The organism is Acinetobacter sp. ANC_7635 (assembly GCF_056779945.1).
Window position 1 is genome coordinate 57,672 of record NZ_JBWYIS010000008.1, and the last position, 57,671, is coordinate 115,342.

49 protein-coding genes (2 of these 49 cut by a window edge) are annotated in these 57,671 nt (G+C 38.8%); 22 read left to right on the forward strand and 27 right to left on the reverse strand.

All coding sequences use genetic code 11. From position 1 onward, the window contains the following. On the forward strand, positions 1–1,840 hold the 3' portion of the coding sequence (gene ppk1, locus AC1M89_RS09950; RefSeq protein WP_035266707.1) for a polyphosphate kinase 1. It extends 239 nt beyond the left edge of the window; 1,840 of the gene's 2,079 nt are visible here — the last part of the coding sequence; its start codon lies beyond the left edge, outside the window; the stop codon is at positions 1,838–1,840. A gap of 51 nt (positions 1,841–1,891) precedes the next feature. Here ppk1 and oxyR read toward each other — a convergent pair whose 3' ends face one another. The 4 genes from oxyR to rubA form a co-directional block, all read right to left on the reverse strand. Beyond that, positions 1,892–2,797, reverse strand: a complete 906-nt coding sequence (gene oxyR / locus AC1M89_RS09955; RefSeq protein ID WP_035266662.1) for a LysR family transcriptional regulator OxyR — start codon at positions 2,795–2,797, stop codon at positions 1,892–1,894. A 16-nt stretch (positions 2,798–2,813) separates the two neighbouring features. After that, positions 2,814–3,749 (reverse strand): alpha/beta fold hydrolase, encoded by a 936-nt coding sequence (locus AC1M89_RS09960; protein ID WP_092766881.1) that lies wholly within the window; start codon positions 3,747–3,749, stop codon positions 2,814–2,816. 61 nt (positions 3,750–3,810) lie between these two features. Beyond that, positions 3,811–4,989: an NAD(P)/FAD-dependent oxidoreductase gene (locus tag AC1M89_RS09965; RefSeq protein WP_035266666.1), complete on the reverse strand. Its 1,179-nt coding sequence runs from the start codon at positions 4,987–4,989 to the stop codon at positions 3,811–3,813. Positions 4,990–5,068: 79 nt separating this feature from the next. Then, complete coding sequence (gene rubA / locus AC1M89_RS09970) at positions 5,069–5,233, reverse strand: rubredoxin RubA (protein ID WP_000760495.1); 165 nt, start codon at positions 5,231–5,233, stop codon at positions 5,069–5,071. Between the two features lie 492 nt (positions 5,234–5,725). Between rubA and AC1M89_RS09975 the strand changes: the two genes are divergently transcribed. Next, on the forward strand, positions 5,726–6,262 hold the full coding sequence (locus tag AC1M89_RS09975; protein ID WP_035266671.1) for an adenine phosphoribosyltransferase: 537 nt from the start codon (positions 5,726–5,728) through the stop codon (positions 6,260–6,262). Between the two features lie 31 nt (positions 6,263–6,293). Here AC1M89_RS09975 and AC1M89_RS09980 read toward each other — a convergent pair whose 3' ends face one another. Next, positions 6,294–6,806 (reverse strand): YqiA/YcfP family alpha/beta fold hydrolase, encoded by a 513-nt coding sequence (locus AC1M89_RS09980; RefSeq protein WP_035266673.1) that lies wholly within the window; start codon positions 6,804–6,806, stop codon positions 6,294–6,296. A 249-nt stretch (positions 6,807–7,055) separates the two neighbouring features. Here AC1M89_RS09980 and lysS point away from each other — a divergent pair, with 249 nt between their 5' ends. Both lysS and AC1M89_RS09990 read left to right on the forward strand, forming a co-directional pair. Then, positions 7,056–8,585, forward strand: coding sequence for a lysine--tRNA ligase (lysS, locus tag AC1M89_RS09985; protein WP_092766879.1), 1,530 nt, complete (start codon positions 7,056–7,058; stop codon positions 8,583–8,585). 301 nt (positions 8,586–8,886) lie between these two features. Continuing rightward, a complete protein-coding gene (locus AC1M89_RS09990) occupies positions 8,887–10,338 on the forward strand; it encodes a capsule assembly Wzi family protein (RefSeq protein ID WP_481614174.1) in 1,452 nt (483 codons plus the stop codon). 48 nt (positions 10,339–10,386) lie between these two features. Here the strand turns inward: AC1M89_RS09990 and AC1M89_RS09995 are convergent, their stop codons facing one another. After that, the gene (locus AC1M89_RS09995; RefSeq protein WP_481586517.1) at positions 10,387–10,914 is read right to left on the reverse strand and encodes a hypothetical protein; all 528 of its coding nucleotides are present in this window, start codon (positions 10,912–10,914) and stop codon (positions 10,387–10,389) included. 15 nt (positions 10,915–10,929) lie between these two features. Beyond that, positions 10,930–11,373 carry a GNAT family N-acetyltransferase gene (locus AC1M89_RS10000; protein WP_481614175.1) on the reverse strand — a complete coding sequence of 148 codons (444 nt, stop codon included), beginning with the start codon at positions 11,371–11,373 and terminating at the stop codon, positions 10,930–10,932. 141 nt (positions 11,374–11,514) lie between these two features. On the opposite strand from AC1M89_RS10000, the gene cysD reads away from it, so the two are divergent. From cysD to AC1M89_RS10020, 4 genes are all read left to right on the forward strand, one after another. Beyond that, the gene (gene cysD / locus AC1M89_RS10005) at positions 11,515–12,429 is read left to right on the forward strand and encodes a sulfate adenylyltransferase subunit CysD (protein WP_035266686.1); all 915 of its coding nucleotides are present in this window, start codon (positions 11,515–11,517) and stop codon (positions 12,427–12,429) included. 125 nt (positions 12,430–12,554) lie between these two features. After that, the gene (cysN, locus tag AC1M89_RS10010; RefSeq protein WP_481590615.1) at positions 12,555–14,171 is read left to right on the forward strand and encodes a sulfate adenylyltransferase subunit CysN; all 1,617 of its coding nucleotides are present in this window, start codon (positions 12,555–12,557) and stop codon (positions 14,169–14,171) included. Between the two features lie 590 nt (positions 14,172–14,761). Beyond that, positions 14,762–15,010 carry a DUF2798 domain-containing protein gene (locus AC1M89_RS10015; RefSeq protein ID WP_481586514.1) on the forward strand — a complete coding sequence of 83 codons (249 nt, stop codon included), beginning with the start codon at positions 14,762–14,764 and terminating at the stop codon, positions 15,008–15,010. Between the two features lie 121 nt (positions 15,011–15,131). After that, entirely contained in the window at positions 15,132–16,007 is an 876-nt protein-coding gene (locus tag AC1M89_RS10020) for an SDR family oxidoreductase (protein ID WP_481614176.1), read from the forward strand. Positions 16,008–16,063: 56 nt separating this feature from the next. On the opposite strand, the gene AC1M89_RS10025 is transcribed toward AC1M89_RS10020, so the two are convergent. From AC1M89_RS10025 to AC1M89_RS10035, 3 genes are all read right to left on the reverse strand, one after another. After that, positions 16,064–18,484 carry a glycerophosphodiester phosphodiesterase family protein gene (locus AC1M89_RS10025; protein WP_481614177.1) on the reverse strand — a complete coding sequence of 807 codons (2,421 nt, stop codon included), beginning with the start codon at positions 18,482–18,484 and terminating at the stop codon, positions 16,064–16,066. 264 nt (positions 18,485–18,748) lie between these two features. Beyond that, complete coding sequence (locus AC1M89_RS10030; protein WP_481614178.1) at positions 18,749–21,208, reverse strand: glycerophosphodiester phosphodiesterase family protein; 2,460 nt, start codon at positions 21,206–21,208, stop codon at positions 18,749–18,751. A 138-nt stretch (positions 21,209–21,346) separates the two neighbouring features. Next, a complete protein-coding gene (locus AC1M89_RS10035; RefSeq protein WP_481614179.1) occupies positions 21,347–21,637 on the reverse strand; it encodes a hypothetical protein in 291 nt (96 codons plus the stop codon). Positions 21,638–21,768: 131 nt separating this feature from the next. Between AC1M89_RS10035 and AC1M89_RS10040 the strand changes: the two genes are divergently transcribed. Then, on the forward strand, positions 21,769–22,761 hold the full coding sequence (locus tag AC1M89_RS10040) for an NAD(P)H-quinone oxidoreductase (protein ID WP_481614180.1): 993 nt from the start codon (positions 21,769–21,771) through the stop codon (positions 22,759–22,761). A gap of 82 nt (positions 22,762–22,843) precedes the next feature. Here the strand turns inward: AC1M89_RS10040 and AC1M89_RS10045 are convergent, their stop codons facing one another. Beyond that, positions 22,844–23,521, reverse strand: coding sequence for a YetF domain-containing protein (locus AC1M89_RS10045; RefSeq protein WP_035266694.1), 678 nt, complete (start codon positions 23,519–23,521; stop codon positions 22,844–22,846). A gap of 309 nt (positions 23,522–23,830) precedes the next feature. On the opposite strand from AC1M89_RS10045, the gene AC1M89_RS10050 reads away from it, so the two are divergent. From AC1M89_RS10050 to AC1M89_RS10070, 5 genes are all read left to right on the forward strand, one after another. Next, entirely contained in the window at positions 23,831–25,492 is a 1,662-nt protein-coding gene (locus AC1M89_RS10050) for a sensor domain-containing diguanylate cyclase (RefSeq protein WP_481593897.1), read from the forward strand. 58 nt (positions 25,493–25,550) lie between these two features. Then, the gene (locus AC1M89_RS10055) at positions 25,551–26,588 is read left to right on the forward strand and encodes a molecular chaperone DnaJ (RefSeq protein WP_481614181.1); all 1,038 of its coding nucleotides are present in this window, start codon (positions 25,551–25,553) and stop codon (positions 26,586–26,588) included. A 188-nt stretch (positions 26,589–26,776) separates the two neighbouring features. Continuing rightward, on the forward strand, positions 26,777–28,498 hold the full coding sequence (locus AC1M89_RS10060) for a thiamine pyrophosphate-dependent enzyme (RefSeq protein ID WP_481614182.1): 1,722 nt from the start codon (positions 26,777–26,779) through the stop codon (positions 28,496–28,498). A gap of 357 nt (positions 28,499–28,855) precedes the next feature. Further along, on the forward strand, positions 28,856–29,575 hold the full coding sequence (locus AC1M89_RS10065) for a carbonic anhydrase (protein WP_481614183.1): 720 nt from the start codon (positions 28,856–28,858) through the stop codon (positions 29,573–29,575). Between the two features lie 251 nt (positions 29,576–29,826). After that, positions 29,827–30,222, forward strand: coding sequence for an endonuclease domain-containing protein (locus AC1M89_RS10070; RefSeq protein WP_481614184.1), 396 nt, complete (start codon positions 29,827–29,829; stop codon positions 30,220–30,222). A 5-nt stretch (positions 30,223–30,227) separates the two neighbouring features. On the opposite strand, the gene AC1M89_RS10075 is transcribed toward AC1M89_RS10070, so the two are convergent. From AC1M89_RS10075 to AC1M89_RS10085, 3 genes are all read right to left on the reverse strand, one after another. Beyond that, the gene (locus AC1M89_RS10075; RefSeq protein ID WP_481614185.1) at positions 30,228–30,899 is read right to left on the reverse strand and encodes an HNH endonuclease; all 672 of its coding nucleotides are present in this window, start codon (positions 30,897–30,899) and stop codon (positions 30,228–30,230) included. Then, positions 30,892–32,436: an AAA family ATPase gene (locus AC1M89_RS10080; protein WP_481614186.1), complete on the reverse strand. Its 1,545-nt coding sequence runs from the start codon at positions 32,434–32,436 to the stop codon at positions 30,892–30,894. The genes AC1M89_RS10075 and AC1M89_RS10080 overlap by 8 nt, the downstream gene beginning before the upstream one ends. A gap of 70 nt (positions 32,437–32,506) precedes the next feature. Next, the gene (locus AC1M89_RS10085) at positions 32,507–35,401 is read right to left on the reverse strand and encodes a valine--tRNA ligase (protein ID WP_481614187.1); all 2,895 of its coding nucleotides are present in this window, start codon (positions 35,399–35,401) and stop codon (positions 32,507–32,509) included. A gap of 187 nt (positions 35,402–35,588) precedes the next feature. Here AC1M89_RS10085 and AC1M89_RS10090 point away from each other — a divergent pair, with 187 nt between their 5' ends. Both AC1M89_RS10090 and AC1M89_RS10095 read left to right on the forward strand, forming a co-directional pair. Further along, positions 35,589–36,269 (forward strand): hypothetical protein, encoded by a 681-nt coding sequence (locus tag AC1M89_RS10090; protein WP_035266700.1) that lies wholly within the window; start codon positions 35,589–35,591, stop codon positions 36,267–36,269. Between the two features lie 18 nt (positions 36,270–36,287). Then, complete coding sequence (locus AC1M89_RS10095) at positions 36,288–37,094, forward strand: SDR family NAD(P)-dependent oxidoreductase (RefSeq protein WP_481597280.1); 807 nt, start codon at positions 36,288–36,290, stop codon at positions 37,092–37,094. A gap of 162 nt (positions 37,095–37,256) precedes the next feature. Here AC1M89_RS10095 and AC1M89_RS10100 read toward each other — a convergent pair whose 3' ends face one another. The 8 genes from AC1M89_RS10100 to sdsA all read right to left on the reverse strand — a co-directional run bounded on the left by AC1M89_RS10100 (position 37,257) and on the right by sdsA (position 47,888). After that, positions 37,257–37,697, reverse strand: a complete 441-nt coding sequence (locus AC1M89_RS10100) for a YbjQ family protein (RefSeq protein ID WP_092766865.1) — start codon at positions 37,695–37,697, stop codon at positions 37,257–37,259. Between the two features lie 9 nt (positions 37,698–37,706). After that, the gene (locus tag AC1M89_RS10105; RefSeq protein WP_092766864.1) at positions 37,707–38,057 is read right to left on the reverse strand and encodes a YbjQ family protein; all 351 of its coding nucleotides are present in this window, start codon (positions 38,055–38,057) and stop codon (positions 37,707–37,709) included. Positions 38,058–38,155: 98 nt separating this feature from the next. After that, a complete protein-coding gene (gene adeK / locus AC1M89_RS10110; protein ID WP_035267849.1) occupies positions 38,156–39,607 on the reverse strand; it encodes a multidrug efflux RND transporter AdeIJK outer membrane channel subunit AdeK in 1,452 nt (483 codons plus the stop codon). After that, positions 39,607–42,783: an efflux RND transporter permease subunit gene (locus AC1M89_RS10115; protein ID WP_481608747.1), complete on the reverse strand. Its 3,177-nt coding sequence runs from the start codon at positions 42,781–42,783 to the stop codon at positions 39,607–39,609. Before AC1M89_RS10115 ends, adeK begins: the two co-directional genes overlap by 1 nt. Positions 42,784–42,795: 12 nt before the next feature. Then, positions 42,796–44,037, reverse strand: a complete 1,242-nt coding sequence (locus tag AC1M89_RS10120) for an efflux RND transporter periplasmic adaptor subunit (RefSeq protein WP_035267853.1) — start codon at positions 44,035–44,037, stop codon at positions 42,796–42,798. After that, positions 44,037–44,672 (reverse strand): phosphatase PAP2 family protein, encoded by a 636-nt coding sequence (locus tag AC1M89_RS10125; RefSeq protein WP_035267854.1) that lies wholly within the window; start codon positions 44,670–44,672, stop codon positions 44,037–44,039. Before AC1M89_RS10125 ends, AC1M89_RS10120 begins: the two co-directional genes overlap by 1 nt. A 163-nt stretch (positions 44,673–44,835) precedes the next feature. Further along, positions 44,836–46,887, reverse strand: a complete 2,052-nt coding sequence (locus AC1M89_RS10130) for a site-specific recombinase (protein WP_481612937.1) — start codon at positions 46,885–46,887, stop codon at positions 44,836–44,838. Between the two features lie 23 nt (positions 46,888–46,910). Continuing rightward, positions 46,911–47,888 (reverse strand): All-trans-nonaprenyl-diphosphate synthase, encoded by a 978-nt coding sequence (sdsA, locus tag AC1M89_RS10135; RefSeq protein WP_035267858.1) that lies wholly within the window; start codon positions 47,886–47,888, stop codon positions 46,911–46,913. A 407-nt stretch (positions 47,889–48,295) separates the two neighbouring features. Here sdsA and rplU point away from each other — a divergent pair, with 407 nt between their 5' ends. The 5 genes from rplU (at position 48,296) to serS (ending at position 52,080) form a co-directional block, all read left to right on the forward strand. Beyond that, on the forward strand, positions 48,296–48,607 hold the full coding sequence (gene rplU, locus AC1M89_RS10140; RefSeq protein WP_035267860.1) for a 50S ribosomal protein L21: 312 nt from the start codon (positions 48,296–48,298) through the stop codon (positions 48,605–48,607). A gap of 19 nt (positions 48,608–48,626) precedes the next feature. After that, positions 48,627–48,884 (forward strand): 50S ribosomal protein L27, encoded by a 258-nt coding sequence (rpmA, locus tag AC1M89_RS10145; RefSeq protein ID WP_035267862.1) that lies wholly within the window; start codon positions 48,627–48,629, stop codon positions 48,882–48,884. 217 nt (positions 48,885–49,101) lie between these two features. Further along, positions 49,102–49,800: an outer membrane lipoprotein periplasmic chaperone LolA gene (gene lolA, locus AC1M89_RS10150; RefSeq protein WP_035267863.1), complete on the forward strand. Its 699-nt coding sequence runs from the start codon at positions 49,102–49,104 to the stop codon at positions 49,798–49,800. 110 nt (positions 49,801–49,910) lie between these two features. Beyond that, positions 49,911–50,696: an RsiV family protein gene (locus AC1M89_RS10155; RefSeq protein WP_481607564.1), complete on the forward strand. Its 786-nt coding sequence runs from the start codon at positions 49,911–49,913 to the stop codon at positions 50,694–50,696. A 112-nt stretch (positions 50,697–50,808) separates the two neighbouring features. Beyond that, positions 50,809–52,080 (forward strand): serine--tRNA ligase, encoded by a 1,272-nt coding sequence (serS, locus tag AC1M89_RS10160; protein ID WP_179997729.1) that lies wholly within the window; start codon positions 50,809–50,811, stop codon positions 52,078–52,080. A gap of 55 nt (positions 52,081–52,135) precedes the next feature. Here serS and AC1M89_RS10165 read toward each other — a convergent pair whose 3' ends face one another. From AC1M89_RS10165 to AC1M89_RS10185, 5 genes are all read right to left on the reverse strand, one after another. Beyond that, a complete protein-coding gene (locus AC1M89_RS10165) occupies positions 52,136–53,155 on the reverse strand; it encodes an AraC family transcriptional regulator (RefSeq protein WP_481590631.1) in 1,020 nt (339 codons plus the stop codon). Positions 53,156–53,311: 156 nt separating this feature from the next. Continuing rightward, complete coding sequence (locus AC1M89_RS10170; protein WP_035267867.1) at positions 53,312–54,154, reverse strand: hypothetical protein; 843 nt, start codon at positions 54,152–54,154, stop codon at positions 53,312–53,314. Positions 54,155–54,214: 60 nt separating this feature from the next. Further along, a complete protein-coding gene (locus AC1M89_RS10175; protein ID WP_179997731.1) occupies positions 54,215–55,300 on the reverse strand; it encodes an LLM class flavin-dependent oxidoreductase in 1,086 nt (361 codons plus the stop codon). Between the two features lie 30 nt (positions 55,301–55,330). After that, on the reverse strand, positions 55,331–55,852 hold the full coding sequence (locus tag AC1M89_RS10180) for a flavin reductase family protein (RefSeq protein ID WP_179997732.1): 522 nt from the start codon (positions 55,850–55,852) through the stop codon (positions 55,331–55,333). Positions 55,853–55,897: 45 nt separating this feature from the next. Further along, entirely contained in the window at positions 55,898–57,148 is a 1,251-nt protein-coding gene (locus AC1M89_RS10185; protein ID WP_481595838.1) for a dienelactone hydrolase family protein, read from the reverse strand. A 199-nt stretch (positions 57,149–57,347) separates the two neighbouring features. Here AC1M89_RS10185 and cysG point away from each other — a divergent pair, with 199 nt between their 5' ends. Next, positions 57,348–57,671, forward strand: the start of a protein-coding gene (gene cysG / locus AC1M89_RS10190; protein ID WP_481595839.1) for a siroheme synthase CysG. It continues 1,062 nt past the right edge of the window; only the first 324 of its 1,386 coding nucleotides appear in the window; the start codon lies at positions 57,348–57,350; the stop codon falls past the right edge of the window.

Below are 57,671 nucleotides of genomic sequence, written 5' to 3' on the forward strand. Positions count from 1 at the left end.
TCCAGATGGGTTAACACCAAAGCAAGTTCTTGAGAAAATTTCACAGACTGCGCATGCTGCAATAGAGCGTCAATATCGTATTTTGAATGATGAAATTTTTCCAAAATTACGTGAAGAAGATATCTGCTTCTTACGTCGTGGAGAGTTGACACCTGCTCAATCCCAATGGATTAAAAAATATTTTCAGGAACAAGTTGCGCCAGTACTTACTCCAATTAGTTTAGATCCAGCACATCCATTCCCGCGTTTAGTCAACAAATCACTCAACTTTATCGTCACGCTAGAAGGCAAAGATGCTTTTGGACGACAGATTGATTTAGCCGTTGTCCCTGCGCCACGTTCTTTACCACGTGTGGTTCGTTTACCTGACGAGTTAACCGATGGTAAAGAACACCACGTGATGCTGTCAGCGATTATTCATGAGCATGTCTCTGATTTATTCCCAGGAATGACTGCGACAGGTTGCTATCAATTCCGTGTGACGCGAAATGCGGATTTAGCCCTTAATGAAGATGTCGAAGATTTGGCAAAAGCATTAAAAGGGGAGTTAAACTCTCGTCGATTTGGACGTGCTGTCCGTTTAGAAGTGACAGAAAATTGCCCAAAACATATTTATGATTACCTTCTCAACGAATTCGACTTGCATGAAGAACAATTATATAAAGTTGATGGACCTGTGAACTTGGCACGTTTAGTGTCTAATTTTAAACGTCCGCATTTGAGATATGACTCACATACGCCGGTCATTCCTAAAGTATTAAAGAAGTCTGAAAATGTTTTTTCTGCGATGAAGAAACAGGACATTCTTTTACATCATCCATTCGAATCATTTGCTCCAGTTATTAATTTATTACGTGAGGCAGCACGAGATCCACAAGTTTTAGCGATTAAGCAAACATTATATCGAAGTGGGCCTGATTCTGAGATTGTTCAAGTGTTGGCTGAAGCTGCACGTAATGGTAAAGAAGTCACAGCTGTCATTGAACTTCGAGCGCGATTCGATGAAGAGTCAAATATTGCGGTAGCAAATGTTTTGCAAGAGGCTGGTGCTGTGGTGGTTTATGGCATCGTAGGCTATAAAACACATGCAAAAATGATTCTCGTTGTGCGCCGTGAAAATAATAAATTGGTTCGTTATGTGCACTTAGGTACAGGGAATTATCATGCAACCAATGCCCGGATCTATACCGATTACGGATTGATGACAACGGACAAAGAGCTTTGTGAAGATGTGCATCGTATATTCCAAGAGTTGACTGGAATGGGCAAAATGGCAAAATTGAAGAAATTACTTCATGCGCCATTTACGTTGCATACACAGTTAATTAGTTATATTGATGAAGAGATTGCTCACGCCAAAGCGGGTAAGCCAGCTCAGATTATTGTGAAAGTGAATGCGCTGACTGAAGTGCAACTGATTAATAAACTTTATGAAGCATCACAAGCTGGTGTGCAGATTGATTTAATCATACGTTCAATTTGTTGTTTAAGACCAGGTTTGCCAGGGCTTTCTGAGAATATCCGTGTGCGCTCTATCGTTGGACGATTCTTAGAGCACACACGTGTGTATTATTTTGGAAATGCAGGGCAACCACGACTGTATTGTTCAAGCGCAGACTGGATGGATCGTAATTTATTTAATCGTGTTGAAGTTTGTTTCCCTGTTGAGGATCCAACTTTGAGAAAGCACATTTATCAACATGGTTTATTGAATTATATGAAAGATAATCAACAAGCTTGGTTGTTAAATGGTGATGGAACTTGGTCACGTGCGCAATGCGATGAAGGTGAGACTCCTCATAATGCGCAACATAAATTGCTTGAACTCTTTAAATCTTAAATGATTTTTATAAAAAAAGGAGCCAAATGGCTCCTTTTTTGTGATGACTTATTAGCAAATATCAGCAGTAATGCGCTGTAGAATTTGTAAAAGGACATCAAATTCGCTTTGCAATGGCGTACTTTTACGCGTCACTAATGACAGAATGCGTGAAGGGGCATTCTCAATTGGTCGGATCACCAATTGATCATTATTTTTCAGCATATGTGTATTTACCGCAATCTGAGGTAGTAATGTAAAGCCCAGATTAGAACTCACCATTTCAACCAAGGTTGGTAATGAGCTCGCTTTAAGGCGATGATCATTCTTGCGTTCACCGATAGGGCATACACTTAAAGTATGGTCTCTTAAGCAATGACCTTCTTCAAGCAACATGAGGTGTGTCAAATCAAGGTCTTCTAGAGATTTAGCTTGCGCCGTTTTGTGGTCAGCTTTGTTTGCAACTAAGTACAAACTCTCTTTCGCAACTTCAGCGACTTTTAAGCCACGTGTGTCGAATGGGAGCGCTAACATGATCATGTCTAAATTGCCATGTTCTAGCTTTTCAACCAAATGTTCACTCTGTGCTTCATGAAGATGTAGTTGAATTTTAGGCAGCTCTTTATGAACTTCTTCTAACAATTGCGACAAAATAAATGGTGCAATCGTTGGAATAATTCCTAAATGAAGATCACCAGTAAGTGGTTCGCTCATCTCACGGCTCAGTCGCATGAGATCTTGAGCATCAGCAAGAAGGACACGTGCTCGTGCAACCACTTGCTCACCGAGAGGGGTTAAACGTACATTTTGGCGATCACGTTCAACGAGAACGCCACCCAATAAACGCTCGAGCTCCATAATCCCGCCAGAAAGCGTAGACTGAGTAACGAATGAGCGACGTGCTGCTTCTGTAAAATGCAACGTCTCAGACAGAGTCACGAGATATGACAGCTGTCTTAGGGATGGTAATGCAGCCATAGTGTCCTAGTGTTTATCATTTAAAATGTTTTGCAAACAAACCACTCAGTTGTGGGATGAAATGCGCAGGAATATCATGCCCCATTCCTTCGATTAATTCAAACTTTGCGCCTGATATTGCTTTTGATACTGCCTTGCCGTGGCTAAAAGGGAGTAGACGATCCTTTGAGCCATGTACAACCAGTGTTGGCTTTTGAATTTGCTTATCGATAGAAACTAATGAGCCTGTACATAATATTGCTAAAAACTGTTGAAGTACACCCGCTGGATGATAACTACGCTTATATAATTTACGCGCGTTTTGAATAACTTCCAATTGATTGACGTAACCAGGTGAACCAATCGTCTGAATGACTTTAATACTATGATTTACAATACCATCTTCATCATTCGATGCAGGGCGACCAATAAGACTAAATAATTGTTTTGGAAATGGCGGCGGAAGAAATGGCTGATTATTACTGGTAAATAATAATCCTAGTTTATCCACTTTTTCTGGATATTTTGCTGCCAATATCTGAGCGATCATTCCCCCCATTGATGCACCAATAATATGCGCTTTTTCAAGACCTAATCGTTCAATGAGTAACGCTACATCTTCAGCCATATCATATAAATTGTAAGGAGAGCCTTGATTTCCTAGACCAAAAGCAAATCGACCCATAAGTTTAAATGTATTGAGGCGAGGTCCCTTGTGCTTAATTTTTGTTGAGAGGCCAATATCTCGGTTATCGAAACGAATGACTCTGAAACCTTGGTCTATTAAAGATTTGCAAAAAAAATCTGGCCAAAAAAGCATCTGCGCACCCAGTCCCATGATGAGAATAATCGTAGGATGTTCAGCCTTGCCTCCAACTTCAATATGAAGGTCGATCCCATTGCCTAGACTCACTTTACTTTCTTGCATGAATGGAGCATAAGGTGAAACTTGATATTCTAGTGCGTTATTCATTTTTATTGTGTCCAAACTAAAAGGGTACTTTCATTTGAAAATACCCTAAATCTTTGAATAATTAAACGGCAGCTGGAATTAAATCTGGGACCAGTTTGGTCAATGTTAAACGTTGCTTCGCTGCTGTTGGTCCAAGTAGCACAAATCCACGAAGCGTTGATTCTTGGTCAAGTGCTTTAGCAATCATTCCGTCATCGAGCTCTTCAGTTTCCCAAGTTGCCTCTACACCTTGAGGTACAGGTAATACAGTCAGTGGTGCAGCAGGAGTTTTCACTGCAACTGGCATCGCTGGATAATGAACTTGTGTATTTTCACCAGACAATGTTTTAGCTAAAGCACGTGCTTGTTGCATAATTGGCATGACATACGGAAGCAGTAAACCATTTACTTCTGCACAATCACCTAATGCATAAATATCGGTTTTATTGGTTTCCATTAAAGTGTTAGTCACAATCCCACGGCTGGTATGGATTCCTGCTTCTTGTGCAACTGATGTATTGGGTTGCAGGCCAACAGCAGAAAGAACAACGTCAGCTGTAAAGCTCTGTCCATTTGCAAGCGTTACGGTATAGCTTTCGTCTGAGTTTTTACTTACCCGATCTACGGTGGTACTTAATGCAAACTGAATACCTGTTTCTTCAAGATTTTGCTGGAAAGCATGTGCAACGTGTTCTGGTAGAAGGCGACCCAAAGGTTGTGGGGCAAGATCAATCACAGTCGCTTGATGACCAGTGTTCTGTAAATCGTTGGCAAACTCACACCCAATGAGGCCTGCACCTAAAATGACAACACGCTTGTCTTGTTTAAGGTCGAGCTTAGAGCGAAATTCACGATAATCAATCAGTGAGTTAACTACATGAATATCATCAGCGCCATCACCTGAAATGGCTAAACGAATAGGGTTAGCACCTACAGCTAATATTAATTTGCTGTATATAAGGTTTTCAGCTTGTCCATCTTTTGTGTAGGTCAATTGATGTTGATCTGCAGAAATTGAAGTTACAGTCGCATGATGAATAATTTGCATATTCAATTGCGCAGACATTTTCTCAGCATCACCTAAGGCAATTTGCTCTGGCGCTTTTTTACCTACAAGTGCATTAGATAAAGTTGGTTTTGCATAGTTCACCGCATCATCTGAGCAAATCATAACAAGTGCTTGTTCAGCATTCAGTTTGCGAAACTCTCGCGCTAATGTGTAACCTGCCATGCCAGAGCCAACAATGATGATCGGTTGCATAGTACTCTCCAATACTGATAATTTTTTTAGTAAATAAGAAAAAAGACCATATCAAAATGGTCTTTAAAGGAAATCTGTATTAGATTTCAATCATTTCAAAATCTGCTTTTGATACGCCGCAATCTGGGCAAGTCCAATCATCTGGAATATCTTCCCATTTAGTGCCTGCAGCAATGCCATCTTGTGGCCAGCCTTCTGCTTCGTCATAAATCCATCCACAAACGATGCATTGATATTTTTTCATTTGATTCTCCAAAAAATACTGACAATTCCATTTATTGGTGTCAGCCAAAATCTTTCTCACACCTAGACTCGAGTGATATGAATTTTTATCGTTCATATTCAAGCAAATTTTTACGCAGTTCGAGGTGGAAAGTAAAGTAAATAACGGAGTTTAGCTGACTAAAAGAGAAGCTGAATGGCAGATTAGGACAAAACGCATGCTAATTATGCTAATGCATGATAGGACTGAGCATTAAATCTTTGAAATATTTGCCAAAATTATATGTATTATGATTTAAAAAAAATTGTCAGACTTTTGTCGCGTATTGATTTACTAGCTATTCATATAAAATTTATACTGTTTGTGTTTTATACTTGTTATTTAATTAAAAAATGGTTTATTAAAAATCAATAAGTTATATTGGTTGGTATTTTTTCTTAGCTCATGTTTGCTATATTTTTTGTCAATAATTCGTTAAAATTCACGCATTCTTTTGTCTAATTTTTATCTCCTATGTCTACTTCTTTGTCTACATCATTGTGGTCACACATTCGTACGGTCCAAGATTTTCCAAAACCAGGAATTTGTTTCTTTGATTTAACTCCTTTGTTCATGCAGAGCATTGCACCTTTAACTGACGCCTTAATCGAAAGTATTCCTGCGGAGCAATTGGCAGAGGTAGAGAGTTTCGTTGCGGTTGAAGCACGTGGGTTTGTTTTGGCGAGTTTGTTGGCGCAACGTACTGGTAAGGGGTTGTTGTTGGTTCGTAAAGCTGGAAAATTACCACCACCAGTAATTGGTGTGGGCTATAGCCTTGAGTATGGCATGGACCGTTTAGAAATGTCTGCGGATGTACAGGCTCAAAAAGTGATTATTGTTGATGATGTATTGGCCACAGGTGGTACATTAAAAGCAGTTAAGCAATTGATGGATAAATGTCAGCACACTGTTTTAGGGGCGAGTATTTTCCTTGATTTGCCAGACTTACACGCGGATTTAGGAATGAATATTTGGTCTGTTTTGGACGATAAATCAAAACCTCAAATTTAAGTCGAAAAGCCTTGTGATTCACAAGGCTTTTTTAATGTGATTGATGATTTGAGTGGCTGACTAATCCGATCAGGTAATTCAGGCGATCAGGGTTTTCCAGTTGATGACGGCCACCAATAATACTTTCAACGTACATGTATGGCTCTAATAAGTCAGAGGTACTATGCATATCAATCAGTTCATCACCAAGTTCGATATAAGCGATTTGAGATGAGGTTTTGGATTGAAGCTCCTCAATTGTAATCGCTGGATAATCAGGATCAAAAGATGGCATTAGGCTCGGATTTGCAATCACAGCAGGAAGTTGAAATCGATTTGACATCTTTAATGCCCAGTAACCACCTAAACTATGTCCTACTAAAATGTCTGGTTTAATTTTCTCGATCATATCGATATAAAAACGTTCAACAGCAGCGTATTTTAAATTTCGATAATCAACATTAATGCAATATTTATTTTTAGAAAGAATTGCCTGAAACTTGGTAGATTCTCTTGAAGAATCTAATCCATGCATAAACAATACTTTAGGGTCTTGAGTGTTCATAAGTCATCATTAAATCCATTCTATTTTTTATGATTGTTGAAAGTATACTTTTCCACAATTTATAGGATGATTGTAGAGTGCTGTATTCAAAGTACAACTTAGCTTTTGGTCTAAGAAATGTTCAGAACTAGACTTTAGTGGATGAAATTAAGCGTTTTTCAAATGGCTGATTATTTTTTCTAATGCTCAAGTACTTTGAATTCTGCTATGCTATGCAACTTCTTTTTTAAATAAAATTACGAGGCAGAGATGACGCAACAAAACGCTCAATCGACTTCTGAACAAGCCATTTCCGAAAACGATTTAATCGCACAGCGTCATGCCAAGTTAAAACAGATTCAAGATAAGGCTCAAGAGCAGGGTACTAGCCCTTGGCCAAACACGTTTAAGCGTGAACATTATGCACAAGACCTTCAGGATCAGTTTGCTGATAAATCAAAAGAAGAAATTGAAGGCAGTGAAAAAGTTTATGTCAAAGTTGCGGGTCGGGTGATGTTGAACCGCGGTTCGTTCATGGTGATCCAAGACATGACCGGCCGTATTCAGCTTTATGTTGCACGTAAAGAATTATCTGCAGAGACTTTAGACACCATTAAAGGTCTTGATCTAGGTGATATTATTGCCGTTGAAGGTTACATTGGACGTTCAGGCAAAGGTGATCTTTATGTGCATATTGAACATTTTGAACTCCTCACTAAATCACTCCGTCCTCTTCCAGATAAGTTCCACGGTCTAACAGATACAGAAGTAAAATACCGTAAACGTTATCTTGATCTGATCGTGAACGAAGAAACGCGTAAGACTTTTGAAATTCGAGCAAAAGTAGTTGCTGGTATTCGTAACTTCTTGACTGAAAAACGTTATATGGAAGTTGAAACGCCAATGATGCATGTGATTCCAGGTGGTGCTTCTGCGCGTCCATTTGAAACGCATCACAATGCCTTAGACATGCCATTATTCTTACGTATTGCACCAGAACTTTACTTAAAGCGTTTGGTTGTAGGTGGTTTTGAACGTGTGTTTGAGATTAACCGTAACTTCCGTAATGAAGGTGTGTCTACACGTCACAACCCAGAATTCACTATGATCGAATTCTACCAAGCTTATGCAGACTACAAAGACTTGATGGAACTGACAGAGCAAATGCTAGAAAAACTAGCAATTGATATCTTAGGTTCGACAGATGTACCTTATGGCGAAGAAGTGTATAGCTTCAAAGGTCCATTCAAGAAAATCTCAATGTTTGATGCAATTCTTGAACATAACCCACAATTTACACCTGAAAATGTAAATGATCGAGAGTTCTTAGCTGAGTTTGTTAAGAATGAACTTAAAGAGCAAGTGAAGCCAGGTTTTGGTCTAGGTAAGCTTCAAACGATTGTATTTGAGGAAACTGTTGAAACGAAACTTCGTCAACCGACCTTCATTACTGAATATCCTGCGGAAACCTCTCCATTGGCACGTCGTAACGATGACAACCCGCACATTACTGACCGTTTTGAATTCTTTATTGGTGGTCGTGAGCTTGCAAATGGCTTCTCAGAGTTAAATGACCCAATTGACCAGGCTGAGCGTTTCCAAGCACAGGTAGCTGAAAAAGATGCGGGTGATGATGAAGCAATGCACTATGATGCCGACTTCGTTGAGGCGCTTGAATATGGTTTACCTCCTACAGCAGGTGAAGGGATTGGTATTGATCGTCTGGTAATGCTATTTGCCAATGCGCCAAGTATTCGCGATGTGATCTTATTCCCACATATGCGTCACAAAAATGCGTAATAGTGAAATTAAAAAAGCCCTTCTTTGAAGGGCTTTTTTAATTTTTCTTAACATAAAATTAAATTTAAATGTTTTTTAGTGTGAGTTTATTTTGAGGTTTTAATCACAAAATATTTGATTAAGGTGATAAAAAATATAGAAAATTATCTTTAAGGCTAATCTGTTTAACCAGCTGTATGTTTATCAAAATATTTATACAATGTTATTAAATGTATCTAATTAAATACTTAATGTAAAGTTAATGGATTTATAAATTAAAAATTCAAATAATCAATAAGATATAATCCTAAATTGATTTGTGATGAACCCGAATAGACTTATAAAAATCCTATCATCGAGCTTACTATTTTCTAGTCCACTGGTGTTTGCCAATGGTATTCTCCTCAACGATGAAAACCTGAGAGATGATTTAAATTGGCTGAATCAACAAGGTGTGATTCAAATAAGCACCTCGACATGGCCGCTAAGTGGTGATGAAGTCCAACGTGCCCTCAACAATGCTAAAATTAACTCCATTGAACAACAAAAGGTTATTCAGGAAGTCGAAAGAGCGATTAAGCAGCAAAATGAAACATTAAAAGTGGATGCTTTCGCGGAGAGTGATCAAAAGAAAATCCCACAATCTTTTGCCGATCATCAAAAAGCACAATATGCGCTTGGTGCAGAGTTAAATCTTGGGGGGCAAAATTGGGATGCGAAGCTCAAAGTTAGAGGTGAAAAAGACCCTCAGATAGACAATGGGCAAGATGTTAACCTAGAAGGCTCATATCTTGCGGGTAAACTTTGGAATCAATGGCTCATTGCTGGTCAGATTCCAACCTACTGGGGATCTGGACACGATGGTAGTTTGATACGTGGAGATGCAAGTCGACCAGTATATGGTTTCACTCTACAGCGTGCTGAACAGTCTGCTTTTGATCATAAATGGCTCTCATGGATCGGGCCTTGGCAATACCAAGCTTTTGGCGGCCAGTTAGATGATTATAAAGCAGTACCTGATGCTAAAATTATTGGTTTACGTTTGACCGCACAACCACTACCTTATTTAGAGTTCGGTGCATCACGCATTATTCAATGGGGTGGTGAAGGTCGCCCTGAAAGTTTAAGTAGCCTATGGGATGCTTGGTTAGGTAATAAGGATAACGGCGGTACAGGTGAGCCTGATCCATCTAACCAGATTGCAGGATTTGATGCGCGTTTGAATCTAAGCTATTTATTGAACCAACCAATTGGCGTTTATGCGCAATACGTGGGGGAAGATGAAGCTGGTGGCTTACCTGCTAAGAAAATGTATCAGGCTGGGGTGGATTATTCTTCATCTTTAAAAAAAATGCCTTATCAGGTTTATGCGGAGTGGGTAGACACCACTACAAATGGTAAGGCGCGAGGGATATCTTATAATCATCATATTTACACAGATGGATATTATCAACATGGCTATCCTCTTGCACATGCGATTGGAGGAGATGGTAAGATGATTTCTTTGGGTGGAAATATTCGTTTTGATGCCATGAATAGACTTTCAGGTCGCGTATTATTTTCAAAAGTAAATCAATCAAATCGAGATACCAATGCTGCATTTTCCGAAGAAGATGATATCCAAGCATTAGATTTAACTTGGACGCATTTTGTGAAGCCGAATTTGCCATTAAAGATTAATGGTTGGATTGCAGATTCAGATCGTCATGGTAATGATGCAGGTGCTTCTGTTGGTATTGAAATACCTTTAGATGTCAAAAAACTGAGACGTTAATATTCTTAGATTAGCAATTGAAAAAGCCACCTGAAAAGGTGGCTTTTTTTACATGAGACTTGTTTGTATCCGAACTTTCATTTCTAAGCTAAGTTGCGCGATATAATCCTTCATCCATGGGTAATTCTGTCCCATTGGATTTACTTTAGTGGCTGTGTCTAAAAAACTAAGCTCAGGTTGACTGAATAATTGCTTTTCTAAGCAGTCTTTAAATTGCTCAGCGTTCGCATATAAATCTGTTTCAACTACAAAAAAATGTTTTGGGTAATTGTAAAAGGCGTAGCACAAATTAAAAGCTTTTTGATTGCCTTTTAAATGACCAATACTAATTTCACTTCTATGATCTTGATTGCTATGTGTAACGCCAATCAAGAACTTTAGTTTTTGATCAGTATGTTCAACAGCAAACTGTAAGCCAATTTGATCAGCAGTTAACTCGTGCTGAACAAAAATATTTAAAGCAGAACCATTTTCAGTAAACGGTTCTTGTAACACTAGAATTTGATGATGCTGATAAATATGACCAGCAATTTGAGCTCGCTCTAAATGTTGTTTAAGAGATTCAAGGCTAAGCATGGGAGATAAAAATAACTAATTTAGAGATTTTTTATATTGAATGAATCCCGTTTCGGTTGCAACACGATTATACAAAAGTCTAGCATTATCATTGCTTTTATGGGTTAACCAATACACTCTATCATAATTATTTTTACATTCGTCATAGCTAAATTCTATTAATTTCCTGGCTAAGCCTTGATTTCTATAATTTGCTTCAATAAACAAATCTTGGAGATAACAATAAGGGAGTTTAGTCCAAGTGCTTGCGTGAGAAATGAGATGTACAATTCCGACGACGTTTTGATTTTTTATAATGGCATAACCAAACATGTCGGTTTGCGACGCATCAGATAATCGTTTGAAAGTCAGAGCCGCTTGTTGAGGATTCAATTCGGTGTTGTAGAATTCAAGGTAAGCTGACCAAAGGGCTAACCATTCTTGGTATTTTATATTAGAAAGGCCTGTAATTGTTATCATAATTAGATTGTCTCTTTGCTTATATTCTATTTGAGTATATTAATATAAAAAAACGAGATAAAGCTCCGTTGTCTAAATCACTATAATGAATATAAATTTTCAAAAGTGTCATAAGTACACATATTCTAGCTGGTGTTGTCCATGTCATTAAATGAGGAAAGACTTACTCATCTTAAACAGCTTGAAGCTGAGAGTATTCATATCATTCGCGAAGTTGCTGCAGAATTCGAAAATCCAGTCATGCTTTATTCGATTGGTAAGGACTCGGCAGTTATGCTGCATTTAGCGCTTAAAGCATTCTATCCTGCAAAACTCCCTTTTCCACTGTTACATGTAGATACAGGTTGGAAATTTAAGGACATGATTGCTTTCCGCGACAATATGGCTAAGCAACACGGTTTCGATCTTATCGTCCACCAAAATAAAGAAGGTAAGGATGCTGGGATTAACCCATTTGATCATGGTAGTTCGAAATATACTGATATCATGAAAACTCAGGGTTTAAAACAGGCATTAGATAAATACAAGTTCGATGCTGCATTTGGTGGTGCTCGCCGTGATGAAGAAAAATCACGTGCCAAAGAACGTGTGTATTCATTCCGTGATGATAAACATCGTTGGGATCCTAAAAACCAACGTCCAGAACTTTGGAATCTTTACAATGGTAAAGTGAATAAAGGCGAAAGTATCCGTGTGTTCCCATTGTCGAACTGGACTGAGCTTGATATTTGGCAATATATTTACTTAGAAAGTATTCCACTTGTTCCATTGTATTTAGCGGCAGAACGACCTGTTGTTGAGCGTAGTGGTACATTAATTATGGTGGATGATGAGCGTATGCCTTTAAAAGAAGGTGAAGTTCCACAAATGAAATCGGTTCGTTTCCGTACTTTGGGGTGTTACCCATTGACAGGTGCGGTGGAGTCGACTGCTAACACCTTGCCAGAAATTATCCAAGAAATGTTGCTTGCAACGAGTTCTGAGCGCCAAGGTCGAATGATTGACCATGATGAAGCGGGCTCGATGGAAAAGAAAAAGCAAGAAGGTTACTTCTAGAATCTCTCTGCCGCAGCAGTGCTGCTCCTCTCTTTGTAAAAGAGAGGAGTCATCCCCCTTTTTCAAAGGGGGAACGAGGGGGATTCAAATACACCGATTTCAACATATTTGTGGAGCTATGAGCCATGTCTCATCAATCAGATTTGATTAGCCAAGATATCTTGGGTTATTTAAAACAACACGAAAATAAAGACTTATTACGCTTTTTGACTTGTGGTAACGTAGATGATGGTAAATCAACTTTAATTGGTCGTTTACTTTACGATTCAAAATTGATTTATGAAGATCAATTGCAAGCCGTTACACGTGACTCTAAAAAAGTCGGTACAACAGGGGATGCACCTGACTTAGCGCTACTTGTAGATGGTTTACAAGCAGAGCGTGAGCAAGGTATTACGATTGATGTAGCTTACCGTTATTTCTCTACAGAAAAACGTAAGTTTATTATTGCCGACACTCCGGGGCATGAACAATACACACGTAACATGGCTACAGGTGCGTCTACGTGTGATCTTGCGATCATTTTAATTGATGCGCGTTACGGTGTTCAGACACAAACACGTCGTCATACGTATATTGCAAGCTTACTTGGTATTAAGAACATTATTGTTGCGATCAACAAAATGGACTTGGTTGAATTCTCTGAAGCACGATTCAATGAGATTCAAACTGAATATGCAGGCTTTGTTGCACAATTGGGTGACCGTAAACCATCTAACATCATCTTTACGCCGATTTCTGCGTTAAATGGTGATAACGTTGTAAACAAATCTCCAAATACGCCGTGGTACACAGGCGAAACTTTGATGGGTACGCTTGAATCTGTAGAGATTAATCGTACTTCAGCTAAAGCTGACTTCCGCTTCCCTGTACAGTATGTGAACCGTCCTAACCTCGATTTCCGTGGTTTCTGCGGTACGATCGCACTAGGTGATATCAACGTTGGAGATACGATTACTGCGTTGCCATCAGGTAAATCATCTACAGTTAAAGAAATCGTTACTTTTGATGGTAACTTAGAACGTGCAGTTGCTGGTCAAGCAGTGACATTAACGTTAAACGACGAGATTGATATTTCTCGTGGTAACGTACTTGTACGTGCAGACCAAGAAGTACCGGCAATTTCTCGTTCTGTTCAAGCGACTGTTGTATGGATGGCAGATCAACCGCTTGCGATTGGTAAGTTATATAACGTGAAGATTGGTACGCAAACTGTTCCTGCTAAGGTAACAGCAATTAACTTCCGTACAAACGTAAATACGCTTGAAAAAGTTCAAGTTGAAAACTTAGAGCTGAATGCGATTGCGAATGTAACGATTGAATTTGATGCACCAGTCGTATTTGACCGTTATCAAGATAGCCGTTACACAGGTTCATTTATCTTTATTGACCGCTTAAGCAACGTTACAGTTGGTGCAGGTATGGTTGAAGAGGCAGTTGAGTGGACTGCACATAATGAGCCTGTAACATCAGAAGCACGTGCGGCGCGTTTGGGTCAAAAACCTGCTGCGGTAACTGTATCAAATGCTGCAATTGTGAATGCACAAGTATTAGAAAGCTTATTGATCCAACAAGGTGTTGTCGCGATTGCTAAAGCTGGTTTAACTGCTGAGCAAGTTGCATTATTACGTGAAACTGGAGTGGTGGTCATTACTGATACTGCAACAGGTACGGATGCAAGTTTTGAAGTAGAAGCTGCTGAAGAATTGGCTGAGAAGATTGTGGAATTGGTTCGTCTTTAAGATTGACTGATTTAAAAAAACCCGCCTGATGGCGGGTTTTTTTATTTAAAATTCAATAACGACCACACTAGCCCTAATGAGCTAAGATAGAATGAACATTAACGATAAATTCGAGATATGATGAAAATAGTAGCGTATTTGCTTTTGATGCTCTTAACGGCATGTGTTAATGCTCCGATACAACAAAAACACCCTAGTAAAGCTTGTTTAGAATACCAACAAATGATGACAGCGCCTATGCCTAGAGAAGCTATGCAAAAACTGCAAAAAAAATGCTTCGAATCTAAAGAATAGAGATTAACGGTAAAATTGGACTAAAAACTTAAAACATTTTCGTAGAGTAGAAAAGCTAAAAAATAAAATCATCGTTTAAAGTTAAATATTTTTTTATTGCTCATGAGTCTTGATTAAGAAGGAAACTAATCCATTCTATTTAATATTCATTTACTAAGAAAAATTATTAAACCATGCCTCAAGGTTCAAAATTTTAACGATATTGGATTAGTTTTGTGTGCTTGAAACTTGAAAAATATAGGAATAGTGATTGCATTGGTGCTAAATTAAATGAGATGAAATGATTAGGCGCTACAATGAATAAAGCACTCCCAAAATTTCACCCCAAACATCTCAATTGGCTGATGCCGTTAATTTTGTCATGTTTGATGAGTGGTTCAATTTCTTTAATTAATATTGTAATGAATCGTGGATTTTTTGATGGGATCTGGGTGGTCTGGATAAAGACGTGGGCAATGTCTTGGTTAATCGCATTTCCATTGATCTTAATATTTTTACCTGTGGTAAGAAAAATCTTAATGCGTTTTGTAAAAACTATGCCATAGCCCTTGAATGAAGGGTTTGATTAGCATTTAAAACAACAATTATAAAATTCTATGATCTTGCAACTGTTAAAAAATCGGGATAATTTTGCAAGTCGATAAAAATTACAACCTAAGGATTGGCATGACATATAACTCAGTGTTCAAGGAAAACTTATTTCAGAATCAGGTCATCATTGTGACAGGAGGTGGTTCTGGTATTGGACGTTGTACAGCTCATGAGCTTGCATCATTGGATGCACAAGTGATTATTACAGGGCGTACCCAAGAAAAACTCGATAAAGTTGTTGCTGAAATCATGGAAGATGGTGGCAGAGCCTATGGCATCGCTTGTGATAATCGTGATGAAGCACAAGTAAAAGCCATGATTAGCGAAGTAATTGAAAAATTCGGACGAGTTGATGGCTTGGTGAATAATGCAGGCGGACAATTTCCAGCGCATTTAGAAAAAATCTCAGCCAATGGATTTGATGCTGTCATTCGAAACAATCTACACGCTACATTCTATCTTATGCGCGAAGCTTACAATCAGTGGATGAATAAGCATGGTGGAAGTATTGTCAACATGACTGCTGATATGTGGGGAGGTATGCCGAATATGGGACATTCAGGCGCAGCTCGTGCAGGGGTCGATAATCTGACCAAGACAGCTGCTGTCGAATGGGGTAAATCAGGAGTTCGCGTGAACGCCGTAGCACCTGGATGGATTTTGTCATCAGGTATGGATACATATACTGGTGAAATGGCTGAAAAAGTGATTCCAAGTATGGCGGAGAAAGTTCCTTTGCAACGCATGGGAACAGAAGCTGAGGTGTCGTCAGCGATCGTCTATTTATTGTCTGAAGCGTCTAAATTTATATCGGGTGTCACGATACGGATTGATGGCGCAGCTTCTCAAGGCACACGTATATTTCCATTAAGCCCGGGTGAGAATAATCAAGCCTATGATGGATTTCACCGTTCTTTTTTACCCGAAGTGATCCAAAATTTAAAAAAATAAGAAATGCCCAATTGAAGCTTTAAACTTAACAATTGGGCATGTAATTTTAAAGTTTCTTACTGAATCGTGACTGTGACGGGTTTACCGTACAGGGTGTAGCTATAATTCGGAGCAATCGTGTATTGATAGCTCGGCATGACATAAGCTTTGCCTTGTTCACTAAACGTAATCGTTTGACCATTTTTGCTATATTTGGTAGAACCAGGCAGGACAATCATTGAATTAAAGTTTTGTGCTGAAGCCTTACCTATTTGAGTAACTTTTTCTCCACTCAAAACAACAGGCTGTCCCACTTTCGCAGTAATTTGACCTGGAGTATTGATCTTGACGACTAAATCAGAAGATTCATGAGCATAATCGGTGGTTAAGCCATGTGTTCCTTGTACATACATACGATTAAAATCATCTTTATTGGTACGGAATGTCCAAGGCCAGAAAGTTACGCCACGTAAGCTCGCCATTGACATTAACTCTTTGCTTAATCCTGCAAAAGACGGGTTAAATGTAGAAGAATATTTTTGAGTCGCGTCTAATATTCGACGTGTGTTTACAATATTGCTTTGTGCGTTCGGCGTACTCGTTAAGAAGCCTGTAGAAACACCCGGTAAGGTATTTTTCATCTGTAAGATTTGATCACCATTAAAACTAATAACAATCGATTGATCATAGGCATTATGCTTATCTAAAAGCTCTTTAATCTTCGCTACAATTTCAGGCTTAGCACTTTTAATTTCGATGAAATTGGTCACATGGGGGTATTTTTTGACTGCAGCCAAAACCTCATCCATGGTTGGAACTGGGCGACCATTAGGAATCGTACGTAACTGACGAATTTCAGCTAAGGTGAGATCTTCAGTATTTCTATTATCACCTGTGGTACGAGTTAATGTTCCATCATGCATTAGGAAAACATGACCATCTTTCGATAGATAGACATCATATTCAACTGCGTCAGCACCCACCTCAATAGCTTTAATTGTTCCTTCTAAAGTATTTTCATCCTCTAAGGCTGGAATGCCACGATGGCCTGTGATGAGGGGTTTTCTTAACAGGGTATTCGGTGCCATCTGCTTCATAATGTTTTGGAAAACATCTGGCTGTTGTGTATAGATCCCATTAATCCCAGTGCTTAAAATATCAGCTGCTTTGAATGCATCAATGCCATCTTTTTGATCTGGATGAAGTGTGCTTGCCCAAGGTGTAATTAATAAGCGTTGTAGATGAGATACGACTTCTGATTGCACTAAGTGCGGCGGTAAAATGACAATTTTTGATAAAGAAGAATTGGTATTATGAGCAATTTTTACAATATCTGATTTACTATTGGTTAAACCAGATTGTTTTGAATAGTCGAGTGCTGTACGCAATACAGGGATTTCAACACGAGCTTTACGTAAGAGTTCAGGCTGATCCGACACCAAGGTGATATCAGCGAGATCATAGTTTTCTGTCAACGTTTTCAGATTACGAATTGTTTTTTCTGAATTGATCGTTAATAGCGGAATATGACGTCGTGTTGAATCATTTAAATAATCTTTTAAATGAGTAATTTTCTTTTGATCTTGGTTAAGAAGATTGAGTTGCTCATCCAGTTGGTAGGCAACATGAGTTGCTAATGGAGCTGAGTTCAGTGTAGTTGCGCCAGCAGGCTGAGCGAGTGCTGGTGCCATGGAGACTGGCAATTGCTGATCGATTAGATCTGTAACTCGATTAGACTCTGGTAGGGCTTCAAGTTGCTCAGTCACTTTAATTGAATCTACACGCATCAAAGCGCCAGCTGTAGAAATGCCAATGCCACCCTGATTTAAATTGTAAGGTAGCGTGCTATCGAGTACGAGTTCATCATTAATATAATGGCGTACGCGTTGGCCATGTACAATGACTGTTGCTTTGTAGGTTTTATTTAACTCAAAATTCTCTTTATATGCAGATTTCTGTAAAACATTCCATGTGTTGTTAGGTTGACGCATAGAAAGTTCAAGACCACTTGCAGCGGTTGCATCAACCCGAAATGCGAATTGATAGTATGGAGTAAAAGCTGGATCAGCATATTGATCAGCGGCACGATAGATGATGCTACCCCAACGCCCGCCATTGTTATTTTCTAAGAAAGCAAAATCCATATCGATACGATAATTACGATGTTGCTGTAGTTCGTTTGGCAACATGATGGTCGTCATTTGTGTATCGTGCGCCGTACCATTGATGAATAGTGCTCCATCTTTAACTTCAATATTCCCTGGATTGCTACGAAGTTGAGTCCAATCGTTTGGAATAGCAATTAAAGCATTGAAATTTTCTTCAAAAAGTATTTTGGGTACAGGAACTTCAATTTCTGGTGTTTCAGGTTCTGGAGATGGATTAGGATTTTCTGTTTGATCTGGATTTGATACAGCATTTTTTTGATCATCATCGGAGCAAGCCGTTAAGCTTAATGTTAATAATATTGCTGACGTCAGTGTTGTAAATTTCATCATTAAAAAGTACTCGAAAAGTATGTCCCTAAGCGAGACACAATCTAAGTACATAAAATGACAATTCTATGGATTTGTCATAAATTAAAAAAAATATTACATATTAAATATTTATGAAATTCATCAGTTTTAAATACTGTCGTGTTTAAGCGGTGAACATCATTAAAAGTCCAGTTGAAATCTTATGAAAAGATGAGGGAAAATGCGATTTTCGAAAAAAACCAACTCAGCGAACTGAATTGGTCTCCAAATATCAATGTGATGTGCTTATTGAATGGTCACAGTCACGGGTTTTGCATAGATGGTATAGGTGAAATTGGGTGCTATGGTGTATTGGTAGCTTGGCATGACATAAGCTGTACCACGTTCACTGAAACTCACAGATTGACCATTTAGACTATATTTTGCAGAGCCTGGTAGTACGAGCATCGTATTGAAGCTTTGGTAACTTGATTGACCCAGTTGCGTTAATTTTTGCCCAGTGATTTGTAAAGGTTGACCAACAGTTGCTGATATTTGTCGTGGAGTTTCAATTTTGACCACAAAATTTGATGCATCTTGTGCATAATCCGTGGTCAACCCATGTGTACCTTGAATGTACATACGATAGAAATCATTTTTTATTAAACGGAACGTCCAAGGCCAGAAGGTTACACCACGTAAACTTGCCAGATACATGACGTCCTGATTCAAACCACTATAATTCGGATTAAATGTTGAAGAAAATTGTCGTGTTGTTTCCAAAATTCTTCGAACGTTTAGAAAAGTAGTTTGTTCCTTTGGTGGATATACCAATAAACCCGTTGATACACCTTTTAGAGTGTTCTTCATTTGAAGAATTTGTTGCCCATCAAAACTTATGACAATCACTTGACCATATGCATCATGTTTATCAAGTAAATCTTTAATTTTTGAAATTATTTCGGGTTTTGCACTCTTAATCTCGATAAAATTGGTGACATGTGGGTATTTTTCAACTACTGCAGCCAATACTTCATCCATCGTCGGTACGGCAAGTCGCTGCCCGGTCGTTTTTAGTTTACGAACCTCTTCGAGCGTCATGTTCTCAATATTTTTTGCGATACCCGTTGTGCGCAAAACCGATTTATCATGCATTAAAACGACATGGTCATCTTTTGTCAGATATACATCATATTCCACGGCATCAGCGCCAACTTCTATCGCTTTAAGAATACCTTCAAGGGTATTTTCATCAACTTGAGATGGAATTCCACGATGACCTGTAATGAGCGGTTTACGAAGTAGGGTGTTGGGCGCCATTGAGCGCATGATGGAATGAAATAATTCAGGCTGAAGCGTATAAATGCCATTCACTCCTGTCGTTAATATCTCAGCAGCTTGATAGGCATCAAGTTTAGGACTGGTCTGTCCAGAAGTATTGTGGGTAAAACCTGCCCAAGGTGTGATCAATAAACGTTGCAAGTGCGCAACCAGATGAGATTGAACCAAATGGGCTGGTAAAATCACAATTTTAGAAAGTGATGTATTGGTTGCCTGTGCAATTTTCACAACACTATTTTGATCTGAAATCAAATTGTACTTTTCAGACCAATCCAATGCTGTACGGATTTCTGGAATCTCCACACGCGCTTTTCTTAATAGATATGGATCATCAGAGACTAGCGTGACATCACTAAAATCATAATCTGAAGACAAAGATCTTAATTCAGCCAGTGTGTTTTCAGAGTCGATATGCAGAAGAGGAAGTGTTCTTTTGGTTTGATCAGAAAGAAGACTTCTAAGGTGCATCGTGGTCTTATTGTCGAAATCTTTTAAAAATAATTGTTCATCAAGTTGGTAAGCAATATAAGTGGCGGTATGAGCGTTATCATTTGTTAATGAGTCGGCTGGTTGTGCTAAAGCGGGCGCCATTGCAACTGGATATTTGTGATCAATGACATCTGTAATCCGATCTTGAGTAGGGAGGGCATCAAGTTGTTCAATCACCCGTATTGTGTTGACCTTCATCAGCAATCCTGATGCTGAAAGTCCAATGGCACCTTGGTTTAGGTTGATGGGTAATTCACCATCAAAAACCAATTGATCATTCAAGTAATGACGAACACGTTGATCATGAACAACAACTGTAGCCTTATAAGGTGTATTTAAAGCAATGTTTGATTCGAATTTGGATGTATTGATGACATTCCATGTGTTATTTGAGCGTCTAAGTGCGAGTTCTAGACCATTATAAGCAGATGCATCTGCACGAATAGCAAATTGGTAGTATGGTGTATATTCAGGTTGAGCAAACACATCTGAAGCTCTATAAATAATACTTCCCCAACGAGTACCGTTATTACGCTCAAGGTATTCAAATTCTAACTCAATTTTATAGTTGCGAAGCTTTTGAAAATCCGAACTTAACATGATGGTGGTGGGTTTGGTTAAATCTTTGCGACCATCAATCAGTAAAGCACCCTCTTTAAATTGAATGTTACCTGGATTTGAAGGCAGAATATTCCAATCAGAAGGTATTGAATAAAGTTCAGTAAAATCCAGATTTAAATAAGTGTTTGGTTGTGGAACATTGATCGGTGTTTCAGGTTCGAGATCTGGTGGTAGAGATGGTTTTGGATCTTCAGGTTGACTTGGTATGGGTGGCTCAGGTGTATTTGGTAAGGTTGATTTAGGTTGATCTTCCCCAGAGCATCCTGCTAAACCGAGCATGAGCGATAGTGTGACAACTAGAGTCTGCTTTTTCATTTTAAAATTCTCGAGTGTACGATCCATGACGACCTTAAAATTTAAGACATTAAGGTTACAATTCCGTTGTAAATCAAAAAAATACGAAGCTTTTTTTGTATTATTGAGTTATTTTAATATTCGTGTCTGAGGCCAGGTTCAAAATAAAAGATCTAAAACTTGCCATCCACCAACAATGACACGAATGATCCCCAAAGCGACGAACAATATCATTTCAAAAAAACAGAAAAATAAAAAAGTCCAACCTGCTGCACCATCCACTTTGCTCGCATCATACTCAACATAAAGCAATAACAACACCAGCCCAATTTGGAAATAGGTCATCGCAATCACTGCTGAATCCCATGGAAAACTTAACAAAAAAGTCCAACAGATGATGACCAAGGCAGCAAAACTGCATGGCAAAATAAATTGCAGCAAGTAACGCATATTATTTTCCCCAAAAAATAATGATTCGTTTTCATCCTTATACATAAGTAATACAGGACTTTATCAATGCGATCAACTATGATGAAATTGATTGAAATGAATGAAAAGTATTGTAAATAAAGGATTTGATTATGGCACAAAGCATGCAACACGTGATCATTACTGAACCAGGCGGCGTTGAGAAGTTGGCTTATGAAACGGTTGATATTCCGCAACCTAAAGACAATGAAGTCTTGGTGAAAGTACATGCTTTCGGCATTAACCGTCCTGATATTTTACAGCGCCAAGGTTTATATCCAATGCCTAAAGGGGTCACACCTGTACCTGGGTTAGAGGTATCAGGTGAAGTCGTTGCTGTAGGGGCTGAGGTAAACGCCTATCAGGTCGGGGATCAAGTGTGCGGACTCACCAATGGTGGTGGTTATGCCGAATATTGTGTGGTGCCTGAATCTCAGCTGATTAATATTCCTGAAGGAGTGAGTCATATTCAAGCTGCTGCAATTCCAGAAACATTTTTTACCGTTTGGGCGAATATTTTTCAAATGGGCAAAGCTAAAGCGGGGGAAACGGCTTTAATTCATGGAGGAACCAGTGGGATTGGAACAACAGCATTAATGTTGTGTAAAGCATTTGGCTTAAAAACTTTTGCGACTGTTGGCTCAGATGAGAAAGTAAAAGCAATTCAAGATTTGACGCATGCAATTAATTATAAAACGGAAGACTTTGAACAGGTCATTCAGCAAGCGACTGAAGAAAATGGTGTAGATATTGTCTTAGATATGGTTGGAGCGCCTTATTTAGCTCAAAACCTGAATATACTACGTCGTGATGGACGTTTGGTTTATATCGCATTTCTTGGAGGAGCTAAAGCCGACGGCGTAAAATTAGGTCAAATCATGATGAAGCGTTTAACCATTACTGGCTCAACTATGCGTGCACGTACCACAGCAGAAAAAGCCAAAATCGCTCAAGATTTAAAGACACATGTTGCGCCGTTATGGGCAAAAGGTGAATGTCTACCGATGATCTATAAAACTTTTAATTTTGATGAAATTCAAGCGGCTCATTTGGCAATGGATGCAGGTGATCACATTGGTAAAATTGTGGTGAAAGTGTTGGATTAATCTTAACCACCTATGTTCGATTCAGTCAGTGCTGAGGATGAATAATCTGCTTCGTCTCAACAGACTTAAGATTATTCATCTGCTAACCAATTCTTAGACTGTTCATTGCTTGCGTCCAATCTTGGCAAGAACAGCGCGGACAATCTTGAAGTGGTTGTTGAAGTTCAGTACAGAATCCACAATGTGTACACGCATATATTACGCTAGGTTTTACCTTGTATATTGATTGAGCTTGATCTGGAAAAATTGGTAAGCCATATTTAACTTGCTCATCGGGATAAAACAAAATACTGAAATTCCCATCGGACTCTAATAGACCGACTCGAATTTGACCTAAATGCTCAACGGATTGACGACGCATTTCCGAAAAGAACTCATCATGCGACATATTACCTCGCTTGAATGCTTCAAGGACGAGCATGCCATCTTTTACGATGTAACAGGATTTACCTTCGACTAAGTCTTCGAAAGGCTGATATTTCATCATTAACCACGTTGTGGTGCGGTAAAGCAAGATGATCACACTCATGACGACTACGGCTTGAATTAAGGGTAAATCCTCCGTAAACATTGGATCTCCAGCAATTGATCCAAGACAAAGAATAATGGCAACTTCAAAGATGGAGAGTTGTCTAACCCCTCGCTTGCCAGTCAAACGAAGAAAAAGAATGATGAGTAAATACATCACCACACATCGGATTAAAATTTCGAAAACAAATACCCATGTGGTGTCGTAAAAAAAGATAGAAGCAAAATCCATTTGTTCCTCAATTTTCTAGGTGATTCTACTTAAGCTATCAAGCGCCAAAAAAAAGAAATACAGAATTATTGTCGAATTATTATGACTTTATGTAGATGTGGTACGTGACTTGAATATTAAATCATGTTGTTTAAAAGATAGGGAGTGGAATTACAGTTGTTAATGTTAATCAGGATTTCGAATATATGAGATAAGGTTGGCATTTTTTATTCATTACAATGATCCGAAATGTTTGTTATGTATTTGTAATATTCTGTTATATTCTTATGGTTGCATGTTTCGGTGTTTAACCAAGAGTTAAGGTGTATTTTGGATTCATTCCGTAATCGCGTTCTGTTCATATTTGCCGGATTAACCATTATCCTTGGGATATGCGTATCGCTGTATATTGGAAATATCGCATCTCAGCACTTGGCTAAAGCCAGTGGACAGACCCTACATGTCGCAGCAAAAAATATCAGTAATGCCTTGGCAGCTTCTCTTGCCGAACGCGAGCGCGAAATGGTGCTGCTCAGCCAATCTCCATTCTTTTCAGAAGCAAGTCTAGATGATCCACGTGTTCGTACACGCTTGGAACAAGTCAAAAATGCGTATGTCTATTATGCTTGGATGGGGGTAACAGATTTAAACGGTGATGTTCAAATTGCTGCGGATGGTATTCTTGAAGGTGAAAACGTTTCTTCACGGCCATGGTTTAAGGCAGGTTTACAGGGTACATACTTAGGTGATGTGCATGAAGCTGTGTTATTGGCAAAAAAAATTCAAGCTTTAAATCCTCATGAGCCGATGCGTTTTATTGATTTCGCAACACCAATCTATGATCCAAATACTCAAAAATTAAAAGGAGTGTTAGCTGCACATGCAGATTGGGAGTGGGCACGTCATATTCTCAATAAAGCATTATCTCAAACAGCATCTCAGCGTGGCATAGAAGTCTTTATCTTAAACAAACAGGGTGAACTGCTGTATCCATTTAAAAGTATTGGACGAGTCAAGCCACCTCAACTTAAAGTCAACGATGCACTTTATTATATTGATGATTGGAATGAAGGGCAGGATTTCTTAACCGCAAATATTGCGGTGGAGTCCGAGACTAAAAGTGATATTGGTTGGCATGTGGTAATTCGTCAACCTTTGGCGATTGCTTTGGCTGATATGCGTGATTTGCAGTTCAAAATCTTCCTGATTGGTTTATTCGTCTCGCTGTTTATCTTTTATGTGATTTATCAACTTGCCAATAAATTGAGCAGACCCATTGAGGCTTTAGCTAAATCGGCTTATGCGGTCGAACAGGGAGACGTGCATACGGCATTTCATAGTCAAAGCAGCATCCGTGAAATCCAAGGATTATCACATTCTCTACAAAGCATGACGCAAACCTTATTGGAACAGAAACAACAATTGCTTGAGGCAAACCAATCTCTAGAGCGTAAGGTTCAAGAGCGCACTCGAGCACTTGAATTGGCTAATCTTGAGTTGATTCGATTGTCACGACATGACGCATTAACAGGTTTACACAATCGCCGTGCTTTAAACGAACAACTTGAATACTTGTTTGGTCAACATAAAAGAAATCAAATTGGCTATGCAGCACTTATATTGGATGTCGATTATTTTAAGCAAGTCAACGATCAATATGGTCATGATCAAGGGGATCAAGTGTTACAACAAGTAGCAAAAATCCTTGATCAAGCAACGCGTGAAACCGATTTTGTGGCACGTTATGGTGGTGAAGAATTTGTAATTTTATTGCCTGCAACACATCTGATGGGTGCGCAAGTTTTGGCAGAGAAAATTCGTACATTGGTGGAACAAGCTGTTATTTTGGCAGAGAAAACTTTGACCGTCAGTATTGGTGTCAGTGTGACTGATCTCAACGATGCTGATGCTTATGCCATTCTTAAACGAGCAGATCGACATCTTTATCAAGCAAAAGCCAATGGTCGAAATCAAACTGTGATCGATGCTTAAAATAAAGCATCCACATTTTGTTAAACTCAGTATTCTCTCATTGGACTAAACACCTGACGTGACTTCATTCGAAATTCAATCCAGTTCTTCTGCACAACTTGTTCAAGATCATAAGCTACGGGTTTTGATTAATCAGATTGAGCAGCAAAAATTACAATTATCCGCATGGCAACACGCCCAAGAAGAAATTCGTACCTACACGCAGAAGAAACTTATTCCTGTCTATCGTGATGTTTATCAAGTGCTGTTTCAGCAATTACAAAGTCTATGGAATAGCCTAAGTCAAATAGATTTAAATAAGTCGTCTCAAAAGGTTGTGGAAGAGAAGTGTTTTAACTTGACCCAAATGTTGAGCAAATCAAATATGCTCAATGAAACTCAACTTGAGACAGTTGAAAAATTCCATATTTATTTCGAACAGGTGTTTGCTCAACCACGAAATAAGCAAGATAAAAAGAACAACTTCGAATCTAGTCAAGCACCAGATGCTCATGGTGAACAAAATGATTCAACGATTGATGACGATTCATTGTGGGACAAAGCGCAGTATCAACAAGCAAGGCAGCAAGCCAAACTTAAACGGCAGCAAGATAAACAAGCCGAAGCAGAAAAGTTAGTGAATCAATCCCTGAAAACAGTATATCTCAAAACAGCATCTATCATTCATCCAGACCGTGAACCGGATGAATCCAAAAAGGCTGCAAAGACGGCATTATTACAACGTGTTAATGAAGCTTATGAACAAGAGGACTTATTCACGCTATTGAAGTTACAACTTGAAGTCGAGCAACTTCAAGTCGGTATACAGAAAGCTATTCATCAAGATCAATTGAAGTACTATCAACAAGTATTGCAAGCACAGAGTTTAACTTTAGAAAAGCAAATCCAGATATTGATTAATAGCTTAGTGTGGTCAAACAAGGCAAAAATTGAAGTACAAAAAACTAAAGGTGCTTTAAATATTGAAAAGCTCTATCAACAGATTGACCAAGATGTTTCATCGTTAAAACAACAACTCAAATTGGAAAAGCAGCGTTTAATGGATATGTCAAAAGCTTCCGGGTTAGCATTTTTGATTGAACATTCACTTCTTTGAATCCAAAACATACGAGCTATAAATAGCTGTTACTGACATCTACTCATTCCGTATTTCTCAATGGTTGATTGTCCTATTATTAAAAAATTAATATTATAATTTATATAAAATGTGTATTTTGTCGCATTTATTTGATGTATTGACCATAATATAACGATAATGCTCTAAAAACTAAAACTAGGAATAACATGAAAAGTAAAAAAGTCTCAGACATTATGATTGAAGTGTTGGAACAAGTCGGCGTAAAGCACTGTTACGGCATTGTTGGAGATACGCTTAATCACTTTACCGATTCTTTATCGCGTAGTTCTATTCAATGGATCAATGTTCGCCATGAAGAAGTAGGTGCATTTGCAGCAGGTGCAGATTCATTGATGAGTGGCAATTTAACAGTATGTGCTGGCTCATGTGGTCCTGGAAGCTTGCATTTTATTAATGGTCTGTACGAATCACACCGTAATGGTGCGCCTGTGGTTTTGATCGCAAGCCAACTTTCAACCGAACAAGCAGGCTATTTAGATTTTCCCCAATATGTCGACTTTAAAGAAATTTATAAAAGTTGTTCTGTATATTGCGAGGAGATCAAAGCAGCCAGTCAAGTCAGACATGTGATGACATTGGCCTGTCAGGCAGCATTGAATAAACGTGGCGTAGCGGTGGTCATTATGCCAACCAATATCAGCAGTCAATATATTCAGGAATCATTGGATTTCAGGGTACATCATCCGCAGCCTGAAACTACGCCTAATCCTGCTGAACTTGATCAGATTAAAAACTTCATCAATGCTCATCAAAAAGTCACGATTTATGCGGGTATTGGAGCTCAGCATGCTCACGATGAAGTGGTTGAACTTTCGAAAAAATTAAATGCACCCGTTGTGCATACCTCACGTGCAAAACATTTTATTGAATATGATAATCCTCATAATATGGGGATGAATGGTATGTATGGCAATAAAGCAGCCTTACATGCGATTAATCATAGTGAGGTATTGTTACTGCTTGGAACGGACTTTGCGTGGCCACAGTTTTATCCTAAACACGCGAAGATTATTCAAATCGATGTCGATGCTACTCATTTAGGTCGTCGCTATCCTATAGATTTTGGTGCTGTTGGACATATTGCACCAACGCTGCGTGCTTTAATCCCTTTAGTTGAAAAGAAGCAGAACCAACACTTTATTCAAGAGTGCTTAGATTTAAAGAAAGTTGCAGATGCAGCTCGTTTGAAAGAAGAGCGTATAGGTAAAGATGGTTTGATCCACCCGCAATATGTGGTGGCGCTCCTCAACAAATATGCAGATGATGATGCATTTTTTACTGGAGATGCAGGCTCATCGAAGCTATGGATGCTTCGTCACATCGATACCAATGGTAAGCGTAAATTGCTATGTAGTTTACTGCACGGTACGATGGCAAACTCGATGCCTCAAGCACTCGGCATTAAAAAAGCCTTTCCTGAACGTCAGGTGATTGCGCTATGTGGTGATGGTGGTCTGAGTATGCTGTTGGGTGATCTCATGACCATCGTACAGGAAAAGTTGCCGATCAAAATTGTTGTCTTTAATAACCATTCGCTCAATTTTGTAGAGCTTGAACAAAAAGTTGATGGCTTACTGGATAATTTTACCAAGTTAGCGAACCCTGATTTTGGCAAAGTGGCTGAAGCGATCGGGATTTATGGCATGACTCAAAAAGATGGTCATGGTTTGGAAGCAGCTATTCAGAAATTTTTAGCTCATGATGGTCCTGCACTAATCGATATTCATACCAACCCTGTAGAGTTGGTGATGCCACCAGAACCAAAATTTGAGCAAGTGAAGGCGACTTCATTGTATGCGATGAAGGCGGTTTTAGCTGGTCGAGGAGATGAGGTAAAAGATCTAATCGTGAATAATTTTATAAAATAAAATCGTTCGTCTCTTTAATCATTTTTTATGACAGTTTCTTCAAGTACTCATGGGATATTTATATCTGCTAGGCTTGAAGAAGCTTTTTTATACCGTTAAGTAAAGTTTTAATAAAAAATACAGTAAATTTACAATAAAAAATATCTTAAAAAATAAGCATTAACTCTTCATAAAATCATTTTGATCAATATCGTCATTGTTCCAACTGCTCATAGTTTCTATAACTGTTTTCCATTTTTGATTCAGTCATGATCAAGATGTGGAGATCATTTGATCTATGAGAATATCAAATAGATCAAAATAATAATGGTAAAAATCACATAAATTAATGAACAATTCGCGTATTAAGGTTTAATGATGAGAAGTTTTTTTCAAGTATTTTCACTTTCTATTCTTTCTTCAAGTGTATGGGCAGGTGCAGATTGGGATTATTACCACCCTGAACAATGGAACAAGCTAAGCCCGAACTATGCAGCTTGTTCTGGTCAGAATCAGTCACCAATTAACATTGAGCGTTCTGTAAAAGCGGATTTGAAACCGTTGCAGTTTAGCTATCAAACTTTGATTCAACGTATTCATAACAATGGACACACGGTACAAGTCGACTTTAAAGAAGGCGGAGAGCTGATGCTGGACGGTGATCGTTTTCAACTCAAGCAGTTTCATTTGCATACCCCAAGTGAAAATAAAATCCATGGCAAACAATATCCGCTAGAAATCCATTTTGTACATGCCAATGCCAAAGGAGAGCTGGCTGTCGTGGGGATGATGTATGCACAAGGTGCAGAGAATCCGCAATTGGCAAGAATATGGAATTCATTACCGAAGCAAAAAGGGCAAACAGTTGAGTTAAAACAGCCCCAGTCTGTTAATCATTTATTGCCAAAGAATTTGGATTATTATCGTTTTAGTGGGTCACTCACCACACCTCCATGTTCTGAGGGTGTTCGCTGGCTAATCTTAAAAGAGATTCAAACAGCCTCAGCCAAGCAGATTGAGGACTTTGCCAAGTTATTGGGACATCCGAATAATCGACCTATTCAGCCGTTGAATGGTCGAGTGGTGGTGGAGAATTGATGTAAAGGTAAAGACTTATCTTTATGGAAATGGGAGTGGAGAAATGTTGTTGGTGCATCAAGTGCTTTAAGCTTTTCACCCTTTCTAATTTCCCTCACCCCCTTGCGAAGCAGTACTTCTCATCCCAAAGGGAGAGGGAGTTGCATCTGATTAAATGCCATCACATAATTTAATAATGAACGTTCCCTCTCCTTGTAGGAGAGGTTCTAAAATTTGATAATCTAGAGAAAATAATAAAAATTAAATCCAAAATGAACAAAAAGCTCGATCCTCAATTACTCATATTCGCCAAATCCATGCGCCATACCTCCACTGATGCAGAACATCTAATGTGGCAAATTTTACGTGCAAGACGATTCATGGACTTAAAATTTAGACGTCAGCATGTGATTGAACCCTATATTGTGGATTTTTATTGTCATGAAATAGGTTTAGTGATTGAGTTGGATGGTAGTCAGTATGCAACGGATAATGCTATTGAATATGATACTGAACGAACCAAGTTTTTAGAGGCTTTGAGTTTAAGAGTTGTGCGTTATTGGAATCGTGATGTGCTGGGACGGACAAATGTGGTGTTAGAGGATTTGTGGAACTTGTGTACTGAATTAAAAATACCTCTCTTTAAACAAAAATTAAAGAGAGGCTAAAAATTTTAAAAATTAATATAAGGCTTCATTTTATTAAGCAAAATATCATCATCAAGAACTTGCCAACGCCAAAAAGCAGAAAAGGGATATTGAGGGGAGGTCATAATCTTTAGTCTGTCTATTTCCTGTCCTTCTTGGAAAGGAGTAAGTCTTTTTGATCTGAGCCTACCCCTAATTTCTAACATCACAGACAATTCTTCCAATAATTGGTTTATTAGCTCTCTTCTGCTAATTTTTCTAGCAGGTGTCGAAATGTCATTAAAACATCTGTTTAATAATTCTACAGTTCTGGCTGAACTATCATAGTTAGGATCATTAATTGAACATAGATTAGTAACTGTCACAGGATCATTAGCACGAGACGGTGCTATTACTAAGATATTCCGAAAAACTTTATGATTTACATCGCAAGGGTTTAAAATGTATTCATAATTGTCACCTTTGATCCGATTACATCTTTTACAGCTATAAAATAAATTATCCCATACAAATTTTAGTGTAGGGTGCTTTGCATGAGGTAGAAAATGTTCAACTTCAACTTCTTGAACTTTGTCATTTTCACATAGATAGCACTTCTCAAAACAAATCTCAGAAAGAGCATTGAGAATAGGAGCTGTATTATACTTATTTCTTGCTAAATCAGTTGGAGCAGGTAAAAAGCGGACGATCTCAAACATCAAGATCACCTAGCTCATTATTATCAATTAAAAAATTTAACCCTTGCATATAAATACTTTTGGACTCTGCATTTAACTTAGATTTATATGGTTGTAGTTTTTTTAACTCATCATTTAAGGTTTGAAAATTTACATTTTCACTGTTTATATTCTTATATATATAATCTATTGATTTTTTCAAATCTAAGGATTCTGTATGAACATGAAAAAGTTCTTGAGTAATTGCTTCTACAGAATATTTACTTAGATTCTCATCAATGAAACTTCCATCAGTCAAATCAAATATGACAGTGTCATCATTTGCAGAAGTAATAACAAATGGCGAGTGGGTCGTTACAATGAACTGAATATTTGGAAATGATTTAATAAAAAAAGGGAAAATTTTTCTCTGTAATGAAATATGAAGATGAGCATCTATTTCATCAATTAAAACAATTCCATTTAACTCATCGGGTAAAATATCTAATAACTGTGATCGCATAAGCAATTCTGTATAAATAGTAAATATTGAAGAATAGCCTGAAGATAGGTTTTGAAAATTAAAACTTTTTTGAGTTTGATTTATTAAAAACTTTTTTGTTTTATGATCAAAATTCAATGTGGTTGAATCATCTTCGAAAATGAACTTTAAGTCATTATCAAGTTTCTTAAACCATTGATCAATTTTTTCAGCGTATAAATAATCAGCTTTTTCTGTAATTGCTAATGATCGCTCTATTTTGATGTTTACTAAATATTGTTCAAAAGCTTGACTAAGATTTGTATCATAACCAGTTTTAGCACTATTTATATAATCATCTAAAGAGCATGTATTTGTTGAATGGGTAATTTGTGTTTGCCTAAATGCTGAAAAATAATTAAATGTTATTCTAGTTGATCGAATATCTCTATTTAATTCATCAATGCTTTCAATTTTAACTTTTAAATCACTGCCGATGGTGGTAAATATATCAAAATTATTTAAGATATTCGACATTTTTTCTAAATTGTACATTAAGTCATGTGTTTCAGATAATATATTTTTTTCAAACCTGCTTTCTATAATATAGTCAGGGAGTATGTGATCTATATATTTGTTATTTGAGTCTATAATAATATTGTTTGCATTTATGTCATGTGAGTATCTATTTCTTTTATAAATATTAGATTTATTAAAAATATATATATCATTTAGAATACTTTTTGATATTTTATAAAACTGATTGTTATTTTTTACATTAAATTCACTTTTGTTTTTGCTTAAATTAATTAGCTTTTTTAAATCTGAAGAATTTATTATAGAATGTAATTGTGGGTTCTGGTCTAATATTGAATTTAATCTTACCATGAAAGTTCTTTTTGCTTTGAAACTTTCTTCAGATAGGGATGCTATTTTAGATAATAATTCTTTTGTAATAGTATTATTTACTTGGTTTAAAAAAAATGTTTTACCTACACCATTTTGACCAGTAATAATTAAATTTCTACCATTTAGAGGGATATTAATTTCTTTTTTTAAACTTTGCGTTGTTCCGCTGATCTTTTGTAAATATTTCATAATTTATATTAAAGTAAAGGGCTGAATAAACAGCCCTTTATACTACAAATTAGATCAAACTAACAACACATTAAAGCGCTGCAATCTGCTCCATATTCGCTTTAATCTTCGCTAACTGATCAGCAAACTCAGCAAGTTTCGCTTTCTCGCCTTCAACAACAGCCGCAGGTGCTTTCGCCACAAAACCTTCATTTGCAAGCTTCGTTGCAATTTGGTCATGCTGTTTTTGAACCTTGTCTAAGTCTTTTTGCAAACGACTTAATTCCGCTTTAGGGTCAATTAAGCCCTTCATCGGAACGAACACAGACACATGACCGACTACAGAAGATGAAGACAATGGCGGTTGTTCAGCATCGCTTAGGAAGGTAATGCTTTCAACTTTAGCCAATGCTTTAAACAACGGTTCAATACGTGCGATTTGCGCTTTCTCGCTATCCGTCGTGTTTTGAAGCAGAACAGGCAACAAGCGAGCATTACCTAAGCCCATCTCACCACGGATATTACGTACCGCACCAATCAAACCTTGAAGCCATTGCATATCAGCTTCAGCTTGTTCATTAATTAACGCTTTGTCAGCAACAGGGTACTGCGCCAGCATAATCGTTTCGCCAGAAATGTTTAACTTCGGCGCAAGCGTTTGCCAAATTTCTTCTGTTAAGTAAGGCATTAATGGATGTGCCAAACGTAAAGATGCTTCCATCACAGAAAGAAGAACACGACGCACTTCAGCTTTACGCTCAACCGATACATTTTCATCATTCAGAACAGGCTTAGTCAGTTCTACATACCAGTCACAGTATTCATTCCAAATGAACTCGTAAATCGCTTGTGCAGCCAAGTCTAAACGATACGTATCAAATGCCGTTTGTACCGCTTGTTCCGCTTTTTGTAGACGGCTCACAATCCACTGTTCAGGCAATTCCCAAAGGTCTTGACGCACCTCTTGACCAATCACTTGCTCTTCACAGTTCATCATCACGAAACGGGTAGCGTTCCAGATTTTATTCGCAAAGTTACGGTAACCTTCAACACGTTTCATGTCGAATTTAATGTCACGACCCGTGTTTGCAAGCGCACAGAATGTGAAACGAACTGCGTCTGTACCGTAAGATTGAATACCTTCTGGGAATTCTTTACGGGTTGATTTTTCAATCTTCGCTGCTTGTTTCGGGTTCATCAAACCTGTTGTACGTTTTTGTACTAAAGTTTCAAGATCAACACCGTCAATCAAATCTAGTGGGTCAAGCACGTTGCCCTTAGATTTAGACATCTTCTGACCTTCGCCATCACGAACCAAACCGTGCACATACACAGTTTTAAACGGCACTTGAGGTGTACCATCTGCATTTTTCATGAAGTGCATCGTAAGCATAATCATACGAGCAACCCAGAAGAAAATGATGTCGAAACCTGTTACAAGAACATCAGTCGGGTGGAACGTATTTAAGAAGTAGTTTTCTTTATCTTTGGCTTCGTCACCCGTCCAACCTAAAGTTGAGAACGTCCAAAGACCCGATGAGAACCATGTATCCAATACATCTTCGTCTTGATCTAATTGAACATCGGCAGGAATGTTGTTTTTCTCACGAACTTCAGCTTCATTGCGACCAACGTAAACATTACCTTCCGCATCGTACCAAGCAGGGATACGGTGACCCCACCACAATTGACGAGAGATACACCAATCTTGAATGTTGTTCATCCAAGCCATGTACATGTTGCTGTACTGCTCAGGTACAAATTTGATGTCGCCATCTTTTACGGCTTTGATTGCAGGTTCAGCAAGCGGTGCAATCTTCACGTACCATTGGTCTGTTAATAACGGCTCAACGATTACACCTGAACGGTCTCCACGAGGTGGTTTCAACGTGTACGGTTGAATTTGGTCTAACCAACCTTCGCTTTCAGCTTGTTCTACTAATTTTTTACGTGCTTCAAAACGCTCTAAACCAACATAGTCCGCAGGTGCAGGGATGGTTTTAGAAATTTGCTCGCCGGCTTTCGCAATGTATTCAAACTCAGCCAACACTTCAGCATTTTTGTTGAAGATGTTGATGATTGGCAATTCGCAACGTTTACCTACTTCATAGTCATTGAAGTCATGTGCAGGGGTGATTTTTACACAGCCTGTACCGAATTCTTTGTCAACATATTCATCTTTAACGATTGGAACAGCACGACCTGTGATTGGTAGGATAATGTTTTGACCAACTAAGTGTGCATAACGTTCATCATCAAGCGCAACAGCAACGGCTGTATCACCTAATAATGTTTCAGGACGAGTGGTTGCTACAACAATGTGATCTTTACCATCATGCGTACGAAGTGACTTATCTTCAAAGAAATATTTGAAGTGCCATAGTGAACCTTGTTCTTCTTTATCAGACTCAACCTCTAAATCAGAAAGGGCAGTTTGTAATTTAGGATCCCAGTTAACCAGACGTTTACCACGGTAGATCAAACCATCTTCGTGAAGTTTTACAAACACTTCTTTCACTGCGTTTGATAAACCTTCATCCATGGTGAAGCGTTCACGTGACCAGTCAACAGAAGAACCTAAACGACGGATTTGACGGGTAATGTTACCGCCAGATTGTTCTTTCCATTCCCATACTTTTTCGATGAACTTATCACGACCCAAGTCATGACGGCTTACGCCTTGCGCACCTAACTGACGCTCTACAACCATTTGCGTTGCGATACCTGCGTGGTCAGTACCCGGTTGCCAAAGCGTGTTAAAGCCAGACATACGCTTATGACGTGTCAAAGCATCCATGATGGCATTGTTAAAACCATGACCCATGTGCAAGCTACCAGTGACGTTTGGTGGCGGAATCATGATACAGAAAGACTCGCCTTTTTCAGACGGCTTAAAGTAACCGCGTTCTTCCCAAGTTTGGTACCATTTTTTCTCGATCTCGGTCGGATCGTAGGTTGTAGCAATATTTTGCGCTGAATCAGTCATAGTTCGAACAGATCAAAAGTAGATAAAAAATTGCATCTATTGTAGCAAAAAAAATGCATGGAGAGGCACGTTAAGCAAATGCATTCTCGTTTCAAATCCCACACAATCGAACAGTAATTGATTTTGAATAACACTAAAGCCAGCGTCAACTCGCGGAATCGGCCTGAAAATAAAGGATAACAATCGCATGACCTATACTATTTCTTTGCGCTTACAACCTGAAACTTATCAGCAATATCAAACCATTCACCAAAAACTCAATGCAGGAGATCGTGAAGCGCAAGCTAAAATTCTTGGAGATAATCTGTCCAAAATTGCTTGTGAGATTATTGATCAAGCCTTTGGCACACTGGTCAAAGATTCTAATGCAAAGGATCAAGACTCAGCAAAAGTATTGAAACAAGTGCAAGATGCAATCTTGAAATACATGCCTTGGTCAGTATCTTTTTTTGGTAATGATCGCTTAACGCCTATGGTGAATCATGTACAAAGTTTGATGTATGAACAAGATGGAAAATACTATATTTCATACCCAGTTGAAAAAGTTATTGTGAATGAGTTACTGGGCTGTGCAGAACGTATGCGTGAAGGTCAAAATCAATATGTTGCTCCCGGCTTAAAAGCCTTCACTAAAGTGGTTGATCAAGGCGTTACGAGCTTAATTCGTGAACCTAAAAAAATGCTGAAATTTAATATGGTGGTGGATAAAACCTTAAATGGTGTGATCAGTTTGACCACAGGATTAGGGTATAAGCGATTTGAAAATTTAAGCAAAATTCATGATGCACAAAGTATCGTGAAGTACTTTGACCATTTTTTGGTTTTTCTTGATAATGAAGGACAGCAAAAAGCAAAATTAAATGCTTAAACCATAAGGATAAAGGGAATGGCAAAGTTGGAACAGCTTGATCAGAAAGTGGTGTGGATTACAGGTGCATCATCGGGTCTTGGTAAAGCGTTGGCTGCTGAATGTGCCAGCTTAGGGGCACAGGTTATATTGACGGCTCGTCGTTTTGAAGAGCTGGAAACGGTAAGACAGTCTTTGGCACACCCAGAACGACATATTTCCATTAAAGCGGATATCACAGATGAATCACAAGTTCGTCATGCTTATGAACAAGTTCTCCAACAAAAGGGACGTATTGATTGGTTAATCAATAATGCAGGTCTATCACAACGTGCATTAATTAAAGACACGACCATGCAAACTGAACGTGCGATCATGGAAGTCGATTATTTCTCTCAAGTCTTTTTAACCAAAACGGTTTTGCGGACTTTTCAGCAACAGAAGTCAGGACGAATTGCCTTTATCTCAAGCGTCGCTGGTTTATTGGGTACACAATATCGTGCGACTTATTCGGCAGCCAAAGGTGCGATTCATATGTGGGCGAATAGCTTACGTGCTGAAGTTGCGCAAGATGGTGTGGGTGTCTCGGTGATTTTCCCGGGATTCGTGAAAACCAATGTATCCTTTAACGCTTTAAACGGTGAAGGAAAGCCCCAAGGTTATCAAGATGAGGCTATTGAAAATGGTTTAGAAGCAGAGGAATTTGCTAAACAAACCGTACAGGCATTATTGAAAGGGGATGAGTATATTGTCGTGGGTGGGGCAAAAGAAAAATTAGGTGTCTTTATTTCACGGTTATCACCAGCAATACTGTATCGAATGATCCGAAAAATGAAAGTAAAGTAATTTTTAATGATCGTGACCCGCGTATCGATGAGAAAAATTTTATCAACTATGTCTTGTTTTCTATCTCAATGATCATGCGAGCGATAAGGGGTTTGAAGACTCCTCAAATAAAGTATAGGGCTTGAGTGACTACTACATACCTGTAAAGAAAAAGAGAGACTTTTAGTCTCTCTTTTGTATAGCAGTTCCGTAAGCGAATACTTCAACCATTCCACCTTGAAGTCCTAAATCTGTGGTGCTGAGTCTTAACCCTAAGATTTCAGTTGCGCCCATTTTTTCAGCTTCAAGTTTAAGTCTAACAATAGCTTCACGTCTTGCACGTTCAACAATACTTTCATAACTACGTAAGCGTCCACCAAAGAAATTTTGGATTTGCGCAAGTACAAACTTAAAATAATCATGCGAAATCACAACATTACTGCTGATCATTTGTCCATGGTTTTCAGAAGTTTTAAAACGCTGACTATCTAACTTGATATAAGCTAAGCGCGCTTCTTGTTCATCAAGTTGCTTAAGATGCTTTTGTTCATTATAGCGACCAAATCCAAATCCAATACAAAATAGGATGAGAAAGATAACCACCTGAAAAATGATACCATCCATAACGAATCCTTAAGAGGTGAATGGATCAGGAATTTTAGGTGCATTCGGTGTGACATACACAGCTGTGCCATAAACAAATAATTCGGAAGCACCTTGGGTAATATTGGAAGTCGAGAAACGAATTCCGACAATCGCATTCGCCCCTAAGCCACGCGCTTTATCAATCATACGGTTCATTGCTTCTTGACGAGACTCTTCAAGTAATTCCGTGTATGCGGTAAGTTCTCCACCGACGATATTCTTAAGTCCTGCGAGTAAATCACGTCCAACGTGTTTACTTCTGACGGTACTACCATATACCACGTCAAATTGTTGTTGAATTTGATGACCAGGTACAGATTCTAAATTACTTAACAGCATGTGATTGAAGTCGTTATAAAAAGGATAATTAATGACAAAATATCAGTATTTGGGACAATAAAAAAGCCCACCGAAGTGAGCTTTATTCAAACAAAAAATTACTTCTTGTCGTATTTTAAATCTGAGCTTGAAGGCTGATAAATCACTTGATCCGTAGTATTAGTTTTTAAGCCACCACCGAGTGATTTATAGAGCTCGATTTGGTTGTTAAGGTTCGCTTGTTCAAGCAGCAATAAACCTTGCTCAGCACTATACGATGTACGTTGCGCATCTAGTACAGTTAAGAAACTGTCAATACCAGCGCGGAAGCGGGCATTTGAGAGTTTGTAGGTTGTATTGGTCGCATCAACTAAACGGCGTTGTGCAGTTAAACGTTCACCGATATTTTGACGCACTGCCAAAGCATCATTCACTTCACGGAACGCAGATTGAATTGATTTTTCATAATCAGACAATGCGATCTGTTGCTGTGTTTCAGAGACTTTAATATTGGCACGACGTGTACCCCAGTCAAAGATTGGTATATCTAGACTAGGACCAACAGACCAAACAAAAGCGCCAGACTTGAATAAATCACTTAAGTCTGTTGATGCATAACCTGCTGAACCTGTGAGGCTAATGGTTGGGAATAAACGCGCTTTTGCAGCACCGATATTCGCACCAGCCGCACTTAGCTGATATTCAGCCGCTTTAACATCTGGACGGTTGTTGAGTAGATCACTTGGCAAACCAGCCGCAAAAGCAGTGGTTGATGTCACACGTGTGATTCTCTCTTTAGGCAATAAATTGTCAGGTAGTGGTTGACCTACAAGGAGGTTTAACGCATTAACCGCTTGTGCAATTTGAGTCTTGTATTCAGCAACATCACCACGTGCCGTCTCAACAGAAACTTGAGCCTGACGAAGCGGAACTTCACTGTCGATTCCCACATCAAAACGTTTTTTGTTGAGATTGTAAGATTCAAGTTGAGCTTTTAGCGTCTGTTCAGCGAGCTTAAGATTCGCTTGCGCATATGAGTAAGCCAACCAAGCTTGAGCTGTTTGGCTAATCAAGGCAATTTGAGTGGCATCACGTGCGCTTGCAGTTGAAAGATAAGTGTCTAGGGCATTGTCTTTCAAGCTTCTAACACGACCCCAAAAATCAATTTCATAAGCCGTTAAACCTAAACCTACATTATAGGTTGTTACTGGGCTTGGCGAATTGACCGTGTCTTGTCGTAAAACACCACCACTTGCACCAATCGTAGGCAATTGATTGTTTTGGCTGATTTGAAATTGTTGACGTGCTAATTCGATATTTAGCGTCGCTTTACGAAGATCACGGTTATTTGCCAAGGCTAAATCCAAAACTTGGATTAAGCGTTGATCTACAAAAAAATCCTTATAACCTTGCTCCGCAATAGATGGACCAGAAGCATTGCCAAGATAACTTCCTGGAATATTGGCTTGAGTGACCGGTTCTGGACCACGCATGCTTTGACATGCTGTCAAAGCAAGCGCAATTGCAGATACCGCAATGCTACGACCTGTAATAGACCATACGTTTTGCATCACGAAATTTGCTCCTGTTTATTTTGTTTTGGTTTTGTTTTAAAGATACTTCGGATCCATACGTAGAACACTGGAATAAAGAAGATCCCTAAAAGTGTTGAGCTGATTACACCACCAAGTACACCATAACCCACGGAATGTTGACTTCCTGCACCTGCGCCAGAAGCGAGAGCTAGAGGAAGAACACCAAAACCGAAAGCCAATGTGGTCATAATGATTGGACGCAAACGCATTTTCGCGGCATGCAAGGTTGCTTCGAAGAGTTCTTCACCTTGATCTTGAAGCTCTTTCGCAAATTCTACAATCAAGATCGCATTCTTCGCGGACAAACCAATCACGGCAATAATCGCCACTTGGAAGTAGATGTTATTTGAAAGGTTTGGATCTTTCAAAATAATCATTCCCAAGAATGTTAAGGCAAGTGCACCAACAATACCCAATGGCACAACCATGAGTACAGAGAATGGGATAGACCAACTTTCATATAAGGCTGCCAAGCAGAGGAAGACAATCAATAACGAAAGAGCATAAAGGAATGGTGCTTGTGCGCCAGACTCACGTTCTTCGAGAGATAAACCAGTCCATTCGTAATCGAAACCTTGTAAGCCCATTGAAGGAAGCTTTGCAATGATTTCTTCAACCGCGGCCATTGCATCACCCGAACTCACACCTGGAGCTGGAGTACCTGTAATGTTCATGGAAGAAACGCCGTTATAACGTTCTAAACGTGGTGAACCATAAGTCCATTCGCCTGTTGCGAACGCTGAGAATGGAACCATCGTACCTTGGTTATTGCGGACATACCACTTGTCTAAGTCTTCAGGCATCATACGAGAACTCGCTTCACCTTGGACATACACTTTTTTCACACGACCACGATCGATGAAGTCATTAATGTATGTACCACCCCATGCCATACCCATCGTACTATTGATTTCAGCAATGCTGACTCCCATAGCACCAGCTTGAGCATGATCGACGATGACACGATATTGAGGCGTATCTTCTTGTCCATTAGGACGAACACCTGTTAAGCGCTGATCTTGAGAAGCTAAGCCGAGTACAGCATTACGTGCTGCTAATAATTGCTCGTGACTTTGACCTGCAGCTGCTTTTAACTGTAGATTAAAGCCTGCACTCACGCCCAACTCCGGCATTGCTGGAAGTTGAAGAGGCATGATATAGCTGGCATCTTTCACAATCATATTCAGTGCCATACCACGTTGGATAATGGCACCGACCTGAGATTCAGGAGAGGTACGGTCTTTCCAGTCTTTCAACTTAATGAAGGCAAGACCCGCATTTTGACCAATACCCGTGAACGAGAAACCAGCAACACTAAATACAGATTCAACATGTTCTTTCTCGTTGTTGAGGAAGAAGCCTGTCATTTGATCAATTGTTTTACCTGTTCGTTCAAGCGTTGCATTCGGTGGAAGCTGAACGAGAGTCATCACCACACCTTGGTCTTCATCTGGTAAGAATGAAGAAGGAAGGTTGACAAATAACCAGCCCATCACAGCAATCACAACACCATAGACCAATCCTGCAAATAGCTTGGCATGTGTTAAACGGTTTACGCCGTTTTGATATTTCACCGAAATTTTGTCAAAACCATTGTTAAACCAACGGAAGAAACGGGCAAAAATGTTATTGCTTTGAGGTTTGTTGGCATCATGTTTTTTCAACATGGTCGCACACAATGCAGGGGTAAAGGTTAATGCAACAATCAATGAAAGAATCATTGCTGTAACGAGCGTGATAGAGAACTGACGATAAATTACACCTGTCGTACCTCCCATGAATGCCATAGGTACGAATACTGCAGTTAAGACAGAGGTAATACCAATCAATGCACCAGAGATCTGTCCCATCGACTTTTCAGTCGCTTCCACAGGCTCAAGATGCTCTTCTGCCATCACACGTTCAACGTTTTCTACGACGACAATCGCATCATCCACCAGAAGACCAATGGCGAGAACCATAGCGAACATGGTTAATGTGTTGATCGAGAATCCGAATATGTTGATCACGGCAAATGTACCCAATACAACCACTGGAACAGCCATTGTTGGAATAATGGTTGCACGCCAGTTTTGTAGGAACAAGAACATGACCAAGAATACGAGGATAATCGCTTCAATTAAGGTTTTCACAACACTTTTAATTGAGAGCTCAATAAATGGTGTTGTATCAAAAGCAAGTTTGTCCACCATACCTGTTGGGTAGTTTGGACGTAATTCTTTTAAACGATCTTCAATCGCTTGGGCTGTATCTAATGCGTTTGCACCCGTTGCCAAACGAATCGCTACACCACCTGCAGGTTGACCATTAAATTTAGAGTCAAATGCATAATTATCTGCACCTAATTCAATTTTAGCGACATCACCTAAACGAACTTGTGCACCATTTGGTGAGTTCTTAAGGAAAATATTTGAAAATTGTTCAGGTGTTTGTAAAAGACTTTGAGCAGTTACAGTCGCATTTAAAACTTGACCTTGTACAGAAGGTGCACCACCTAACTGACCTACCGCCACTTGCGCATTCTGAGTTCTTAATGCATTTGCAATATCACTCGGTGTAACTTGCAGGTTGGCCATTTTGGATGGGTCCATCCAAATTCGCATAGCATATGAACCACCAAATACTTGCACTTCACCCACACCAGTCACACGGCTAAGTGGTTCAGAGATATTTGAGTTTACATAGTCTTTAATGTCATTTGCATCTAATGCATCTGACTCAGAATAAAACGCAATAACTTGTAAGAAGCTTGCGCCAGACTTAGTAACTTTTAAACCTTGACGTTGTACGTCTTCAGGCAAAAGTGCAGTCGCTGATTGAAGTTTATTTTGAACTTGTACCTGTGCAATATCAGGATCGATACCTTGTTCAAAGTTTAGAGTAATGGAAGCTTGTCCATTACCAGCACTGTTAGATGAGATGTAACGTAACCCATCCAAGCCATTCATTTGTTGTTCAATAATTTGCGTTACTGTGTTTTCTACAGTTTCAGCAGATGCACCCGGATATGTTGCAGAAATCGATACCGTTGGTGGTGCAATCGTTGGGTATTGCGCAATTGGCATCTTGGTGAGGGATAAAATACCCGCCAACATGATGACCAATGCAATCACCCAAGCGAAAATTGGGCGATGGATAAAAAAGTGAGCCATTCAGTCTACTCCTTATGCATTTGAAGTAGCTTTTTGTTCAGATTGAGCTGCTGGCTTTGCTTGTTGACCATCTTTGCCGGCTTGAGGTGCTGCAGCTTGAGGTTGATAAGGTTTAGCTACAACTTGTTGTTCAGGTTTAACTTTCGCCACACCATCTACAATGACCTTGTCACCTGTATTTAGACCTTTGGTCACAATCCAATCTTTGCCTTGCACACCTGCAGTCTCAATTGGACGTACTTCAACTGCACCTTTCGCATTCACGATCATCGCAGTCGCTTGACCTGTTGGTGTACGGGTCACAGCCGCTTGAGGCACTAAAATCGCATTAGGAATTACACCTTGCACAATTTGAGCATTAGTGAACATTCCTGGCAATAATAATTGATTCGGATTTGAGAACACAGCACGTAGGGTAACTGTCCCTGTTTCTGGATTTACACTTGCATCAGAGAATGCAAGATTACCTTCAATAGGGTAGATGCTGCCATCTTCAAGTTTTAAACGAACTTTAGTATTGTTGCTGCGGTCGATGCTGCCTTGACTCAACTGTTGACGTAAACGAAGAAGCTCAGCACTTGATTGGTTGATATCGACATAGATTGGATCAAGCTGTTGGATTGTTACCAATGCTTCAGGTTGATTAGCCGTTACCAATGCACCTGCAGTCACACTAGAGCGACCTGATTGCCCTGAAATTGGTGAGCGAACAGTAGAATAACCTAAGTTAATCTGCGCATTTTTCACCGCTGCTTCTGAAGCTGCAACATCTGCTTGTGCCAATTTAACTTGTGCTTGTAGATCATCAAATTCTTGCTTAGACACAGCATTGATACCGACAAGTTGGCGATAACGGTCAGCTTTAACTTGAAGCGCATTGAGATTGGCTTTTTGACGAACTAAGGCTGCTTTTGCACTGTCTAAGTTCGCACGGTTGGTATTGGCATCAATTTCGTACAGAGGTTGTCCTTCACGCACAAAACTACCTTCAGCAAACAGACGCTTTAAAATCACACCGCTTGCTTGCGGACGTACTTCAGAAATTTGATAGGCTGAAGTTCGACCCGAAAGCTCGACAGTTTGTTCAACACTTTGTGGTTGAGCAACGATGACACCAACTTCAGTTGGCGGCATTTGCTGTTGTGCAGCGGCTTGCTCTGCATCTTTTGGATCTTTGCTACAACCCACAAGTGCAATACTTGTTGCAAGAGCACAAGCAGTGAGGGCAGGGGCCCAAAGCTTTGCCGACATCATTATTCCACCTCGTTAGATTTTTCTCTAAAAATAATTGTTTGCTTTGCTATCCGTTGTGATAGGACTAACCACAGTATAGTCAGCCATATCAACGCAATACTCCAACCTGCAACAACATCTGTCGGGTAATGAGCACCGAGATAAACCCGTGAAAAACCCATGCCAACAAACCATATACAGGCAGCGACAAAAATGATTCTACTTTGATGATGGTTTCGAAAGATCATGATCATCAAACCAGCAATCACTGCTGCATAGAGACTATGTGCGCTTGGAAATGCGGCTCCATAAGTTTCAACGATTTGATAAATTGCATTTGGACGAGGTCGGTCGAAAGCATATTTGAGTAACCAGCCAAGACAGGCACCACCAACGAGACCAAGTGAGATAAATAGACAGTTAGCATATTGTTTTAATCGCCATTGCTGTAAGGTCCAAATCGCCACGCACATCAGCATGATCGGTAAACCGCCAACATGAGACAATAAAACCGCAATTCCATCTATGAGGGGATTGCGGTGTTGACTCATCCATGAAACAGCAGTGAGATCGAGCTGTTGTATCGTTGGAATATAGATTCCTATACTACTTATCGTTATTCCTAAACAACCTATTAAAATCAGTAAGTAAGGCATATAAAATAACCTAAGTTATATTATAGTGGCATACATTTATTGCATGAATGCGTCAAAGTGTACTCGCCAGTACACTTTTTTTCAAGTCAGTGTAAAAGCATAATTTATAGTAATTTCATTACAATGTGCATCTTATTTTTAGCACAAAAAATAACACAAATATCTAATGAGAAGATTTCTTTGGTGAAATTGGATCTTCGACCTCTAAAGGTTGTTTTGGGGGCCAGAAAAAGTCCATTGGTCGTGTAACAAAGTGAGTAAATACTAATTTTGCCAGAGGTTTCCATTGTTCAAAACGAACACGTCTTGCGCGTAATGCCACAATAATAGTGAGACTAAAGCTGACAAATAAGTTGGTCAAACCAATTAATAATACACCAAGGAATGAAACAATAATGAGCCCTATTTCAGGCGTGCCATTGATACTCAATAGGCCCTGCATAAAGTTTGCTGAAGCAAAGGCAATATGACGAATATCTAAAGGCAGACCAAGAATAAAGCCAATTGTCCCCATGCTGCCTAGCATGATTCCGAACAGGAAATTCCCGGCTAGTGCTCCTAAATTACGTTCAATATAGTTTGCAAACTTTTCCAGTCTGTCAGCACCTAGCCAGTTTTTTAGACGATGATGTGCTTTTAAGCGAGGTCCGACTTTACGATACACTGCCATGTTGTCGAAGTAACCTGCGATCAAACCAGATAAAAATAGACATACACCTGCAATAGCTGCATGTGGGACTGCTAGGGATGTAAAAGGATTCAAACTATGAAGTAAATATGTTGCTTTACTGTGATTGAGTAATTGTTCACCCAAAATCAACGGCCACATCATGGTGATCAATGCTGCAACCGGAATTGCAATGGAAATATTGCCGAGAATAGCGACAAACTGCGTACGGATAATATTGATAATCAGTGCAGCAAGTTCTGCAATTTGTGCAGTTCGAGACCCTTTCTTTTGTTGAACTGTCGCGGCTAGGGCAGCTGCAGTCATAGCAGGTTGTTTGGTTGCAACGGTAAAATGCAGTACATGGATCAACATGAAACCTAATGCATAGTTCATGCTATACGCGAAGGCTTGCATGATAGGTGCCATGGCGATGCGCGCAGTGAGAATCTTCAAGGTCGCCATGATAGCGATAATGACGCCTGCACCTGCGGCTGATTTGTACATACTGAAGAAACCAGCTTTATTGGTACTTACATAATGTTCGCCTGTTTTACTGGCATTTTCAGTGACTTGTAATGCGATTAATTCACTGTTTGTTTTTAAAAGCTCTCGAACACTTCGCTCCTCATAGTGAGCCGCAACTAAATCTTGACATAACTCAGCTAGTGCTAAGTATTGAACTTTTCCAGTTTCAGTCAATAAGTTCAATAATAGTTCAATACGATCTAAACATTGCTCAAGCAAAGACAATAAATAAGTGAGACTTAAACTTACCCCAATTCTTTTCGTAGCACGACGAATCTTTAAAACAACATCGCGACACTGCTCAATCATCACCAAAGCTTGGTTGGCGTCGGGTACGACCATAGCAGTGAGATCATCAGCTTCACTATAATGTTTTTTGTATAGCTCAATAAATTCAATGATTTCACGATTCTGCACCAAAAAAGGTGACTCATATTCAGTCAGTTCTGGTTGTGCATTAATAAACTCAGGATAAAGTCCAATACCGCTGATACGGTAAGATAAAACTGTAATGGCTTTAATCATGTCGCGTTTGATGCCAAATTTTGCATCTAAGCTGCCATTACTTTGATTGACAATCTGAAAAAACTGAATCCATTGCTGATCTTCAATATTTTCTAGCCAATATTTATCGCTACGTAAATGAAAGACACGGAAGACTAAATCTTTTAAATCAGTTTCATCGGTCAAAAGGGGAAGAACATGCGCTCCCATTCGTTGACCCAACTGATTCCAAAAACCATCTAGAGAAAGAATCCCACTGTCCGCATAAATAGTGGTTTGTTTATAGCGATTGATCAGATGAACGATATAGGCTTGAAAAGTGGTGGCTGCAGTCGGCGTAATTAATAACGCTTGTATCAACGCCTGAAATTTTTGATTAATTTCTTCTAGGTTATAACTGTCTGATGGACGGATGCGATTAACGAGTTCAATGAGTATGTTTTCGTTTGGAGCAGCTTGATGATGGTCAAGTTGCTCCTGCATTTGTTTAAAAAGATCATTAAAGTTTATATGCATACGCAAATTTTTTTAGTTGAAGTTTATTGGATTCGATCTAATGCTAATTGCGCCAAATTATCAAGCGCTTGACGATAAATACTTTCAGGCAGTTGTAACAATGCCTCACGAGCTGCTGTAGTTTCTTCAACAGCACGTTCGCGACAGTAATCTAGTGCACCAGAGTTTTGAACAATCTGAATCACTTGATCCAAATGTTCAGTCCCACCTGTAGTGATGCTACGACGGATAATATCGTGCTCTGCACCAGAAGTTTTTTGTAGAGCAGCAATCAGTGGCAGTGTTGGCTTACCTTCCATTAAGTCATCGCCAATATTTTTACCAAGTGTTTCTGCGTCAGAGGTGTAATCGAGTATGTCATCTATGATTTGAAATGCATTCCCGAAATGACCTGCGTATTTTCTGAGTGCTTCACGATATTGATGTTGATTGGCAAGAATCGCAGCGCCTTCAGTCGCCAATTCAAACAAACGAGATGTTTTGCCGTGAATAATATCTAAATACGTCGCTTCAGTGGTTTCAGGTTGATGTTGAGATTGCAGTTGAAGTACTTCTCCTTCGGCAATTTCACATGTTCCTGTTGAGAAGTCTTTTAATAACACCATATTGTTCAAATCTACGAGCAAATCGAAAGCTCTAGAAATCAGGAAGTCTCCAACAAGTACAGCGGTTTGGTTATTCCATGTTGCATTCGCTGTAGGACGACCACGGCGTAACCCAGACTCATCTACGACATCATCATGTACCAGTGTAGCGGTATGCAGCATTTCAATAATTGCAGCTAACTTTTGGGCATGCTCTAGGTTGGTTTCACCGCAAGCGCGAGCAGCCAATAAACACATAATAGGACGCATGCGTTTACCACCTGCCTCAACCACATGTTTGCTGACTGACATCACCAAAGCAACTTTAGAGCTGATTCCTTCATTAATAAGTTGGTCCATCGCAGCAAAGTCTGTAGCAACAGGTGCGAGAATGTCTTGCTTAAAATCGATGGCCATAACAATGAAGTCCTTATACAAACAGTAGATGTTACTCAGCTAGTGTAACAATTTAAGTGAAAGTTTTGGTCGCTTTGCCACATGAATATGCATGATTTTCTTAATGTTGTTCAGTTTCTATTCATGTTTGTGATTTAATCTTCATAATACCAATAAAACTTGATACGTTATTTGATATTCGAAGTAGTTCATTTTGTGAATAAATATAGTTTAATCAATCAGCAAATTGTTATTTTCATGTAAGAAATAGATATTTCGGGATGAAAGTTAACTTTTAGACAAAAGACCTTGTTGTTTATTTCATTATCACTTAAAATCCTTGCCCTTGAATAACCCCCAGTGGCGTTCGTTTTAAGATCGATATATTCCTTTATCGGCACGACGACACGGGCCTGTTGGAGTACATTATGTACGCAGTAATCCAAAGCGGTGGTAAACAACACCGTGTTGTTGAGGGTGAAACCCTTAAAGTTGAATTATTGAAAGCTGAAACTGGTTCTACTATTACGTTTGATGACGTATTAATGTTAGTGAACGGTGATAGCATTCAAATTGGTGCTCCAGTTGTTGCTGGTGCTAAAGTAACTGCTGAAGTAGTTAGCCATGGTCGTCACGACAAAATCCGCATCATCAAAATGCGTCGTCGTAAACACTATCGTAAACAACAAGGTCACCGTCAATGGTTCACTGAGTTGAAAATTACAGCTATTTCAGGCTAATTACGAGGAGTAAATAGACATGGCAACTAAAAAAGCCGGTGGTTCGACACGTAACGGTCGTGACTCAAATCCTAAAATGTTAGGTGTTAAAATGTTCGGTGGTCAAGCTGTGACTGCTGGTAACATTATCGTTCGTCAACGTGGTACAGAGTTCCACGCTGGTGCTAACGTTGGTATGGGTCGTGACCATACTTTATTTGCTACCGCTGATGGCGTGATCAAATTCGAAGTTAAAGGTCAATTTGGCCGTCGTTATGTATCTGTTGAAACTGTATAAGTTTTATCAGGCATAACCAAAAAACCCACTCTTGAGTGGGTTTTTTTATATCTGAAAGAAAGTTTTTGAACTGAAGTGAATCTTCATCATGATGAAGTATTTTCAACAATTTAGCTAAATAACAATACAAAAGTTCTTATTTTCTCAATTATTAGCGATCAAATTTGGTTTAAGATGACTCCATATCAAATGATGATCAATAACAAAAGGTGGGATCATGACAATGCTTCGTAAAACGATTGGTGCAATTACAATGAGTGCTGCAATGATGGCACCAGTCGCAAGCACTCAAGTTTTCGCAGCGCCAGTGGCTGCTTCGGAGCAACAAGCGACCGCAAACTTGGTTCGTCAATTAAACGGAATAAAAAGTTTAACGGCAAATTTTGAACAAACAACGAAAGCAACTAAATCTAGTAAAGCACCACAAAAACAAGGTTTGAGTGCTCAACATATGAATCAGACTTTTACTGGGGTGATGAAAGTTGCTCGTCCAGGTAAGTTCTATTGGGAAACTACAGCACCAGCAAAACAAACAATTGTGACTTCTGGAAAGATGATTTGGATCTATGACCCAGATCTACAGCAGGCAATTCGTCAAAATATGGATGAGCAAGTTGCCAATACACCAGCATTATTATTGTCTGGTAATACCAACCAAATTATGCAGTCATATCGTGTAACACAGCCAAATAAAGCTAAAACTTACTACACGTTATATCCTAAGCAGAAAGATGGTGCCTTTCAGAGTCTGACCATTAGTTTCGGTGCAAATAAAGCGCCAAGCTTAATGATTTTAGAAGATTCATTAGGACAAACTACACACGTTAAATTTAGTAATGTGAAAGTGAATGCAGGTATTCCGGATTCAACATTTAACTTTACACCGCCTAAAGGCACAGACATTATTGACCAATAATATAAAAGCAGCGTTTATCGCTGCTTTTTTTAACTACAAATTTCAACTGAATTCATGTCATCTAGAATTTATAGTCTCTGTGTTAAACACTCATTTTTATTGGAGGCTATATGCTAAAACACATGAATCGGTTTGGAAAATTGAGTGTTATTTGTGCATCAATGATCATGTTAGGCGCTTGTCAGCCTCAATCTGATGCAGAAACTAAAAAAAGCAATGAGACTGCTGTGCAAGCAAAACAATCAGAATCTTGGTATATCGAATCGAAGAACGTCGAATTAAAGCCTAAACAGAAGCAAGTATGCGATGAGGCAGGGTGTACAGAATATTCATTCCAAACGGTTGAAACTAATCATCCGTGGATTAATACGTATTTTAAAAATCGAATTGAAAAAGCAGACCCTATACCATTCCAATCGGCTACTAAGAATACAGAGACAACTACTGTGGATCCGCTGAAGTTGAGTCAGAGTCAGACTGTGGTACGTTATTTAAGTCAACATCAGAATATAGCGAGTTTTGAATATCTGAGCTATGTATATCCTGCTGGTGCAGCACATGGGATGTACCACAAAGAATATGTTCATTTCGATTTAAAAACTAAAAAAAGAATAGCACTACAAGATTTAATTGTGAAAGGTCAAAATAAAAAGCTATTAGAAACACTTTATAGTGCTAATAGTATGTGGCTTACAGATCACAATATTGAACAAGATAAACTCGAATTAAGTGACAATTTCTATTACGGAGTTGATGGTATCGTCTTTGTTTATCCGCTGTATGAACTCGCGTCCTATGCTGAAGGAATGTCTGAACTCACTTTACCTTATGTGAGTGTGAATGGTTTGATACAGTCAGAATATCTTCCAAACCTACCCAAACTCGCTGCTGAGTAATTGACTCTATTTTAATTTGATTCAATAAGCTTCAGCTGTCAGCGCTTCGACTGTATTTTTTTCAACGAAGCGCTTACACTATAGGCAGTTTTTTTCCCTGAAAAGATTAACCATGATCGACCCGAAATTACTTAGAAATAATATAGAGGCTGTAAATTTAGCCTTAGCTAAACGTGGCGTGCAACTCAACGTAGAAGAATGGGCATCTTTAGAGGCTCGTCGTAAAGAAATTCAGTCTAAGACTGAAGCTTTACAAGCAGAACGTAATTCGGGTGCTAAACAAGTTGGTCAAATCAAAAAAGCAGGTGGTGATGCCTCTGAAATCATGGCTCGTATGAGCGCGATCGGAGATGAAATTAAAGCCGCTGAGCTTGCGTTAACAGAACTACAAGCTGAAATTGAAGCAAAATCACTTTCTATTCCAAACCTACCTCATGAGTCGGTGCCAGAGGGCAAAGATGAGAATGACAACGTTGAAATTTTAAAATGGGGTACGCCTCGTGAATTCAACTTTGAAATTAAAGATCACACTGATCTTGGTGAGTGGATGGGTGGACTCGAGTTTGAAACAGCGACTAAGTTAACAGGTACTCGTTTCAGTGTGCTCAAGGGCCCGCTTGCACGTTTACAACGTGCACTAACGCAGTTCATGTTAGATACACATACATTGAAAAATGGCTATACAGAAGCTTATGTACCGTATTTAGTAAATGCTGATTCATTACGTGGAACTGGTCAGTTACCTAAATTTGAAGAAGATTTATTCAAGCTTCAAGGTGACAAAGAATATTACTTGATCCCAACTGCTGAAGTGCCTGTGACCAACTTTGTGCGTGATGAGATTATTGATCCTGAGCGTCTACCATTGAAATATGCTGCTCATACACCTTGTTTCCGTAGTGAAGCTGGTTCTTATGGCCGTGATACACGTGGTTTGATTCGTCAGCACCAATTTGACAAAGTAGAAATGGTTCAAATTGTTAAACCTGAAGACTCTATGCAAGCATTGGAAGAGTTAACAGGGCATGCTGAGGGTATTTTACAGGCGCTTGGATTGCCATATCGCAAAATCATCTTATGCGGTGGTGATATGGGCTTTGGTGCAACGAAGACTTATGACTTAGAAGTTTGGGTACCAAGCCAAAATACCTATCGTGAAATTTCATCGTGTTCAAACATGGGGGATTTCCAGGCTCGTCGTATGAAAGCTCGTTACCGTGCTGATCAAAAGAAAACAGAGTTTGTTCATACTTTGAATGGTTCAGGTTTAGCAGTTGGTCGTACTTTGCTCGCGGTAATGGAAAATTATCAACGAGAAGATGGTTCGATTGAGATTCCTGAAGTCTTGCGTCCTTATATGGGTGGACAAAGTTTTATCGATTAATCGATAAAACACAAAAAAGCTAACTCAATTGAGTTAGCTTTTTTTTTTGAGTGTTTTAATGAATGAGTTGAGCACTGCCTGTTTGCCTTTCAATAATTTTTTTTAAGGTCTCACTCGGTTTTTCCCCAAATGCATCTTTATACTCAAGTGAAAAACGACCTAAATGTGTAACACCCCATTTATAAGCAATTTCAGTAATATTAATTTTATGCGTAGACTGTGAAATTTCATTATAAATACATTTAAGTCGGTAATGGCGTATATAAGCATTTGGACTGCATTTTAAATATTTTTTGAAAATTGTATTCAGCTTTTTTTTGCTTAATCCAGATGCATATTCTAAATCTGAAATTTCAATTTTTTGATGTATATTTTTTTGTATGAATTCTAACAAGCGAGTAAAGAAGTCAGGATAATCTAAAGTATTTTTATAAATTAAATCACTATAGTTATTGGGTTGAGATAATAATAATGACTTCACAATAATATATTCAAAATCTGAGCGCATTTCTTGAAAAAATGAAGTATTGGTAAAATTGTTTGTGAAATTTTTAATACTGTCAATTAAATCCCACCATGCTTTAATTTTCGGGTTGTTTTGATCCATCACATTTTGAAATACCAAAGGTTCGGTAACTGGCTGAGAGATTAAATCTGAAAGTATTTTTTCAACAAAAGTCTTTGAAAAAGAAATGAATGTTTGCACACAGTCTTTGTCAATAATTAGTTCAAATTTATCTTCAGGTGAAACAATGGATGCTTGATCATAACAGGCGTAAAAAGTTTGACCATCTTTTTTAAATAGTGGTCGCCCATTTTTAGGGCGCGTTATACAAAAGTGGTTCATATTTTCATGCGTATGCGTTTTGAAAATTACATCTTTACCATATGTTAAATCCCCAATAATCATACGACCGATTTGCGATCCATTAAAACTAAAATCCAATGGTTCATATTGATTAAAATCGACTAAATCATGTGGGCCAATGATTAAATCAAGACAATGGTTGGCATCATGAATATTCTGCGTATGTGATTGAATCGTAGAAATAGACCTGTGTTGCTGGCTATACATAAATACCTCTATCCTTAGCTTGCTTATCATTACTTATGCAAAAATCAATCCATGATTTTGCTTTTTTTGTTTTATCTCAAATAAATAAATTAATCTAAAATAGTAGAATATAAAAATACTCTTTTGGTACTAAATTAGATTAATTTGATATGTTATTTAAAAGTGGTAAGCGACACGTAACATAGGGCTACTCGCGGTCGCTCCTGAACCAGCAACACCAGATGCATCATTACCATATTTATTTTTCCAGTATTGATAAGCAATCCCAGCTTTCAATTTTGGTTGATTGGCAGATTTATCTTTAAGTAAAGAATACATTAAAGACATGTCTACAAAGATTTCACTGGCGGTAGGCTCACCAAAAGGATCTTTCCCTTTGGTACTCATCCAAACACCTATGCCTTGATAATTCCAATTCGATTGCATAATAGGAAAATCCCAAAGCACTTGAAGTGCTAAGTAAGGATCATAGGTATATTTTTTACTCAGTACATTAGCATCATTGCTCTCGTAATAGCCTAGCAAACTGAGATTAAGATAGCCTGGTGTATTTAATGTAACACTTGGACCAGCAACATACATTTGTCGATTTGAACCATAATCATCATTCTTTGTATTCCAGTCAAAACCTACTGTAAAACCATATGTCTTGAACCAACTAGAATCATTCGGTTTGTGTTGCGTGATACTTGGGATATCTAAGGTATGACGATAAATTGCATATGCCTCTTGAGCTCCTCGACCAGAAGCTTTGTTTGCATTTGGTTCAGCTGAGGATTGATGCATATTGAGTTGAAAAAAATTGGTGCCATATTTATAGCCGCTTAGGTGTACTAGACTAAAAATATATTTGTCAAAATCACCGTCTTTAAATGGTTCTGAGAAATCTTGACCATAACTGACAGCCAGTGAAGTATCACTCCAATTTGCCGCTTGAACTGCAGTGCCTAATGCAAAGCAGATTGATCCAGTGAATAACCCCTTTAAAATATAATTCACAGCTAAATTCCCTCTTAAAATAAATAAGCCGACAGTGAAACGGTCGGCTTAAGTGGTGGATTAACGAATATTATGCTTTTCCAAAATTGGTAAAACATGATCACGGAAATACGGAAATTCGCGGCTATAATCGAGGAATGAAAGAGTCGTTCCTCTAAAACCAGCTTCATGTAAATCTAAAATACCTTGCGCGACTTGTTCAGGTGTACCGACTAATGGAAAGCCACCATGGCCTACACTCATTGCATCACGAATGGATTGTTGAACCTCTTTTGGGAAACTTTGAGCATGTGCAAACATTAAGCTCATCAGATTGTCAACGGCAACAGTATCAGCATTGTTTAATTGACGATCCCATTCTGCTTTGGCTTCCTCTTGTGTAGGTCTGCAAATGACATGGGAGAAGGTCATCACATTGACTTCTCGGTTTACGTCGCGACCTGCTTGTTTAAGCTCATCAATTTCAATCTTGCTTCTGCCCAAGTCTGAAGCTGGTGTAAAAAGAAAGTCCGCATTATTAACGGCAAATTCACGTCCATTTTTTGAACCAGCAGCATTGAAGATAGGCGGATGTACAAGTGGTTTTGGTTTTCCATAAGTTCCTTTGGTTTTGAAAAACTTACTTTCAAAATCAAATTTTTCTTCACTGGTCCATACTTTTTTAATCAGGTCATACCAGTCTTGTGCATAACCATAACGAGTTTCGTGATCATCAGGTAAATGTAGACCGAGTGCTTCATATTCAGGTTTATTCCAGCCTGCAACAATGTTGAGTCCAATACGACCTTGACTAATCTCAGATAGCGTTGCAATCTGCTTGGCAACTACAACTGGATGATTGGGGACAGTCTGAATTGTCGCAAAAACTGTAATGTCTTTGGTTAAAGCCAATAATGCGGCCGCCCAAGTCATGGTCTCTAAAATTGTTCCCTGAAAGTCTGTTTCACCGCCATAGCCTGTAAAGCGAGCAATCGGTAACATGAAGTCGATACCAGCTTCATCTAGCATTTTTCCAAGTTCGAGATTCTTTTCCCAGCTCGCACTCCATCGATCTTCAAGAGTTGAAATGGTCATTCCACCTGAGCAGTTAGAAGCAAATGAGCCGAGTAGAAAGCGATTATCATTGAAAAAGTGATGTTGATTCATTTTAAAAAATCCTTAAATTTCGTGAATTCGCTATACACCAGCAAATGCTTGATGAAGATTTGCTTGTTTATATTGCCCGTTATGGAACACCAATGGATTTCCAAGCTGATTACGGCAGGCTTCAATTTGTCCCACAATAATGTAGTGATCCCCAGCTTCATGAAGCTCATACTGACGACAAACAAAAGTGGTTAAGGATTTATTTAGAATGGGGATGCCCATATACTCATCAACGTCATCTAAGCCTTCGAATTTGTCATCAGAAGATTTTGAGAAATGCTTAGACTCTTGATACTGATCTTCACTCAAGATATTGATGGCAAAATATTCTGCCTGTTTGAAATCTTCGAAATGTGTCGCAGATTTTGCGATGTTCCATAAAATTAAAGGTGGATCAAGCGATACAGAAGTAAATGAGTTCGCTGTCATTCCAATTTTTTTATGATTTGAATCTAATGCAGTTACTACTGTAATCCCAGTTGCATACTGACCTAAGAGTTGGCGTAACGAGCGTTGCTCCAACTGTATTACAGGTGTCATTTCATTTAACATGATCATAATCCTTCATCTTAATTCTGATTGTCAGAATGAGTTCCTTTATTCGCCAATCGGTTTATTTTCACTGGATGGCCAAGTTGGCATCAGTTCATTTGAGGGTAGAGTTTCATCTAAAAGTTTCTTGGCAGTTTCAACACCTGCAACAGGTAGTCCAGTTGGATCTAATACGCCAATTTGCACCAGTAAACTTGCCTGATCCCAATAGATATGCTCATGACATAGTTTCGGTCCACGGAACTTGATAATGCCGAGCATTGGAATCTCTACATATTTTCCCGTCGGTTTAATTCCAGGAATTAACCAATCAATTTCCTCATCATGAGTGAAACTCATAATGAATTCATCAACGACTTGAGTTGCGCCTACAGTTCGTGAAATAGGCGTCAGTTTCATATCTTTTGGATTGTTATGAACAAAATGGTATTGATAGAAGCGAGCTAATTGTTTGTAGCCGACGCCACCTGTCAATGTTGGAATGTGATTGACATAAGGCTCTGCCACCATTGTTGCCATCGTGTCTGGAACATTTCGAGTGTCAAATTCAAATCGAACATGCTCTTCCCATAGCGCAGCAAGGTCGTAATTTGGTCCTATTGCTTTGCGTAAAGCTGTAATGGTTCTTTCATGTGCCATGAGTGCACTAGGCTTGTGATAATGCATACTCTGTGGGCGAGCAAAGGCATGATCGACATCTGGATAAATATATGTTTCGACTTTTGAGTTGTTTTGCAGAGCAAGTAGGATTTGTTCACGAGTGTTAGAATCACAGAATTGATCTTGTTCAGCAAAATGAAGAACCAGTTTGGATTGAATGTTGACTGCTTCTTCTAGGTTTTGCTCGATTCCTACACCGTAGTAAGAAACAGAACACTTTAAATCTGGAATGCGGCAAGCTGCGAGATATGCCAATTTACCGCCTAGGCAGTATCCGACCAATCCAGTACCTGCATCTTGATCAACTGTTTCAAGGGATTTGAGTGTTTCAATTGTAGATTTGATATCCTCAATACCCAGATCTTGATTAAATTGAGTATATAAGTCATATGCTTTTTGAAAGTCTTCTTCGGTATAACCGAGTTCTACATTAGGTTGAATACGCCAAAATAAATCAGGAACAATAACGGTATAACCTTCTTCAGCCAAAAAGTCTGCCTTTTGACGCATAACTTCATTAACACCGAAAATTTCCTGACATAACACAAGACCAGGACCTTTACCTGCTTCAGGTACTGAAAGATATGCTTTAAACGAACCTGCTGATGAATGTACATCAATATATGAACCAGCCATCTCGATAATCTCCTTTACTGTTGAACTTATCATCGGCATCAGCAGGATTTTTGACTATCCAAATAGAGTTCAAGTTTTATCCGTTTTAGGTCCCTTCATCGATATGCATCTGTTAAAAAAGCTACCACTTGCTTACTTTTAAGCAGCTTGAGTCGTGGAGAAGGTGCTAAAATAGAGTGGGCATATGAGGATCGATTCAGTGGATATTTTTCCAATTTCATTAAAATTGCAGCAGCAACCTTGTTTGATTGTCGGTGGAGGGCATATTGCTTATCGCAAAGCACTGTTACTGCAAAAATCAGGAGCAAAAATTTCGGTTATTTCACCTGAGATTGAGGCGCAACTTTTAGAAATTGTCGAGAAAAGCTCTGGTCAATATATTCAAGCTCATTTTGAAGATCACGATTTAAAATTAAACGATTACCGTTTAGTGATTGCTGCCACAGATCAGCCTTTAGTGAATCAACAAGTTTTTGAAGAATGTGAAAACTTAAATGTATTGGTGAATAGTGTTGATGATCCA

Excerpts from the sequence above, each read along its gene's own strand:
- oxyR (WP_035266662.1), bottom strand. The coding sequence starts at position 2,797 with ATGGCTGCATTACCATCCCTAAGACAGCTGTCATATCTCGTGACTCTG.
- AC1M89_RS09960 (WP_092766881.1), bottom strand. The coding sequence starts at position 3,749 with ATGAATAACGCACTAGAATATCAAGTTTCACCTTATGCTCCATTCATG.
- AC1M89_RS09965 (WP_035266666.1), bottom strand. The coding sequence starts at position 4,989 with ATGCAACCGATCATCATTGTTGGCTCTGGCATGGCAGGTTACACATTA.
- rubA (WP_000760495.1), bottom strand. The coding sequence starts at position 5,233 with ATGAAAAAATATCAATGCATCGTTTGTGGATGGATTTATGACGAAGCA.
- AC1M89_RS09975 (WP_035266671.1), top strand. The coding sequence starts at position 5,726 with ATGTCTACTTCTTTGTCTACATCATTGTGGTCACACATTCGTACGGTC.
- AC1M89_RS09980 (WP_035266673.1), bottom strand. The coding sequence starts at position 6,806 with ATGAACACTCAAGACCCTAAAGTATTGTTTATGCATGGATTAGATTCT.
- lysS (WP_092766879.1), top strand. The coding sequence starts at position 7,056 with ATGACGCAACAAAACGCTCAATCGACTTCTGAACAAGCCATTTCCGAA.
- AC1M89_RS09990 (WP_481614174.1), top strand. The coding sequence starts at position 8,887 with ATGAACCCGAATAGACTTATAAAAATCCTATCATCGAGCTTACTATTT.
- AC1M89_RS09995 (WP_481586517.1), bottom strand. The coding sequence starts at position 10,914 with ATGCTTAGCCTTGAATCTCTTAAACAACATTTAGAGCGAGCTCAAATT.
- AC1M89_RS10000 (WP_481614175.1), bottom strand. The coding sequence starts at position 11,373 with ATGATAACAATTACAGGCCTTTCTAATATAAAATACCAAGAATGGTTA.
- cysD (WP_035266686.1), top strand. The coding sequence starts at position 11,515 with ATGTCATTAAATGAGGAAAGACTTACTCATCTTAAACAGCTTGAAGCT.
- cysN (WP_481590615.1), top strand. The coding sequence starts at position 12,555 with ATGTCTCATCAATCAGATTTGATTAGCCAAGATATCTTGGGTTATTTA.
- AC1M89_RS10015 (WP_481586514.1), top strand. The coding sequence starts at position 14,762 with ATGAATAAAGCACTCCCAAAATTTCACCCCAAACATCTCAATTGGCTG.
- AC1M89_RS10020 (WP_481614176.1), top strand. The coding sequence starts at position 15,132 with ATGACATATAACTCAGTGTTCAAGGAAAACTTATTTCAGAATCAGGTC.
- AC1M89_RS10025 (WP_481614177.1), bottom strand. The coding sequence starts at position 18,484 with ATGATGAAATTTACAACACTGACGTCAGCAATATTATTAACATTAAGC.
- AC1M89_RS10030 (WP_481614178.1), bottom strand. The coding sequence starts at position 21,208 with ATGAAAAAGCAGACTCTAGTTGTCACACTATCGCTCATGCTCGGTTTA.
- AC1M89_RS10035 (WP_481614179.1), bottom strand. The coding sequence starts at position 21,637 with ATGCGTTACTTGCTGCAATTTATTTTGCCATGCAGTTTTGCTGCCTTG.
- AC1M89_RS10040 (WP_481614180.1), top strand. The coding sequence starts at position 21,769 with ATGGCACAAAGCATGCAACACGTGATCATTACTGAACCAGGCGGCGTT.
- AC1M89_RS10045 (WP_035266694.1), bottom strand. The coding sequence starts at position 23,521 with ATGGATTTTGCTTCTATCTTTTTTTACGACACCACATGGGTATTTGTT.
- AC1M89_RS10060 (WP_481614182.1), top strand. The coding sequence starts at position 26,777 with ATGAAAAGTAAAAAAGTCTCAGACATTATGATTGAAGTGTTGGAACAA.
- AC1M89_RS10065 (WP_481614183.1), top strand. The coding sequence starts at position 28,856 with ATGAGAAGTTTTTTTCAAGTATTTTCACTTTCTATTCTTTCTTCAAGT.
- AC1M89_RS10070 (WP_481614184.1), top strand. The coding sequence starts at position 29,827 with ATGAACAAAAAGCTCGATCCTCAATTACTCATATTCGCCAAATCCATG.
- AC1M89_RS10075 (WP_481614185.1), bottom strand. The coding sequence starts at position 30,899 with ATGTTTGAGATCGTCCGCTTTTTACCTGCTCCAACTGATTTAGCAAGA.
- AC1M89_RS10080 (WP_481614186.1), bottom strand. The coding sequence starts at position 32,436 with ATGAAATATTTACAAAAGATCAGCGGAACAACGCAAAGTTTAAAAAAA.
- AC1M89_RS10085 (WP_481614187.1), bottom strand. The coding sequence starts at position 35,401 with ATGACTGATTCAGCGCAAAATATTGCTACAACCTACGATCCGACCGAG.
- AC1M89_RS10090 (WP_035266700.1), top strand. The coding sequence starts at position 35,589 with ATGACCTATACTATTTCTTTGCGCTTACAACCTGAAACTTATCAGCAA.
- AC1M89_RS10095 (WP_481597280.1), top strand. The coding sequence starts at position 36,288 with ATGGCAAAGTTGGAACAGCTTGATCAGAAAGTGGTGTGGATTACAGGT.
- AC1M89_RS10100 (WP_092766865.1), bottom strand. The coding sequence starts at position 37,697 with ATGGATGGTATCATTTTTCAGGTGGTTATCTTTCTCATCCTATTTTGT.
- AC1M89_RS10105 (WP_092766864.1), bottom strand. The coding sequence starts at position 38,057 with ATGCTGTTAAGTAATTTAGAATCTGTACCTGGTCATCAAATTCAACAA.
- adeK (WP_035267849.1), bottom strand. The coding sequence starts at position 39,607 with ATGCAAAACGTATGGTCTATTACAGGTCGTAGCATTGCGGTATCTGCA.
- AC1M89_RS10115 (WP_481608747.1), bottom strand. The coding sequence starts at position 42,783 with ATGGCTCACTTTTTTATCCATCGCCCAATTTTCGCTTGGGTGATTGCA.
- AC1M89_RS10120 (WP_035267853.1), bottom strand. The coding sequence starts at position 44,037 with ATGATGTCGGCAAAGCTTTGGGCCCCTGCCCTCACTGCTTGTGCTCTT.
- AC1M89_RS10125 (WP_035267854.1), bottom strand. The coding sequence starts at position 44,672 with ATGCCTTACTTACTGATTTTAATAGGTTGTTTAGGAATAACGATAAGT.
- AC1M89_RS10130 (WP_481612937.1), bottom strand. The coding sequence starts at position 46,887 with ATGCATATAAACTTTAATGATCTTTTTAAACAAATGCAGGAGCAACTT.
- sdsA (WP_035267858.1), bottom strand. The coding sequence starts at position 47,888 with ATGGCCATCGATTTTAAGCAAGACATTCTCGCACCTGTTGCTACAGAC.
- rplU (WP_035267860.1), top strand. The coding sequence starts at position 48,296 with ATGTACGCAGTAATCCAAAGCGGTGGTAAACAACACCGTGTTGTTGAG.
- rpmA (WP_035267862.1), top strand. The coding sequence starts at position 48,627 with ATGGCAACTAAAAAAGCCGGTGGTTCGACACGTAACGGTCGTGACTCA.
- lolA (WP_035267863.1), top strand. The coding sequence starts at position 49,102 with ATGACAATGCTTCGTAAAACGATTGGTGCAATTACAATGAGTGCTGCA.
- AC1M89_RS10155 (WP_481607564.1), top strand. The coding sequence starts at position 49,911 with ATGCTAAAACACATGAATCGGTTTGGAAAATTGAGTGTTATTTGTGCA.
- serS (WP_179997729.1), top strand. The coding sequence starts at position 50,809 with ATGATCGACCCGAAATTACTTAGAAATAATATAGAGGCTGTAAATTTA.
- AC1M89_RS10165 (WP_481590631.1), bottom strand. The coding sequence starts at position 53,155 with ATGTATAGCCAGCAACACAGGTCTATTTCTACGATTCAATCACATACG.
- AC1M89_RS10175 (WP_179997731.1), bottom strand. The coding sequence starts at position 55,300 with ATGAATCAACATCACTTTTTCAATGATAATCGCTTTCTACTCGGCTCA.
- AC1M89_RS10180 (WP_179997732.1), bottom strand. The coding sequence starts at position 55,852 with ATGTTAAATGAAATGACACCTGTAATACAGTTGGAGCAACGCTCGTTA.
- AC1M89_RS10185 (WP_481595838.1), bottom strand. The coding sequence starts at position 57,148 with ATGGCTGGTTCATATATTGATGTACATTCATCAGCAGGTTCGTTTAAA.